Annotated in this window: 33 protein-coding genes, 1 pseudogene and 1 riboswitch; of the genes and pseudogenes, 13 read left to right on the forward strand and 21 right to left on the reverse strand. The window is 33.1% G+C overall.

From position 1 onward, the window contains the following. Positions 1–373: 373 nt before the first annotated feature. From T473_RS0112620 to T473_RS19260, 3 genes are all read right to left on the reverse strand, one after another. Complete coding sequence (locus T473_RS0112620; protein ID WP_029791790.1) at positions 374–1,171, reverse strand: pseudouridine synthase; 798 nt, start codon at positions 1,169–1,171, stop codon at positions 374–376. A gap of 394 nt (positions 1,172–1,565) precedes the next feature. After that, a complete protein-coding gene (locus T473_RS0112625) occupies positions 1,566–1,994 on the reverse strand; it encodes an N-acetyltransferase (protein WP_024622224.1) in 429 nt (142 codons plus the stop codon). A gap of 418 nt (positions 1,995–2,412) precedes the next feature. Continuing rightward, a complete protein-coding gene (locus T473_RS19260) occupies positions 2,413–2,853 on the reverse strand; it encodes a YmaF family protein (protein WP_024622225.1) in 441 nt (146 codons plus the stop codon). Positions 2,854–3,207: 354 nt separating this feature from the next. Between T473_RS19260 and T473_RS18360 the strand changes: the two genes are divergently transcribed. Further along, complete coding sequence (locus T473_RS18360; RefSeq protein WP_278246370.1) at positions 3,208–3,366, forward strand: DinB/UmuC family translesion DNA polymerase; 159 nt, start codon at positions 3,208–3,210, stop codon at positions 3,364–3,366. A gap of 10 nt (positions 3,367–3,376) precedes the next feature. On the opposite strand, the gene T473_RS19860 is transcribed toward T473_RS18360, so the two are convergent. Continuing rightward, on the reverse strand, positions 3,377–3,505 hold the full coding sequence (locus T473_RS19860) for a Y-family DNA polymerase (protein ID WP_330369506.1): 129 nt from the start codon (positions 3,503–3,505) through the stop codon (positions 3,377–3,379). A 241-nt stretch (positions 3,506–3,746) separates the two neighbouring features. On the opposite strand from T473_RS19860, the gene T473_RS0112635 reads away from it, so the two are divergent. After that, on the forward strand, positions 3,747–3,935 hold the full coding sequence (locus tag T473_RS0112635; RefSeq protein ID WP_024622226.1) for a ferredoxin: 189 nt from the start codon (positions 3,747–3,749) through the stop codon (positions 3,933–3,935). A 287-nt stretch (positions 3,936–4,222) separates the two neighbouring features. Next, positions 4,223–4,372 carry a tyrosine-type recombinase/integrase gene (locus T473_RS20185; RefSeq protein ID WP_416361139.1) on the forward strand — a complete coding sequence of 50 codons (150 nt, stop codon included), beginning with the start codon at positions 4,223–4,225 and terminating at the stop codon, positions 4,370–4,372. A 135-nt stretch (positions 4,373–4,507) separates the two neighbouring features. Here the strand turns inward: T473_RS20185 and rlmD are convergent, their stop codons facing one another. The 5 genes and pseudogenes from rlmD to T473_RS0112660 form a co-directional block, all read right to left on the reverse strand. Then, on the reverse strand, positions 4,508–5,866 hold the full coding sequence (rlmD, locus tag T473_RS0112640; RefSeq protein WP_024622227.1) for a 23S rRNA (uracil(1939)-C(5))-methyltransferase RlmD: 1,359 nt from the start codon (positions 5,864–5,866) through the stop codon (positions 4,508–4,510). Between the two features lie 187 nt (positions 5,867–6,053). Continuing rightward, positions 6,054–7,813 (reverse strand): annotated as a pseudogene (gene pyk, locus T473_RS20015) (pyruvate kinase). A gap of 68 nt (positions 7,814–7,881) precedes the next feature. Then, positions 7,882–8,841, reverse strand: a complete 960-nt coding sequence (gene pfkA, locus T473_RS0112650) for a 6-phosphofructokinase (protein ID WP_024622228.1) — start codon at positions 8,839–8,841, stop codon at positions 7,882–7,884. A 146-nt stretch (positions 8,842–8,987) separates the two neighbouring features. Beyond that, positions 8,988–12,554, reverse strand: coding sequence for a DNA polymerase III subunit alpha (locus T473_RS0112655; RefSeq protein ID WP_024622229.1), 3,567 nt, complete (start codon positions 12,552–12,554; stop codon positions 8,988–8,990). A gap of 79 nt (positions 12,555–12,633) precedes the next feature. Continuing rightward, on the reverse strand, positions 12,634–13,185 hold the full coding sequence (locus T473_RS0112660; protein ID WP_024622230.1) for a CD3072 family TudS-related putative desulfidase: 552 nt from the start codon (positions 13,183–13,185) through the stop codon (positions 12,634–12,636). 153 nt (positions 13,186–13,338) lie between these two features. Here T473_RS0112660 and T473_RS0112665 point away from each other — a divergent pair, with 153 nt between their 5' ends. Then, on the forward strand, positions 13,339–13,896 hold the full coding sequence (locus tag T473_RS0112665) for a CD3073 family putative ECF transporter S component (RefSeq protein WP_024622231.1): 558 nt from the start codon (positions 13,339–13,341) through the stop codon (positions 13,894–13,896). A 370-nt stretch (positions 13,897–14,266) separates the two neighbouring features. On the opposite strand, the gene whiA is transcribed toward T473_RS0112665, so the two are convergent. From whiA to murB, 6 genes are all read right to left on the reverse strand, one after another. After that, positions 14,267–15,220 (reverse strand): DNA-binding protein WhiA, encoded by a 954-nt coding sequence (gene whiA / locus T473_RS0112670; RefSeq protein ID WP_024622232.1) that lies wholly within the window; start codon positions 15,218–15,220, stop codon positions 14,267–14,269. A 16-nt stretch (positions 15,221–15,236) separates the two neighbouring features. Then, on the reverse strand, positions 15,237–15,662 hold the full coding sequence (locus T473_RS0112675) for an NUDIX hydrolase (RefSeq protein WP_024622233.1): 426 nt from the start codon (positions 15,660–15,662) through the stop codon (positions 15,237–15,239). A 72-nt stretch (positions 15,663–15,734) separates the two neighbouring features. Then, the gene (locus T473_RS0112680) at positions 15,735–16,835 is read right to left on the reverse strand and encodes a gluconeogenesis factor YvcK family protein (protein WP_024622234.1); all 1,101 of its coding nucleotides are present in this window, start codon (positions 16,833–16,835) and stop codon (positions 15,735–15,737) included. A 15-nt stretch (positions 16,836–16,850) separates the two neighbouring features. Beyond that, positions 16,851–17,708 carry an RNase adapter RapZ gene (gene rapZ / locus T473_RS0112685; RefSeq protein ID WP_024622235.1) on the reverse strand — a complete coding sequence of 286 codons (858 nt, stop codon included), beginning with the start codon at positions 17,706–17,708 and terminating at the stop codon, positions 16,851–16,853. Between the two features lie 15 nt (positions 17,709–17,723). Continuing rightward, a complete protein-coding gene (locus T473_RS0112690) occupies positions 17,724–18,437 on the reverse strand; it encodes a PHP domain-containing protein (RefSeq protein ID WP_024622236.1) in 714 nt (237 codons plus the stop codon). Between the two features lie 3 nt (positions 18,438–18,440). Beyond that, on the reverse strand, positions 18,441–19,355 hold the full coding sequence (gene murB / locus T473_RS0112695; RefSeq protein ID WP_024622237.1) for a UDP-N-acetylmuramate dehydrogenase: 915 nt from the start codon (positions 19,353–19,355) through the stop codon (positions 18,441–18,443). Positions 19,356–19,701: 346 nt separating this feature from the next. Between murB and T473_RS19880 the strand changes: the two genes are divergently transcribed. Then, a complete protein-coding gene (locus T473_RS19880; protein ID WP_330369502.1) occupies positions 19,702–19,947 on the forward strand; it encodes a PLDc N-terminal domain-containing protein in 246 nt (81 codons plus the stop codon). Beyond that, positions 19,911–21,182: a cardiolipin synthase gene (gene cls / locus T473_RS16855; RefSeq protein WP_330369503.1), complete on the forward strand. Its 1,272-nt coding sequence runs from the start codon at positions 19,911–19,913 to the stop codon at positions 21,180–21,182. The genes T473_RS19880 and cls overlap by 37 nt, the downstream gene beginning before the upstream one ends. 144 nt (positions 21,183–21,326) lie before the next feature. Here cls and T473_RS0112705 read toward each other — a convergent pair whose 3' ends face one another. The 4 genes from T473_RS0112705 to uvrC form a co-directional block, all read right to left on the reverse strand. Then, positions 21,327–23,072: an NADH-dependent [FeFe] hydrogenase, group A6 gene (locus T473_RS0112705; RefSeq protein ID WP_024622238.1), complete on the reverse strand. Its 1,746-nt coding sequence runs from the start codon at positions 23,070–23,072 to the stop codon at positions 21,327–21,329. Next, positions 23,066–24,910: an NAD(P)-binding protein gene (locus T473_RS0112710; protein WP_024622239.1), complete on the reverse strand. Its 1,845-nt coding sequence runs from the start codon at positions 24,908–24,910 to the stop codon at positions 23,066–23,068. Before T473_RS0112710 ends, T473_RS0112705 begins: the two co-directional genes overlap by 7 nt. A 524-nt stretch (positions 24,911–25,434) precedes the next feature. Continuing rightward, positions 25,435–26,379, reverse strand: a complete 945-nt coding sequence (gene hprK, locus T473_RS0112715; protein ID WP_024622240.1) for an HPr(Ser) kinase/phosphatase — start codon at positions 26,377–26,379, stop codon at positions 25,435–25,437. A 31-nt stretch (positions 26,380–26,410) separates the two neighbouring features. Continuing rightward, positions 26,411–28,237: an excinuclease ABC subunit UvrC gene (uvrC, locus tag T473_RS0112720; protein WP_024622241.1), complete on the reverse strand. Its 1,827-nt coding sequence runs from the start codon at positions 28,235–28,237 to the stop codon at positions 26,411–26,413. Between the two features lie 209 nt (positions 28,238–28,446). Next, positions 28,447–28,641: riboswitch (cobalamin riboswitch) on the forward strand. 435 nt (positions 28,642–29,076) lie between these two features. Between uvrC and T473_RS17875 the strand changes: the two genes are divergently transcribed. From T473_RS17875 to T473_RS0112740, 3 genes are read left to right on the forward strand one after another with little or no spacing between them, the layout of a single operon-like run. Next, a complete protein-coding gene (locus T473_RS17875) occupies positions 29,077–29,838 on the forward strand; it encodes an ABC transporter substrate-binding protein (RefSeq protein ID WP_242825936.1) in 762 nt (253 codons plus the stop codon). Positions 29,839–29,860: 22 nt separating this feature from the next. Beyond that, positions 29,861–30,952: a FecCD family ABC transporter permease gene (locus T473_RS0112735; RefSeq protein WP_024622243.1), complete on the forward strand. Its 1,092-nt coding sequence runs from the start codon at positions 29,861–29,863 to the stop codon at positions 30,950–30,952. After that, a complete protein-coding gene (locus tag T473_RS0112740) occupies positions 30,952–31,707 on the forward strand; it encodes an ABC transporter ATP-binding protein (protein ID WP_024622244.1) in 756 nt (251 codons plus the stop codon). The genes T473_RS0112735 and T473_RS0112740 overlap by 1 nt, the downstream gene beginning before the upstream one ends. 240 nt (positions 31,708–31,947) lie before the next feature. Here T473_RS0112740 and uvrA read toward each other — a convergent pair whose 3' ends face one another. Both uvrA and uvrB read right to left on the reverse strand, forming a co-directional pair. Further along, a complete protein-coding gene (gene uvrA, locus T473_RS0112745) occupies positions 31,948–34,773 on the reverse strand; it encodes an excinuclease ABC subunit UvrA (RefSeq protein WP_024622245.1) in 2,826 nt (941 codons plus the stop codon). After that, positions 34,774–36,744 carry an excinuclease ABC subunit UvrB gene (uvrB, locus tag T473_RS0112750; protein WP_024622246.1) on the reverse strand — a complete coding sequence of 657 codons (1,971 nt, stop codon included), beginning with the start codon at positions 36,742–36,744 and terminating at the stop codon, positions 34,774–34,776. It lies immediately after the preceding gene. Positions 36,745–37,361: 617 nt separating this feature from the next. Here uvrB and T473_RS0112755 point away from each other — a divergent pair. From T473_RS0112755 to T473_RS0112770, 4 genes are all read left to right on the forward strand, one after another. Further along, on the forward strand, positions 37,362–39,437 hold the full coding sequence (locus tag T473_RS0112755; RefSeq protein WP_024622247.1) for a sigma-54 interaction domain-containing protein: 2,076 nt from the start codon (positions 37,362–37,364) through the stop codon (positions 39,435–39,437). A 235-nt stretch (positions 39,438–39,672) separates the two neighbouring features. Then, positions 39,673–40,845, forward strand: a complete 1,173-nt coding sequence (locus T473_RS0112760) for a MalY/PatB family protein (protein WP_024622248.1) — start codon at positions 39,673–39,675, stop codon at positions 40,843–40,845. 78 nt (positions 40,846–40,923) lie between these two features. Further along, positions 40,924–42,372: a Na+/H+ antiporter NhaC gene (nhaC, locus tag T473_RS0112765; RefSeq protein WP_024622249.1), complete on the forward strand. Its 1,449-nt coding sequence runs from the start codon at positions 40,924–40,926 to the stop codon at positions 42,370–42,372. A gap of 75 nt (positions 42,373–42,447) precedes the next feature. Then, a complete protein-coding gene (locus T473_RS0112770; RefSeq protein WP_024622250.1) occupies positions 42,448–42,711 on the forward strand; it encodes a hypothetical protein in 264 nt (87 codons plus the stop codon). The last annotated feature ends 422 nt before the right edge of the window (positions 42,712–43,133 follow it).

Genomic DNA, 43,133 nt, shown 5'->3' on the forward strand with positions numbered 1-43,133 from the left:
TATAAAAATATGTATAATATTAATATATATAGCTCAATGGAAAAAATATAACTTGATAGTTTATATTTATTCAGATTAAGAGAATATAGTTTTAATCTAATAATTTTTAGGAAAATAAATATGTAATTATGATAAATAACTATTTGTAATCCTTTATTCGATTAAGTTTACTTTTAAATTTAAAATAAGGCAGGTAACATTAAGTTACTTGCCTTATTTGTATAATCTGTATTATAAATACTAGATATAAATCCAATCTTACCAAGGTTTTAATGAAATTATCTCAATATCAGTAAAGTTGTCTAAATTAATTTTTATTCTTTCAACGTATCGCTATGTTCACTAATTGCAATTAGCGTATTGTCTCTATCTATTATTTTACTTTACTTTTTTGAATAGATTTATTTAATATTTGTAATTCCTCTTTCGTTACATAACGCCAAGTTCCTACTTCCATTTCTTTCAACTCAATATTCATGACCCTGATTCTTTTTAATTTAACTACTCTAAAACCAAGTACAGTACACATTCTACGTATTTGTCGATTTAAGCCTTCTGTTAATATAAGGCCAAAAGTTCGTGAGTTTATCTTTTTTACTTTACAAGGTTTTGTCATTTGATATTTCTTTTTGACTGCATTATAAATTTTTACACCACTTTGCATTCGTTCTATAAATGCAGGTGTAATATTAGCATTTACGCTTACAATATATTCTTTTTCGTGTTTGTATGTAGAACGTAGTATTTTATTTACGATATCCCCATCATTGGTCATTAATATTAGACCTGATGTGTCTTTATCTAAACGTCCAATAGGAAAAAGCGGTTCTTTATAATTCAAATAATCTACGATGTTGTCTTGGTCAGCTCGATCAGTAGTACATGTAATGCCAGTTGGCTTATTAAGTACAATATATACAAATTCTTGTTTTGGTATAATTTTATTCCCATTTACAAACACTTCTTGAGAATCAAAAACTTTTGATCCTACTTCTGCTATTACTCCATCAATCATGACTTTACCATCTTCTATGAAACGATCAGCCTCTCTTCGTGAACAGTGACCTGAACTACTTATATACTTATTAAGTCGTATTGACTCTTTTTTTTCGTGTTCAATAATAGAAGTTGTTGTTGATTTCTTTTCTCCAACTTGATGAGCATGTCTCATATCTTATACCTCACTTTATATTATCATTACATTGTTTGAGTATCTTATTATAATACTTAATCTTAGATAATTATAGCATAGATAATGTCCTTAATATCATCCATTTCAGCATCATAAAGAGTCTCTTTTATTTCGTTATGTTCTCCAACTTCGTATATAATTTTACTCTATCTATAACAGTTAATAAAGTTTAATTTATTCCTTTATTAATAATTGGGCGTGCTTTTTATACACTCAGCGTCTGCAATTCAATTTTTTAGATTCTAGTTTCACAACACACTTCTTTATTTTTATTTTAAAACATCATTCCTTGAATTACAGAACAAAATACCGTATAATCATTTATGAATAATACGGTATTTTATAAATTACATATTTTAAATTTTATATTAAACTATTTCTCACCAAAAGACATGGTATATTCCATTTCTTTTGTATCTTCATTAATATTTTCCCTTACTACTTTAAAACCGTTTTTAAGGTAGAAGCTTACTGCCTTCTTGTTTTTTGTAAAGACATCTAATACGAGATATGGATACATTGATTTACAATACTCTATCAGTTTATGACCAATCCCTTCACTTTGATGTTCCTGTTTTACAAAAATTCCTGCTATATAATTTTGATCTACAATTCCTATAAATCCTTTTATAATATCATCTTCTGTATATACATAAATATCAGAGTATGGTAACATTTTTTTTACCATTTCAAAATTCCCAATCCAATATTCTTTTGGTATGAACCTGTGAGCCTCTATATTAGTCTCTAGCCAAATTTCCATAATGTCGTCTAATTTAGTTAAATCAAATTTATTAATCATGTTATTCTCCTCATTTTTTAGTAGATTAAATTAGAAGTAGAATACACTCATGAAGTTCACCCTTTCTTTTTTCGTACTTTTGTTCAAATTATACCATATATGTCATTCATTTTAAATACAACTTTACAACTATTTTAATTTCATAAAACACCCTGCTTATTACTTTATATAATTGAGGCACACTATAGTATTTTTTTGTTTTGTATTAGATCATAATGCTTTCTATTAATGGTTCACAAACTGGCACGTATTTAGGTTTTGTGCTCCAATAAACGAAATAAAAATAATTGATGTGTTTTCTTATAAATATGTACATATTTCGATACTATATGTATTTCTTCTCATAAAATAAACCCACTTGTAATACTTACAAGTGGGTTTTATATGGCCTACAGCATTAAAAAATAAATACTTGTAACTAATCTCCTATTGGATCATCTATTAAAGTGGCAAATTGGAATTCATGTTGATGTCCATCAACAATTGTAGTGTCTCCATCTACAAAGTGAACATGTCTACCATTTCCAACTGGAATAGGAGGACCTGTTACATCACAGATTTTGTGGAAGTGATCTTCATAAAAGTCTGTTCTGTTACTAAGCTTATGAAAATGACTTCCATCTGATGTAAAAATAGCTTCTCCTGTTACACATGCAAAACGGTGATTATGTGGATCCTCTTGTGGTTCTGCAATTTTTACACTACCTTCATACTCATGCGTATGAGTTTGCTCTTCAGCAGGTTTCCAATTTGATCCGCAATGCTCATGCTCTCTTTCTTTGTGGCAATGGCAACCTTCAAAACAATTTCTACAATTACTACATTTGCATCTATCATTTCTTCTATGACAATTACACATAAAATTTTTAACTCCCTTTTAGAATTATTGTGAGATAATATGCTTCTCACAATATTATTTTATGAATTTTATACATAATTGTTACAAATTATGACATAATCTGCTCCATTTATACTCTTGCAATGATAGGTGCTATTATCCAAGGTGCTTATCATTCTCTTTTTCATTTCTTACTCTTTTGTTTTTCAACATAAAAACGACCTCCTATAGTTATTACCGTAGGGAGTCATTATTTAATTTACAGACTCTTTCTCATTGTTTCAATTTAAAAACAGATATGGTTAATATACTTGAAAGCATTATAAAATAAAATGTGTGCCATTTGAGCCTTCAATATAGAGTATAGATAATTATATAACTCTAAAAAGGAATCTAACAAAGGATGAAGAAGTGAAAATTATACTATATAAACTTACAGAGAGTGTAACGGAGAGATTTAGAAAGCATGGTTTTGTATGTAGTACAGTACAAACAGCAATAAGAGACGAGACATTATCGTCATATGAGAGATAAGGACAGCTTATTATCCCTTGCACACAACAAACGAGCTATTAAACAAGTCATATGAATCTCCTTGGCTTCCAACTGCTAGAGGTTTATCTCGTAACGTTGGATTATACAAGCATTCAACAATAGCGTAAAAGTTGTTCATATATGAATGCAATATAACTCTTTCTATAAAATCACCTCAATAACAGAACTTATATTCTATTGTATGCTGTAAGATGGATTATATACAGGGGCATCTTAATTATTAGATCAACTATGTACGTACTTTGGCATTTTATTAATATTAATTATACTTTTATACGTCTTATATAATTTAAGAATTAAAATTATACTTTAGTCTATAATAATAAATAACAAATAAAATAAGAGGAGGAGTACGTTTTATGAAAGCTTATGTAGATAGAGACACTTGCATTGGATGTGGAGCCTGTGAAGGAACATGTCCAGAAGTTTTTAAGTTAGATGATGAAAATAAATCAGTTCCAATTAAAGATGAGATACCTGAAAATCTACTAGATCTTGCAAAAGAGGCTGAAGAAGGATGTCCAGTAGATGCTATTACTGTAAAGTAAAATTTTTTAAAACTACTTAATATCATTAATTTCATATTTAGGTAAAGTGGTAGCAGTATGAGCTGCCACTTTATTAATTTCTGCATAAATTCTATTTACTGACTACTTTACTTTTCTTTTTTGTTTAATTCCCTTTTCATTAAATATATCCATACTATCACCTCTTAAGTTTAGTATGGTCAATGATGGTGATTTTAAGCTAGGTAATTGTGAATATGAACGCTTAATTTATAATAAGCATAGAGCATGTTATATATCATTTACCATATACTTATGCTTCCAGAGTTATTCATTACAGCTTAGGAATAGTATTTAGTTTTCATTCTTTAAGACATACGCATGCTACAATGCTAATAGAAAATGGTGCTAATATAAAAGATGTGCAAGTTAGGCTTGGTCATACTAATATAGAAACTAATCTAGGAACACGCCACTAAAAAATGTCAGAACAAACAGTCGATATTTTCGAAAGTGCTACCAAAGAAAAATTTATTATAAAATAAATTGCCAACGATAAAAATCTTACGTTGGCAATTTATATATTATCACATAATTAAAACTCTGAAATCAAGCTATACGCTCACAAGTTTGGCAACACTTTCCACATGAGTACTATGAGGGAACATATCAACCGGTTGAATCTCCCTACACTCATATCCATACTCGTTTAAATACGCCAAATCCCTAGCCAAAGTAGAAGGATTGCAAGAAACGTAAACTACTTTTTCAGGATTCATCTTTACTATAGTATCTAGAACTATTTGATCGCATCCTTTTCTAGGTGGATCGACAACTACTACATTTGCAGTTTTACCCTCTTTATACAGCCTAGGAACCACTTCCTCTGCTTTACCTGTATAAAATTCTGTATTGTATACATTATTGTTCTCTGCATTTATTTTTGCATCTCGTATAGCTTCTTCTACTATTTCTATACCGTACACTTTTTTTGCATGTTTTGCTAAAAATAACGATATAGTTCCTATTCCGCAGTAAATATCGTATACTATATCATCTTTATCTAAATCCGCATACTCCAAGGCTTTATTGTATAAAACTTCTGTCTGAACTGGATTTACTTGATAAAATGATAGCGGTGATATGTTGAATTCCAATTCACCTATAGTATCACTTATTTTTCCGTCTCCATAAACGACTATATTCTCTTTTCCAAGTACTACATTTGTATCCTTTTTATTAACATTCAGCACTAGTGTTTTAAATCCTGGAATATTTTCCTGTAAAACTGAACAAAGCTCACCTAAGTAAGGTAGATCACGACCGTTTATAACAAGTATTATCATCACTTCATTTGTTGAAAATCCGACCTTTGTTACCAAATGCCTTATTATCCCTTTATGAGTTTTTTCATTGTACAGACTTATTTTATAAGCCCTTATATACGTCTTAATTATTTTGACAATTTTGTCATTTACTTCGTGTTGAATTACACATTTATCAGTAGCGATTATATTGTGACTTTTCTTTTTATAAAATCCTACCGCTGGCAATCCATCTATGTTTTGTATAGGAAATTGAGCCTTGTTTCTGTATCTAAAAGGATTGTCCATACCAAGAGTATCTTTGATATTTACATTCTCTAGTTTGCCAATTCTTTGTACTGCCTGTTTAACTTCATTTTTCTTTAGATCAAGTTGTTTGTTGTAATCAAGTTCTTGAATCTGGCAACCACCACAATCTTTAAGATCTTCACTACAGACTCTAGCTACTCTAAATGGTGATTCTTCTAATATTTCAACAATATCCCCAACTGCGTAGTTTTTTTTCGATTTATTTATTTTTACTTTTATTTTATCTTGAATTAGCCCACCCTCGACGAAAACAGTAAAGCCATTGTATTTGCCTACTCCTACTCCGCCTTGGCCTATGTCGACTATATCAACGAGATACTCCTCATTTTCCAATAGCATATTTTTTCCTCCGAACATTTTCACCTAAAGCAATTAATACTTTAGGTGAGTTAATTATTTTATATTTAACCACAATACTTTATTTTAACAAAGATTGTCGTACTATAAAAGACTTAATGTCGATAATTATTAAAAAATATAAAGAATATTTTCGGCTTTAGTTCCAAATAGTAAATTTTCGTTGAAATTACAATACTCTAGATGAACCTCTATATACAACACCTCTTGCTGCATCAACTGTCACTGTTTCTCCTGTTTCAACTTTTTCTATTATTCCTGTAGCTGATAATATTACTGGGATATTCATAGTAAGACCGAAAATTGCAGCATGTGAAGTCATTCCACCTTCTTCTGTTACTATTGCACTAGCTCTCTCTAAATAAGAATTCATGCCTGAATTTATCACTGGAGATACTAATATATCTCCATCTTTAAAGTCATCCGCTTCTCCTTTAGAGTTAATCAAACACACTCTACCTTCTACTGTTTGACTGCCAACACCCATTCCTTTTACTATTTCTTCGCTAATTACATGTACTTTTATTAGATTTGTAGTTCCGCTAACTCCTACGGGCACTCCTGCAGTTACTACTACAAGCTCACCATCTGAGATATATCCTGCACTTCTAGCGCTATCTATTGCAAGTTCTATAACCTCATCTGTGTCTTTTCCTTGAGCGCATTTTACTGGGTATACTCCCCAAGTCAATGCTAATTTTCTCATTACTTTTTCATCGCTTGTTGTAGCTATTATTGGAGCTTTTGGTCTAAATTTAGAGACCATTCTAGCGGTATGACCAGAAGCAGTCGCAGATATTATTGATGACGCATTTAAATCTACTGACATTGAACAAGTTGCATGACTTATTGCATCAGTAACACTTATCTCTGCAAATTCACTACCTTTAAGTGACTTAACGTATTCTAAAGTTTCCTCTGTTCTTTTGGCTATTGTAGCATCATTTTAACCGCTTCAACTGGGTATTTACCAGCAGCTGTTTCACCAGATAACATTATAGCATCTGTACCGTCGTAAATTGCATTTGCAACATCAGTGACCTCAGCTCTTGTAGGTCTAGGATTTCTAATCATTGAATCTAACATTTGTGTTGCAGTTATTACAGGCTTAGCCAGTTCATTACATTTTTTTATCATCATTTTTTGAACTATTGGCATTTCTTCTGTTGGTATTTCAACTCCAAGGTCTCCTCTAGCTACCATGAGTCCATCAGATACTTTTAGTATCTCATCAAGATTCTCAACACCCTCTTGATTTTCTATCTTTGAAATTATTTGAATATCTGTCGCATCATTATTTTCTAGTAATTCTCTTATCTCAAGTACATCAGATGATTTTCTTACAAATGAAGCCGCTATATAATCGATTCCTTCTCTTATTCCAAATTTAATATCCTCTACATCTTTCTCTGTAAGAGCTGGTAGGTTTATCTTAACACCTGGAACATTAACTCCTTTATGATCTTTAACTACACCCGAATTTTCTACTACACAGTTTATCTTATCTCCACTGATATCCTTTACTCTAAGACCTACTAAACCATCATCTATAAGAATAATATCACCTGGTTTTACATCGTTTACTAAGTTTTTATAGCTCACTGTACATATGTTTTTATCTCCAAGTACTTCTTCCATAGTGATTGTAAAATCTTGCCCATCCTCTAAAAACACTTCTGGGTCTTTAAAGTTTCCTGTTCTTATTTCTGGTCCCTTTGTATCTAAAAGCATTGCTACTGGTTTATTTAATTTTGCGCTAACTTTTTTAGCTATATCAATTCTCTCTTTTTGCTCCTCGTGATTTCCATGCGAAAAGTTAAATCTACATACATTTAGACCTTCTTCCATAAGCTTAGTAAGTGTTTCTTCGCTCTGTGACTCTGGACCTAATGTACACACAATTTTTGTTTTATTCTTTTTATCTAACATCAAGCTCCTCCTTGTCATAACCTATATTGGATTTTGTTGATTTATAAATTTTTATGTCTATCGTTAAATTATATAGAAAGTATCTTTGCCATCTCATAAATATCTCTATCAAAGCTTTTCTTTTGAGAAAGAGCCTTTACTATTTCTTGATCCACTATTTTATTATCTTTTATACCTACTACTCTTGCACTGACTCCATCCAGCAGTAACTCTACTGCTCTTACTCCTAGTTTGCTCGCTAATATCCTATCAAATACAGTTGGGCTTCCACCTCTTTGTACATGACCTAAAATAGTAACCCTTAAATCTAGTCCAGATGCTTCTTCTAGTTTTCCTTTAAGATTTCCTGCACTATCCGCCCCTTCAGCTAGCAAGATAATACTGTGTCTTTTACCTCTTTTTTGTGTGGTCTTAAGTCTAAACGCTATATCATCTATATTAATAGGCTCTTCTGGAACTACTATAGTTTCAGCTCCTCCTGCAAGTCCTGCATAAAGCGCTATATCTCCGCAGTGTCTACCCATAACTTCTACAATGTTTACTCTCTCATGCGAAGATGAAGTATCTCTTATCTTACTTATAGCGTCTACAACAGTATTCATCGCAGTATCGAATCCTATTGTGTAATCAGTATATGCTAGGTCGTTATCAATAGTCGCTGGTATTCCAATTGTGGCTATACCCAATTCACTTAGTTTACTCGCGCCTATAAACGATCCATCGCCACCTATTACAATAAGACAGTCTATATTGTGTTTTTGTAGGATTTTAGCTGCTTTAATTCTTCCTTGGAGAGTTTTAAATTCATCGCTTCTTGAAGACTTTAAAATTGTCCCACCTCTGTGAATTATATCTCCAACAGATGATAAGTTCATCTCTTCAAAATCCTCTTCAAGTAAACCATTGTAACCTCTATTGATTCCATAAACTTTACACCCATAATATATTCCTGATCTTACTACAGCCCTTATTGCTGCATTCATTCCAGGAGCATCTCCACCACTAGTCAACACGCCTATACTTTTCATATGCTTAGTCTCCTTATGTTTGTCATTCTAACAAGTTTTGCATTAATATTTATTAAAAAGTATCATTGATTCCTATAATTAACTTCGACTTTATAAATTAATAGGAAACACATTGATACTTTTCATTACTCAATAAATTGCCATTGCTACTTAACTTTTATATTGTCACCAGGCATTATTTGCTCTAAATTGTAGATAAGTTTATCGTCAGCACTAGTACTAACGCCAGTCATTTTATATGCTTTTTTATTACCTAAATTGTTTTCATCTTCAGGGAATAAATATATTTCATCATTTCCCGGATGTCTATATGCTATATCTGTGATAGTATCTGTCAATTCTGTATTTTTCAAACTATCAATTTTAATATATAATTTTTTAGACTGAGCTACTTTGTTGTACTGCACAAAATTTCCATTTGGTCTTCTATAGTTATTTTCGTTGAACTCAGAATGGTCTGATATATCCTTAATCTCTCTTGCTATAAGTTTTGCTTCTTCCTCTTCTTTTATACTCAAAGTACCTTTTATAACTACTATTCCATCTTCGTTTAATACATCGTTGTACTTTTGAAGCAGTTGAGGGAAAACTATAACTTCTATCGATCCATAAAGGTCCTCTAAATCTACAAATGCCATTAAATCATTTTTTCTAGTAGTTTTTACAGATTTCTTAACTATCATACCACCCATTATCACATCAGTTTCATTTAATTTTAAGAAGCTTTCCTCATCGTCTTTTAATGCGTTCAATTTTCCATTATCTGTAGAAGTTCTCTCTAAAATTTCTTCTTCGTACTCAGAAAGCGGATGTCCGCTTACATACATTCCCAGAACTTCTTTTTCAAGGTTTAGCCTTACTCTCTCATCGTATTCTTTTACAAGCGGAATTGTATATAAATCTTGAATTATATTCTCTTCTTCGGCGGCCCCGAGTCCATCAAATAACGAAATCTGACCTTTTATATTTTTCTTTCTATCCATTGCAATACTATCTAAAAGTGGCTCATATCCCGACATCAAGCTCGCTCTATTTCCACTTATTTCATCAAACGCCCCACATTTTATAAGACTTTCTATAACTCTTTTGTTGGTATCTTTTTGATCTAGTCTCTTAATAAAATCCATAAACTCTGGGAATTCGCCTACAATCTCTCTCTCATCTATAATATTATTTATTATATTTACACCAACATTTTTAACTGCTGCTAATCCAAATCTTATATTATTTCCTTCAACTGAGAATTTTGAAAAACTTTTATTAATATTTGGAGGAAGCACCTCTATATTCATAGCCTTACACTCTCTTATATACTCGACAACCTTGTCGGTATTTCCCATAATACTAGTGATTAAGGCAGCCATAAATTCGACAGGATAATACGTCTTCAGATATGCTGTCTCGTACGCCAAAACTCCATATGCAGCGGCATGCGACTTATTGAATGCATATTTTGCGAAATCAATCATATCGTCAAATATCTCATTTGCTGCTTCTTCAGGCACGCCATTTCTTACGCATCCCATGATCTCTATATTGCCTTCATCATCGTATTTACCGTGTATAAAGTACTGTCTCTCTTCTTCCATTACATCCATTTTTTTCTTACTCATCGCTCTTCTAACAAGGTCACTTCTACCATAGCTGTATCCACCTAAATCACGAACTACCTGCATAACCTGCTCTTGATAGACAAGACATCCATAGGTAACATCCATTATAGGTCTAAGTTTTTCATGAAGATAACTAACTTTTTCTGGATTATTTTTATTTTCGACGTACTTTGGTATTGAGTCCATTGGACCTGGTCTATAAAGTGAAATACCGGCTATTATATCCTCGAATTTGTCTGGTTTAAGTTGCTTCATGAAACTCCTCATTCCAGCACTCTCGAGTTGGAACACCCCGAGTGTATTACCTGATGCCAAAAGTTCGTACACTTTTGGATCGTCATAATCCATCTTTGAAAAATCTATTACATCTGTATAACCTTTAGCTTCTCTATTTTTTTCAATTAATTCAAGTGCATCATTTATAACGGTAAGAGTTCTCAGACCTAAGAAGTCCATTTTAAGCAGTCCAAGCTCTTCTAATGTCGTCATAGTAAACTGAGTAGTAATAGAATCTTGATGTTTATAAAGCGGAACGTACTCATCTACAGAATCCTTAGATATAACTACTCCGGCTGCATGCGTTGAAGCATGTCTAAGCATACCTTCTATTTGTTTTGACAAGTCTATTATCTCTTTAGTCTCACCATCTTCATCGTACATAGATTGTAGATTTGGGTTGGTATCTAAAGCTTTATCTATAGTCATCCCTAAAGCGAATGGGATCTCCTTTGCAATTCTATCCACTTTGCTGTAAGGGGTATCTAATACCCTTCCAACATCTCTTATCGCCGCTTTAGCTCCCATTGTTCCAAATGTTATAATCTGAGCAACATGGTCTTCTCCATATTTTTTTTTAACATAATCGATGACTTCCTCTCTTCTCTCATAACAGAAGTCGATATCGATATCTGGCATTGACACACGTTCAGGATTTAGGAAACGCTCAAACAGCAGTGAATACTTGATTGGGTCTATATCGGTAATTTTAAGTGTATATGCAACTATCGATCCAGCAGCACTACCCCTTCCCGGTCCAACTAATATGTCATTTTGCTTTGAGAAATTTATAAAATCCCAAACTATTAGGAAGTACTCAACATATCCCATCTTCACTATTACATCTAACTCAAAATTAAGTCTGTCTATTGATTCTTGATCAGGCTCTCCGTATCTCTCTTCAAGTCCTTTAAAACAAAGCTCTCTCAAATAACTCTCTGGAGTTTTTCCATCTGGAACATCATATTTAGGAAGGTGGATAGTGTTGAAATCAAACTCTATATCACACATTTCCGCTATCTTAACAGTATTATCCAATGCTTCTTCTATGTACGAAAAAGCCTCTTCCATCTCTTCTCTAGACTTTAAGTAAAATTCTTCACTACCAAATCTCAACCTATTTGGATCGTCTACTGTTTTCCCCATCTGAATACACATAAGTACATCGTGAGTCTTAGAATCCTCTTTTCTTACATAGTGTATATCGTTTGTGGCAACTAATGGTATACCGGTCTCCTTAGATAATTTTATGATTCCAGCATTTACTTCTTTTTGTTCTGGGATATTGTGATCTTGAACTTCAAGGTAGAAATTTCCTTCACCAAATATATCGTTGTATTTTGTAGCGAAGAATTTTGCCTTGTCGTAGTTTCTATTCATAAGTGATTTGGCAACATCTCCAGCCAAACAAGCAGACAATGCAATTATTCCTTCACTATGTTTTTCTAATTCCTCCATATCAACTCTTGGCTTATAATAAAATCCCTCTGTATAGGAAATTGACACAAGCTTTATCAAATTTTTGTACCCCTGCATATTTTTAGCAAGAAGTACTAAATGCCCTTGATGTTTATCGTAATTTGGGTCTTTATCCCTGATAGTTCTAGGTGCTGTGTACACCTCGCACCCTATTATTGGTTTGATACCCTCTTTTTTTGCTGTTTTATAAAAATCTATAACTCCGAACATATTCCCATGATCAGTTATAGCAATTGCACTCATATTCAGTTCTTTGGCCCTTTTTATAAGGTTTGGAACTCTTGAAAATCCATCTAGCAAACTATATTCCGTATGCACATGAAGATGAACAAAATCTTTTTTCATTTAGACATCCCCTCCTGTATAATAATTTTACCATAAAAATTTAGACTAAAACTCTTTATATAAAAATTATAACTAGTTTTTAATATAGTTTTTTATATACATCATTTATAGACTCTTCTAGTCTTGATTCATCGATTCCAAATATAGGTATATCAATTGTATATTCGTCTAGAAGTTTTACTAATTCTTCAATAAAAACACCCTTACCTTCTATCGATTTTATATCTCCTATTTTCTCACTTAAATTTTTACATCCGCTAAGTTCTCCGTACCATCTTTTTGAAGAACATGTTTTGTTGTATCCACAACTAGGACTTCCGTCTATTGCAATTATACCTTTTATCTCATAAGCATTATCTATGTACATCTTCATCTGATGTATATAGTTTAATAATAACTCTCTACACTTTTCTCTATATATAATATTATCAAACTGCTCTTTTGAGTGACCCCATCTATTTATTCCATACATCAATAATTCAGGGCATGGGAGCTGAATAATCCCAAATCCATCTTCAATTAATTTTTTATTAAAGTCTAATGCTCCTTCATACTCTGATGATCCTTCTACTTTGCTATTACAATTTAGTAGACAGTGACATTGTATAACAATTTTCTTATTTCTTCTCATGGTCTCCTCCAATATTTTATATAGAAATGTTTTATAAGTGCAACTTCTGTATTGCTATTACCTATACTTCATATCTTCTTTTGTAAAGTTTTGTATAATTATATTGTAATAATATCACATAATTAGTTTTAATTACACGAAAGGATATCGATTATGAAAACAAAAGCTTTAACTTTTAGTGCAATGTGTATAGTCTTAAATGTAGTTGTCGGATCTATTATGCAAGCTATAAATATACCCCTATTATTCTTAGACACTTTTGGAACTATAATGGGTGCTATAATACTCGGTCCTCTATACGGAGCTATTATAGGTGGTGGTACAAATTTAGTTCTTGGAATAATATTAGGACCTATCAACTTCCCTTTTGCTTTAGTTAATATTGCCCTTGGACTTATAGTAGGATTTGTATCAAAAAAATGGAAATTTAACTACATAACTGCCATATTAACTGGTGTAGTACTAGCTGTTTTATGTCCGCTAATTGGAACTCCAATATCTATAGCTGTCAGTGGCGGCTTAAGTGGCAGCGGGGCTGATTTATTGGTTGGATTCTTAAGACAAAGCGGAGAAAGTATATTCCAATCTGCATTTCTAGGTAGAATTGCTAGTAACATAGTTGATAAGCCAGCATCTTGCATACTTGCTGTATTCTTAGTTTCTAGATTACCTAAACAATATTTAAATGAACTTAAAAAAGCCGAAGCATAAATTTAAACTTTTTATTTAAAAAGACTCCATATAGTGGTCACTTTTTTAGTGTATACTGTATGGAGTCATTTTTAATCTACTATAATCTTTATTATTTCTCTCTCATCTCTTAATCTTTTTGCTGTTTCACATATAGAAATGAGTAGCCTCTCTATAGTATACTTGGAAAGCTAATTTTTTATAAAATGTTTCTATGAATTCCCCAGTTGTTTATTTTCATGTTGAGAATTCATTTATAACAATCTCATTTAATATATTTTAAAGATTAATCAATATCAACTTTATTATTTAAATTATCGATATTTAAATCTACACATAAAAAAGAGGACCGTCAAGTCAATAATACTGATTTGAATAATCCTCTAACAATTTATATATTATTTTCTTCTCTCAATCTTTCAGCTATCTCACCTATTTTTCTAAGTCTGTGATTAACGCCCGACTTACCAATTGGTGGATCAAGCATTTCACCTAGCTCTTTAAGTGTCATATCTTCATATTCTACTCTTATCTGTGCAATTTCCTGTAAGTTCATTGGCAAATTGCTTATTCCTATTGTTCTCTGTATTAGATTTATATCTTCTACCTGCCTAACTGCTGCATTGACAGTCTTTGAAAGATTTGCTGTCTCACAATTTACAATTCTATTAACATTATTTCTCATCTCTTTTAATATTTTAGTGTTTTGTAGACTGAGTAGAGCATTATGCGCCCCTATTACACTGAGCAAATCTGAAATCTGCTCACTCTCTTTTAGATAAACAATGTGATTGCTTTTTCGAGGAACAATCTTGCTGTTTAATCCAATTGAGTTTATCAAATCTTTTAATGAGATAGCAAATTCCTCAGAGTTTGTCACAAATTCCATGTGATAGCTCTTATCTGGATCGCTAATTGAGCCACCGCCCAAAAAAGCACCTCTTAAAAATGCTCTCTTGCATTCATCTTGCTCAATTAGTTTTTCTGGGACCTTATCTACAGTGAAAAATCCATCTCCTGATTCTAACATTCCAAGCTCTCTAAGGAGCTCTGTAGCTCCCATTTCGTCCGTAACTGTAAGTACATAACTATTATTTCTCTTCAACATTTGATTCTTGTTTATAGAAATAGTAGTGTTGATATCGAAATTATTTTTTAGTAATTTAAAAACTTTACGTGCAATTGAATTTAACTCCGTCAATATTTTTAAGTTTATTTTTTTATATCCAGCTATCTGTATACTACCCGCAGATTTTACTATCGCTGCTAATTCCGCAACAGCTACACTACGTTCTTCAGGTAAAATTCTTGCTAATTCATTTTTTGTATCTGTAGAAAAAGACATGTCGATCACCTATACATTAATTTTTCTTGATTCTTTTTTTTATTTCTTCTAATGCTACTTTTATTATTTCTTTTTCGTCGTCATATCTAGCCATATCCACTACTCTATCTAAATGTACAAATTTAGCATCTATAAAACCCTCTTCTTTTTGAGGAACTGTATCCATATTTCTAGACTGCATTAAATACCAAAATACTGTCTTGTGAACTGCTTTATTTTCATCCCAATTTTCTTTAAATGTGTAGTGTATCTCGCCTAAATACTTGAGTATATCTGCCTTGACTCCTGTTTCTTCATTTACCTCTCTAAGAGCTGCCTCTTCGTTACTTTCACCCTCTTCTACTTTACCTTTTGGCAATACCCAATCACCATTAAACTTCCTCAGTAGAAGAACAGCGTTTCCAAATAAGACAACACCTCCAGCACTGACCTCTTCTCTCATAGATGTTCACTCCTTAAAACTAACATAATAATAAGGATTTCTACATTAATTTTTAAAACCCTTTTATCTTAACTACATACAACTGTGATTAAGTGCCAGCTCTATTATTATGTTAGATATGTATTTTGCATCATGTCTAATGTAGTTATTCTTTATCTCAACCATATTTTTTTCAATACATTTAATACCCATATCTTTTAATCCTTCAACTTGCTTCTTATCTAACAAAACTTGTTCTGCTCCATCGTGTTTATATAGATTTAAAACTTGTTTCGGGAGCATCTCGTTGTTTACAATAACATAATCTATTATATTGCTTCCCACATGCTTCTCTATAGCTTCTACATGATCAAATACATTATATCCGTCTGTCTCTCCGGGTTGAGTCATTATATTAGATATGTATACTTTTGGTGCTGAAGAGGCCTTTATAGCCTTCACAACATCATCAATTAATAAATTAGGTATTATACTAGTATACAGGCTTCCTGGACCTATGACAATAATATCTGAATCATAAATTGAATTTATAACATCTTTTAATGGCTTAACATCAGCTGGTTCAAGGCTTATTTTTTCTATAGAAGTTTTTCTTGCTTTTGCTTCCTTTGGTATAATTGACTCTCCCTTTATAACACATCCATCTTTAAATTCTGCAATCAATTTTACATCTTCCAGTGTAACAGGTAGTACTCTACCAGTTATTGCAAAAATTTCACTCATTTTATATACTGCAGTTTCGAAATTTCCATAAAGTCCATTCATAGCAGCCAAGAAGAGGTTTCCAAAACTTTGACCTTTGAGCTGACCATCAGAAAATCTATACTGCATAATTTCATTCATAGTAGGTTCGATATTTGCTAGCGCTAACAGACAGTTTCTTATATCGCCAGGTGGCAACATGCCTAGATCTTCTCTCAAAACACCTGATCCACCTCCGTCATCTGAAACAGTGACTACAGCTGTAATATTTTGGGTAGTGTGCTTTAGACCTCTTAAAAAAACCGACTGTCCAGTACCCCCACCTATTACTACAACCTTTGGATCATAACATTCCACAACTGATCTAGTAAATAGTTTCTTTCTCTCTTTTCTAGCTTTTAGGTACAAAAATAGTGTAATGAATAGACCAATCCAACCTAATATGCCTACCAAAATAAGTATTTCAAACATAAAATAGCCTCCACATTACCTCAACATAGAATCCCTGTGTTTTTTAACAACTCTGTAGCCTTTTTCATTCAAATCATCAGCTAAAAGATTTGTTATAGTAACTGATCTATGTCTCCCTCCAGTACACCCTATTCCTATTACTAGATGTTGCTTTCCTTCATCTATATATTGTGGAATTAAGAAATGTATCATGTCTAATAGTTTTTTATAAAATTCCTTACTTACTGGAGAATTCATGACATAATTTCTAACTTCTTCGTCATCACCTGTCTTAAATTTCAGTTCTTCTAAATAATATGGGTTTGGCAAAAACCTAACATCAAACACTAAGTCTGCATCTCTTAGAATTCCGTGTTTAAACCCAAATGAAACTACTGAAATAGTAATATTTAAATTATTTTCACCTTCATAATAAATTTTCTTTATCTCTTCTTGAAGATCTCTAGGTTTCATATTCGATGTATCAATTATACAACTTGCTGACTCCTTAAAAGGCTTCATTATCGCTCTTTCTTTCTTAATACCTTCAGGTATCTGCATATCTCTAGCAAGCGGATGATTCCTTCTAGTCATTTTGTATCTTTTTAGAAGAACATCATCGTTGCAATCCAAATAAAGCATCTCATAAGCGTAGTTCTCTTTTTTTAGGTAATTTAAGCTCTCATGGAAATCTTTGAAAAACTGAAGTCCTCTGATATCCACACCAAGTGCAACCCTATCAATACTTGAATTAGGTTGGTAGCATATCTCTGCAAATTTAGTTATCAATGCAGGTGGTAAGTTGTCTACGCAGTAGAATCCTAAATCTTCCAAAGCTCTCATTACTTCACTTTTACCAGATCCTGATAAACCTGTAACTATAACAAATTTCATGATACTACCTCCCTTTTATAATATAATATTTTCTATCAATGTAACATCTAGATCTGATTCTTTCACTGTCTTCATAGCTAGATTGAAATTTCCTACTTTTATTGGTGCATGTGCATCAGATCCAATTATAAATTTATTTCTTATGCTCTTTATCTCTTGAATCTGCTCCGCATTTAAAAAGCTATGGCTACTATTGATTTCCAGTCTCGTATCTGTCTCAAATGCAACCTTTGCTACTTCCTCTATATAAACATCGCCTTTATCTCCAGGGTGTGTTATACAAAATATATCATTTTTTTTCATAGCATTGATTACAGCATTTGTATTGTAAATCTTCGCTTTTTCACTCTTCATAGTGTAATTTTCAAAGTGGTTTAAAGCAGCTGCCAATGATGTAGGCTTTGAACCAAAATGGTAACCTGCCATTACATAATCTAAATACTTTCTGTCATCATCGTCTACATCTATATTGCCTTTGTCATCTAGCACATTGCATTCAAGCCCCAAAAGAATTTTTATATCTGGATACTTTTCGTTTAATAGGTCTATTTCTTCCCTCATTATAGGGATATCACTTTTTTTGACACCGTAAGTAATATGTTTATAACTGTGATCTGAAATACCAAGTATACCTATTCCCTTTTCTAAAGCAACTTTTACGTTATCCTCAATAGTTCCTTTACCGTGGCTAAATATTGTATGTGTATGATAATCAGCTAATATTTTCATCTTTTAGTCCTCTCCAAGTATCTTTACTTCTTCCTCTAACATTACTCCAAACTTTCTATATACTGTACTTTTTACTATATATATAAGGTCTAATAAGTCTTTAGCTTCTGCATCTCCTAAATTTACAACAAATCCGCAGTGCTTTTGCGATACTTGTGCTCCTCTAAGTGTAAGGCCCCTAAGTCCACTTTCATCGATTAATTGACCTGCATAATGCCCAACTGGCCTTTTAAATGTACTACCCGCACTCGGATAGTTTAATGGTTGTTTCGTAACTCTTCTGTTTGTAAGGTCGTCTATATGTGCTTTAATTTCATCGTAGTTACCTTTTTCAAGCTCAATCTTACAAGATAGTACAACACACTTTATATTGGCTACAAGACTATTTCTATACTTAAACTCCATCTCTTCATTAGAAAGTTCTCTGATATTTCCATCCATATCTATAATTCTCACAGATTTAACTATATCCTTCATCTCTCCACCATAGGCACCTGCATTCATACAAAGCGCTCCTCCTATAGTTCCCGGAATTCCAGTTGCAAATTCAAATCCTTTAAGTGAATTTCTTAGTATTTCTCTTCCAAGCGTCGATAAAAGCGCCCCTGACTGTACTTCTACTGTATTTCCTTCTATTTTAGAGGTATTGAAATTATCTGCTATTTCAATAACTAATCCTCTAAGTCCACCGTCTTTCACCAACATGTTTGACCCATTACCTATTATCAAATACGGAATGTCATCTTCCTTTATAAATTTAAGTATTTCGCTTATCTCTTCCTCTGTTCTAGGGGTAACCAATATATCTGCTGGCCCTCCTACTTTAAAAGAAATATGTTTCTTCATAGGTTCATCTATTTTAATATCTTCCTTATTAACTATTTTTGATAATTTTTCGTATACATACTCTTTATTCATAACTATAGATTTCCTCCAAAATTTCAAATCTTTATTTTAATTAATGTTATTGTATTCTAGGTTAAAAATAATTACTATTTTAAGTCTATATTTTATATTTATTTTCTCTTTTAATGTTAATGTGTAAATCTTTAATTATTGAGTAATAATAAATTTTAACAGACTCGTACCTATTATAATTCATTATACTCTATTATAACATTCCATTAGAGTTCTGTATTGACTTTTCTTTAAAAATAAGGTGTTAACACTATTAGCATTACAAAAATTCTATCAATTTTAACATTAATTATATATAATAGTATTTATTACAATGCTATTATATAGCTGTTCAGGAGGTAGACATTTGTTGGATTTAGGAGTATTTAAAGCGTCAATTTACGGATTCGCTATAACAATTGTATATTTAGTAAACTTTTTAGTCGTGCTTAATCTAGTATTTAGGGAAAAGAGAAATTCAAACACAACTCTAACTTGGATCACGATCCTTGTTTTGGTTCCAGTACTTGGATTTGTACTTTACTTTACATTCGGAAGGGATTTATCAAAAATAATATGTTCCAACTTAAAGAGAAGGACGATAAAATTCTAAAAAGCAACATATTAAAAACTCAAGTGGCTCTTCACTCAGATTTAAGATTCGATAGATCTGCCAATGAGCATAAAGACATGATTTCAGCGCTGGCTAATTCAAATAACGCTCACTATACTACAAATAACTCTGTAGACATCTATCCGGATTCGAGGAAGTTTTTCAACAGTCTCATTGCTGAGCTAAAAAAAGCAACCAACTATATTAATATTCAGTTTTATATATTTAAAGATGACAATATAGGTAAGGAAATTATAGATATTCTTGTAAAAAAGGCTAAGGATGGCGTTGAAATAAGGTTTTTATACGATGACGTCGGAGGAAGAAATCTAAGCCAAAAATCTATAAATCATCTGAAAGAAAATGGTGTAAAAGTGGCGAGTTTTTTCCCATCTTTCCTTAAAATAGTGAACTTTAATATAAACTATAGAAATCACCGTAAGATAGTTGTGATAGACAACTGTGTAGGATTTGTGGGCGGGTTTAATATTGGTGATGAATATCTTGGTCTAAATCCTAAATTTGGTGAATGGAGAGATACTCATACAAAACTTACAGGCGACTGTGTTATGGACCTTAATATGAGATTTATGCTCGACTGGAAATACACTACAAAAGAAGATCTCGATTTATATAGCCATTTCCAAAATAGCAGAGGAAAGTGTCGATGCAAAGATGGCAATATCGGCGTTCAGATAGTTTCAAGTGGGCCCGATATAATCGACTTAGATGAGATAAAGTACGGATACATTAAGATGATACAAAAGGCCACTAAATATGTATATATTCAGAGTCCATATTTGATTTTGGATAGCACTCTTATCGAAACCCTTAAGATTGCTTGTTTATCTGGGGTCGATGTAAGGATAATGATTCCATCTAAACCAGATCATCCATTTGTATACTGGGCATCCTACTCTTATGCTGGGGAGTTGTTAAAGTTTGGAGCTAAAATATATACATATGGAGAGAATGCCTTTTTACACGCTAAAACTATTGTCTCGGATGATTCAATCTGTTCAATCGGTACAGCAAACATGGATATAAGAAGTTTCGAACTCAATTTCGAGGTCAACGCTTTTATATATTCACAGGAAAAATCTATAGAGCTTAGAGAAATATTTGAAAAAGATATTATTAACTCAAAAGAGATAACTCCTGAAATATATCATTCAAGATCTACATATATTAGATTTAAAGAATCCATATCTAGATTATTATCTTCAGTCTTATAAAATATAATTTAATTTTTAAGATATTTTATAATATTACAATGTATTCGATACAAACTAATGAATATATCGATCAAACTAATTAATTAATTTGTAACTAAAGAAAAACTGTCTCTTCATCTGAGACAGTTTTTTATATTGCACTCGCTATCTAACTGATTTAGGCATTTTCCAATCGTGATGGTCCGTATGAAGCAGTTTATGTGATTTATGTGAGAGAGGTTTTTCTAGATAGTTTGTATATATATCAGCTATCGAAGGATTCTCATGTGAAAATCTTATACTGTTGTTTTTATCTAAATTGTACAGTACTCCGCATCTTTCTTCCCCGAATTCTTCGCCAGCATGTATAGGCTGACCTCCCCCTGCTGCACAACCCCCTGGACATGCCATAACTTCTACAAAATCGTACTTCTTCTCACCACTTCTTATCGATTCGATTAATTGTCTTGCATTTCCAAGACCACTCGCAATTGCAAGATTTAGAGATGTTCCATTTAGATCTATGGTAGACTCTTTTATTCCTTCCATACCTCTAATATTTTTAAATAGATCGGCATCAGGATTTTCACCCATTACCAAATAATAAGTCGTTCTTAGGGCAGCCTCCATAACTCCACCAGTAGCTCCAAATATAACTCCTGCACCTGAACCTGTTCCTAGAGGCATATCGAATTCTTCATCTTCAAGTGAACTTACATCTATATGCTCTGATTTTATTAGTCGAACCACCTCTCTAGTCGTCCAGACAAAGTCTACATCTTTTTCAGCACCGCTGTCGTTTATATTAGGTATATCGCATTCGTGTTTTTTAGCTACACATGGCATTACCGAGATACAACATATTTTAGATGGATCTACTCCCAATATATCAGCGTAATAGCTTTTCGCAACTGCACCGAACATCTGCTGTGGAGACTTAGCCGTTGAAAGTGAATCCACCATATCTGGATATTGAGATTTTAAAAATCTAACCCACCCCGGACAACACGATGTAAACATTGGATACACACTCTTTTTTCCACTTTTAAGTCTCTCTAAAAACTCGCTTCCCTCTTCCATAATAGTTAAATCAGCTGAGAAATCTGTATCAAATATATAGTCAAATCCCATCTTTCTAAGTGCAGAAACAAGTCTTTTTACAGTTGCAAATTCTCTAGGAAGTCCTAAAGCTTCCCCCCACGCTGTTCTAACAGATGGTGCAACTTGTATAATTGTAATTGTATCAGGATCGTTTAAAACACCATTCATTCTAAGTATTTTACCAACATCGTCTCTCTCATGAAGAGCCCCTGTTGGACAGTGAGTTATACACTGACCGCAAAGTGAACAATCTGCATCTTTTATATCTCTATTTAGAGAAACATCTACAGTCGTACGCGATCCAGTCTGCGCGATATCCCAAACATGTTGATCTTGGATCTTGTCACAAACTTGCACACAACGCATACATTTTATACATTTCCCCTCTTCTCTGATTAATGGGAAATCTTTAGGCCAATTCGAGTGTAGAACCTCTAATTTATAGTGGTTTTCGGGGAAATTTAAGTTATTTGCCAATGTTTGCAGTTCACAATTTCCACTTCTAACACATGTGGGGCAATTGCAGTCGTGTTGAGACAGTATTAACTCCACATTTGTACGACGTGCTTCTCTAACTCTAGGTGAATTAGTCGAAATATCCATACCTTCAGCTACTATGTTATTGCATGCAGTAATAAGTTTTTCTTTTCCTTTCATCTCTACAACACATACTCTACATGCACCTATTTCGTTTATTCCCTTTAAATAACAAAGACTTGGTATTGACATCCCTGCTGATTTAGTCGCTTCTAAAATCGTCGTTCCTTCTGCTACTTCTATTTCTGTATTATTTATTTTTAACTTTACCATTGAGATACTCGACCTCCTTTGAAAACTCCATATCCAAAATAATCACATCTTAGACATCTATTTGCTTCCTGTTTTGCTTCTTCACAAGACATAGATAGTTCGACCATATCGAAGTCTTTTATTCTATCATCTGCATCTCTTTCCATCATATTTACTCTTCCACATGCTGGACGATCATCCAACCTTGCAGTTGGTATTTCTATATTCGTCGAAATTATATGGTCAAATCCTAGGTATGTATCTATATTTGCCGCTGCGACCTTTCCCGCAGCTATTGCACGTATCACAGTTGCCGGACCAGTTACACAATCCCCTCCTGCAAATACTCCATCTGTATTTTCAACAGCACTCCATGCAGCCGCATCAATTCCGCCCTTTTTAATAGGTATACCGGCATCTACAAAGTGGGGAGTTTCTATACCCTGGCCAATTGCAACTATAACTGTATCACATGGTATTCTTACTTTATCTAATTTAGAATCCGATGGTCTTGGTCTTCCATCCCTACCTATTAGACCAACCATCTTAGGGGAAACCCAAAGCGCTTTAACATTGTTGTATTCATCTGTTTCAATAAACTCAGGAGAGTGAAGTTCAAGTACATCCGCCCCCTCAGCGATTGCGCCTTCTACTTCATCCATAAGAGCAGTCATGTCTACTTTACGTCTTCTGTATACAACATTCACTTTTTTAGCACCTAGTCTTATAGCTGAACGAGTAACGTCCATTGCGACATTTCCTCCACCTATTACAACGACTGTCTTGTCTTTAAAATCTGGCATTTCACTATCACCTATATTTCTAAGCATCTCAACAGCCGAGATTACTCCGTTTGCATCCTCATTTTCAATACCAATTTTTTTATCTGTATGAGCTCCAATCGAAATATACACTGCATCGTACTCTTCTCTCAATTGGTTCATTGAAATTTCATCGTTACTACTTCCGATTGATGCCTCTATCTTAACTTCCACACCAGTATCTAGTATAGATTTTATATCCTCTTCTAAACGTTTTCTTGGCAATCTATAACTAGGTATACCGTAAGTTAACATACCACCAAGTAGTTTTCTCTTCTCAAATACGGTAGTTTGATGTCCCATTAACTGTAAATAGTAAGCAGCACTAAGTCCACTTGGACCACCACCGATAATTGCGATTTTTTTACCTGTTGACTCTGCGTTTTCAGGATTAGGAACATCCCCTGCATAATCTATAGCCATTCTCTTTAAGCCCCTTATATTTACAGAATCATCTATCATATTTCTTCTACATCTTGCCTCGCAAGGATGTTCACATACCAATGCACAGGCTGTTGGAAATGGATTATCTTTTCTGATAAGTTTAACAGCATCTGCATATCTCTCCGCTCCAACTAACGCTATGTATCCTGGTATATCAACATCTGCTGGACAGAGTGCTACACAAGGTACTGGTTGTTCTAAATGACAGAGACATCTTCCCCTTAAAATGTGCTCTTCATAATCATTTCTAAAACCATCAAGTCCTTTAAGTACCATCTCTGCTGCCTCATAACCTATCGCACAATCAGCAGAATTTGCTATTACACGAGCTGTTCTCTCAATCAAGTCAATAGTCTCTAAAGTAGCATCCCCATTTAAAACATCTTCAAGTAAATTCCCCAATTGACCAAGTCCAATTCTACACGGTACACATTTTCCACAAGTTTGAGCGTGGCACATCTTTAAAAAAGATGATGACATATCCACAGGGCACAATCCAGGCGGACTGGCGACAATTCTTCTTTCTAGGTCTCTATACAGCTCTTCAACAACCATTTGAGCTTTACTTCTAGTAATCATACTCAATCTACTCATAAACCTACTCCTTTCAACTTAATTTGACTTTTAATTGTAAACGCTTTATCATTTTTTTAACATTCATAATTTTATGAAAATTTAACTATAAGATATTATATCAATGCAAAAATACTTTTACAACTTAATTATACTTTTAACAAACCTTAGTAAATATAGTATTTGATGTGTTTTATTAAAACAAAAAAGGTATATCTCAAAAATATAAACATTTGCTAATTGATTAATACCATGTAAAGTTTCATATTAGCGGTTGCAATAGTAGTATATTTTTTTCCTTTACTACTCAAAGCACCCTCGACGCTTTACAATTGTACTATCATCTAACTCAGTCAATCTTTAAAATACACCTTCTAAATTCATTTAATTTTCTTATAAATCACAGCCCTCTATATCCACATTAGATTGCTAACAATTTACTATTTATCTACATATTATCTATTCAAATATCTTTATCTTGCTATCATTTAAATAGAAAAATCCTACTATCTATACATTAGTATTTAATTGCTAACTATTTAAATCTATTCATCATCATTGGATTTTTTGTCTATCATATCTATAAGCTTGTTGTTGAATTCATACGCAGCATCATATCCCATTCCTTTTTGTCTAAAGTTCATAGCTGCAACCTCGATAATCATAGAGGTATTTCTACCTGGTCTAACTGGTATTATAAGCTTTTCTAGGTTTATACCGAGAATTTTTTCGTAGTCCTTATCTAGACCGAGCCTGTCGTAATATTTTGTACTATCCCAAGCTTCAAGATACACTACCATATCTATTGTCTTTGAGTTCTTTATGGCTCCTACACCGTATAAACTTCTTACATCTATTATGCCTATTCCTCTAATCTCCAATAGGTACTTTAAAATTTCAGGCGATGTTCCAACAACCTTATGATCCTCCTGTTTTCTAATTTCAACAGAATCATCTGCGACAAGTCTATTTCCTCTTTGAACTAACTCAAGGGCTGTCTCGGATTTTCCTATATTGCTGTCACCCTTTATCAGCACACCAATTCCATAAACATCGACCAATACACCATGTATTGTCGTAGTTGGAGATAGCCTAGCTTCTAAATAGCTTAGAAGTTTACTTGTTATTTTACTTGTATTCATTTTGGTATTAAGTAAAACTCTATTGTACTTCTTTGCATATTCAAAAAAATCAGGGCTAATAGCTAGTCCAGAGGTAATAATTAAAGCTGGTATATCGTACGAAAAGTATTTATCTAATATCTCTTCCCTTTTTTTAGCATCTACTTTAGCAAAATAGTTGTACTCAGTTTTCCCCACTATTTGAATTCTATCATGTGAGAAGAACTCAAAGTAACCAGCTAACTGTAACCCTGGTCTATTTAATTCAGACGACTCTACATAAATATCAGAATCCTGTGGCATATAGACAATATCTAATCGCAAATCCATTGCTAAATCTTTAATATCTACTTTTTTCTCTGTATCCATAGATTACATCTCCTCAATCATTGCTCTTGTATTATTGATCTTTTATTATATCTTTATGGAAAAATTTATACACATTCTCTGAAGACGACTTATTCATTCCATCAGCTTCGTTTAATTCTTCTATAGATGCAGCCTTTATTGCATCAATATCCTTAAAGTGGTTTAAAAGGGCCTTTTTCCTCTTATCACCTATTCCCGGAATATTATCTAGCACAGATTTAGTAAGAGCCTTATTTCTAAGACTTCTATGGTACGATATAGCGTAATTGTGAACTTCTTCTTGAATACTCGCCACAAATCTATATAGGTTAGAAGTCTTATCCAGCTCTATTTCTCTATCTTTATTAACTAAACCTTTTGTCCTGTGATTATCATCTTTATACATTCCCCAAAGAGGTATTTCTAATCCATATAAATCTAAAATTCTCTTTACAGAGCTAACTTGTCCCTTACCTCCATCTAATAACATCAGATCGGGCAAATTGCCGTACTTTATCCTTCTCTCCACTATTTCAGCCATAGAGTCGTAGTCATTCGGGCCTTCAACAGTCTTAATCTTATATCTTCGGTACTCTTTTTTATCCTTCTTTCCCTTGGTGAAAACCACCATACTTCCAATGGAATCCACCCCTTGTATGTTAGAGATATCAAAAGATTCGATCCTCTTTGGAATTTCATCTAAATCCAGTATTTTTTGTAGTTCTTCAAGAGCACCCATACTCTTTTCGTACTTTCTCTTGTTCATATCAGAGAATTTCTCAAGGTATTCAATGGCATTTTTTCTGACCATCTCCACTAAACTCTTCTTTTCACCTTTTTGTGGAACTCTAATAGTTACTTTTTGTCCTTTTTTAGTTGTAAGCCACTCTTCTAATACAAAACTGTCTTCTATTTCGTCTTCTATAATCAATTCTTTCGGAATATATTCTTGTTCCATGTAGAACTGTTTCACAAATGATCCCAATATAGCAGATCTTGGACTATCTAGCACTCCCTCAAGGATAAAATGCTCTCTTCCTACGATTTTACCGTTTCTTATGAAGAATACTTGTACACAAGCCTCATCATGAGCTCTTGCCATAGCGATTATATCTTGATTTAAATCCAATGCTACATTGTCTATCTTTTGTTTTTGTACGAGTTCCTCAAGACTCATAATCTTATCCCTGTACATAGCAGCATCCTCAAAATTGAATTCCTCAGAACACTTTTGCATTTTCTCTGTCAAAATTTCTATTAATTTTTCCTCTTTCCCGGATAAGCAGTAGATTATTTCATCTATCATCTTACCGTACTCTTCTTTACTAACTGTTCCGGTGCAAGGACCTACGCATTTTTTTATATGCTTATTTAGGCAAGGTCTCATATTGTTTTTAATTGCTTTATCTATATCGATATTACAACTTCTAATTGGGTAAACACTTCTAAGAGCCTCAATCGTATCATTTACAGCTGCAATATTTGTGTAAGGTCCAAAGTACTTAGCTTTATCCTTTAGAACCCTTCTAACTTTTAGAAGTCTTGGAAAATCTTCATTGATTGTTACCTTTATATAAGGATAAGTCTTATCATCCCTAAGAAGAACATTGTACTTCGGTCTATACCTTTTAATCAAGTTACACTCTAAGATAAGTGCCTCAAGTTCAGAATCGGTTATTATATACTCAAATCTATCAATATTAGTAACCATAGACTTAACTTTAGAGGAATGATTTTTAGAAGATTGGAAGTACTGTCTTACCCTGTTTTTAAGTGATATAGCTTTCCCTACATATATGATATTGTCAAATTTATCTTTCATCAAATAAACACCAGGCTCAGCTGGTAGATTTTTTAAATGTTCTTGTATATCAAACAAAATTATTCCTCCATTAAAATATTCTCTATATTTAAATTATACCTCAAATATCTACTTTTAAAAGGTTTTAGAACTTATATTCTAAACTTCTTAATATAGTCTAGTATTTATGATGCCTGTACTCTTCCCTTCTATGTCGTAGTATAGGTAGGCAAATATTACCTTGTTTAAGTGGCAGTTGCATAAAATGAATAATTATGATAAATTTTAGTAGTTAACTTATATTAAGTGATTAAGTAAATTGTAGTTTACTTAATAAGAGGGAATCAGGTGAGAATCCTGAGCGATCCGGTCACTGTATTCAGGGAACCTAGTTTTGTAAGCCATTGCAGTTAAATCTGTGAGAAGGTAAACTTAGGTTTTGATCTGTAAGTCAGGAAACCTGCTTAATATTGAGATGAAGCTTCCGTGCAAAGCAAAACATCTAATACATAGTATGAAATTCGTACATTGTTTTTAGGATGCCTGCTTTTTAGCAGGTTTTTTTAGTACAAACTAGAGGCTTCTTCTGTTAATAGTATATTTATATTAAGAGGAGAAAAAATGAAAAAACAAAAATTCTTAAAGAGTTTTTTATCAGTATTAATCGTTACAATATTGGTATTGGGAACTACTGCTTGTAGTCCAAAAAATCTGAGTCTGATAACAATAAGGGGAACGGTTCACAAGCTCAAGAAACAGATTCAAAACCAGAAAAAACAAAATACCCACTGACTATAACGACTTATGGATCTAATGGGGAGGAATTAAAAACTGTTTATAAAAAAGCTCCAGAGAAAGCTTTAGCAGTTTATCAAGGGTCAATCGAAACACTGTTAGCTCTAGGATTAGAAGATAAAATAGCCGCAGCTGCTGGGCTAGACAATGAAGTCTCTTCAGATTTAAAACCTGCATTTGACAAAGTTAAATACCTAACAGAGTTTACACCATCAAAAGAATCTGTAACTATGCTAAATCCAGACTTAATATTTAGCTGGGGATCTTACTTTAGCGATAAAACACTTGGAGATGCAGCAAGCTTAGTAAATAATGGAACAAACATATATATAAATTCAAATACTCGTAAAAAGGATGGTGAAGCTAGAACTCTTGAAAATGAGTTTACTGATATCTTAAATTTAGGTAAAATTTTCGATGTTCAAGAAAAAGCTCATCAAATTGTAGATGATATGAAATCAGAGATCGACAAGGTAGCTGAGAAAACATCTAAAATAGATAAGAAGCCTACAGCATTAATCCTTGAATTCCAAGGCAACACTATTGTAAACTATGGGGCATCAAGTCTTGGTGGTGATATGGTTACAAAGCTTGGCGGTAAACTTGTCAATGAAGACGGGGCTGATCTTGGTAAAGAAGATATAATCACTTTAAATCCAGATGTAATATTCGTAGTATATATGCCTTATTCAGGTGATGATGCAGAAAAAGTTAAAAAGGAAAATCTAGACAAAATTTTAAAAGAAAAAAGTCTGGCTAGCCTTTCAGCTGTTAAGAATAAAAGAGTTCAACCCATTATGCTAGGTGATATGTATGCCAGTGGTATACGTACAAAAAGTGGAATAGTAAACTTTGCTGAAGGGTTATATCCCAATTTAAAATAGGAGTTTATATAAAATATAATAAATGAAAAATCTTACTAATAAAGATAGACGTTTTAAAACAAAATTAAATAGTATGCCTTTGTACTATTCTATACTTCTGATTCTAATTATTTTCTTAGTATTTTCAATACTTGCATCAATTACATTCGGAAATGCAGATATATCAATAAGAGAAGTTTACAGTGTAATCGCGTATGAGTTACTGCACTTTGATTCACTTTCAAAGCTTGCACAAGGACCTATTCACGATGTGGTATGGCTACTTAGATTTCCTAGAGTTTTGCTAGCAATATGTATAGGCATGGGGCTTTCTGTATGTGGTGTGGTAATGCAGGCTGTAGTTAAAAACTCCCTTGCTGATCCCTATATACTCGGGGTTTCATCCGGAGCAACATTAGGTTCAACCACAGCAATAATGCTTGGATTTGGAGCTTTATTTGGAAGTAATTCAATCGGTATAATGGCTTTTTTAGGTGCACTTGCTGCTACATTTGCAGTTATGACACTCTCTAACATGGGCGGTCGATCCAATTCATCTAAACTGGTTCTCTCAGGTATGGCAATCGGAGCTGTGTGTACGGCTTTTTCCAACTGTGTTCTGTACGTTACCAATAATAAAACCGCAGCAGTAGAAGTAGCATACTGGACTATGGGCAGCTTGGCTGGAGCAGACTGGAGTAAAGTATTGCTATTGCTTCCACTATTCATATTGGCTACATTGTTTTTCTGTACTCAATTTAGAAACTTAAACCTAATGCTAATGGGCGATGAGGTATCTATCACTCTGGGTACCGATCTATATAAATACAGGATAGTATACATGATTATCTCATCTATTATTATTGGATTTGCAGTGTACGCTGCCGGTATGATTGGATTTGTTGGTCTTATAATTCCTCATATTATACGAATGATATTTGGTACGGACCATAAAAAAGTTATACCCCTTAGTGCTGTTACTGGATCGATCTTTATGATATGGGCTGATGTGCTTTGTAGAGTACTAATTCCAAATTCTGAGATACCTATAGGTATACTTGTTGCTATGATAGGCGCACCGTGTTTTATATATCTAATGGTTAAAAAGTCATATGGATTTGGAGGTGTCAGATAATGAATATAGAAGCTAAGAATATTGAGTTATCATACGGAGCTGAAAAAATCCTTAAAGATGTCAGTATCAATTGCAATGCAAAAGAATTTATAGGAATTATAGGCCCCAATGGTAGCGGTAAATCAACTCTACTTAAATGTATTTATCGAATTCTAAAACCTTCAAATGGATGTATCTATTTAGATGGAGACCCTCTTCAATCAGTAAGTGTAAAAGACTCTGCTAAAAAAATTGCAGTAGTCGCACAACACAATGACTACAACTTTGAATTTACTGTCAGAGAAATAGTGCTTATGGGAAGATCTCCACATAAACGCACAATGGAGAGAGATAATAACGATGATTATAAAATAGTTGAAGAATCACTAGATATTGTGAATATGAAAAACTACGCTAATAGGAATTTTTTTACTCTATCTGGTGGTGAGCGACAAAGGGTAATTCTAGCTAGGGCGCTTGCTCAAAACACGCCTTGCTTAATCCTTGATGAGCCGACTAATCACCTAGATATTACTCACCAGATACAGATGCTTAAAACAATTAGAGAACTCGATGTCACTGTTGTTTCAGCTATACACGACTTAAATATTGCGGCTACGTACTGTGACCGTATTTACGCTTTATGTGATGGAAAAATTTTAGGTGAAGGTACACCGGAAGAGATATTGACTACAGATTTTATATCGCTAATTTACGGAGTCGATTCGGAAATCGTAAAAGATTCAAAAGGTCAGATGCATATCTTATATACATAATTTACAAATTAAAAACCGGGAGWTTTAAATGATTTTTTATCATTTAAAACTCCCGGTTTGCTTTATCTTAATTACTTTATACTTTTAATAAGTTTTGTTGAATAAGTCTAGCCCTCTATTTAAAATATTAGCTCTAAACTATAAGTTGAGTATATAGATTCAATTACATATTTGGAAATTCATAGTCGCTATCCTGTAATCCCTCATATGTACCATATCACTTTTTTAAACTTAAATAATCTACTCAAAATATTTTTTTAAAAACTGTCCTGTAAAAGAAGCTTTTACTTTAGAAACTTCTTTTGGAGTACCAGTAGCAACTATAGTTCCTCCCTTATCTCCACCCTCAGGTCCAAGATCGATTATATAGTCACAAGCTTTAATTACATCTAAGTTGTGTTCAATAACCACTACAGAATTTCCAGTATCGGCTAATCTCTGTAAAACTTGAATTAACTTATCTACATCCGCAATATGAAGCCCTGTTGTAGGCTCATCTAAGATGTACAGAGTCTTTCCTGTTGGTCTTTTGCTTAGCTCAGTGGCAAGCTTAATTCTCTGAGCTTCTCCACCCGATAGCTGTGTAGAAGGTTGCCCAAGTTTGATGTATGAAAGTCCAACATCTACAAGAGTTTCAAGTTTTCTTCTGATATTTGGAATATTTTCAAAAAATTCAACTGCTTCCTCAACATTCATATCCAATACATCTGATATTGTTTTATCTTTGTATTTAACTTGTAATGTCTCTCTATTATATCTGTCTCCTTTACAAACTTCACATGGTACATATACATCTGGAAGGAAGTGCATCTCTATTTTTATAATTCCATCGCCTTTACAAGCTTCACATCTTCCGCCTTTGACATTGAAACTAAATCTACCCTTTTTATATCCTCTAGCCTTTGCTTCATTTGTAGCAGCAAATATATCCCTTATCTGATCGAATACTCCAGTATAAGTCGCTGGATTTGAACGAGGTGTTCTTCCTATAGGACTTTGGTCTATATTTATTACTTTATCTATATTTTCTATTCCTTTTATCTCTTTATGTTTACCAGGTCTCTTTCTAACCCTGTTTACAGCACTAGAAACGCCTTTGTAAAGTATATCGTTTATAAGCGTGCTCTTACCTGATCCAGAAACACCTGTTATATTCACAAATTTGCCAAGAGGTATTTTTACATCTATATTTTTCAAGTTATTTTCAGAAGCTTTAATTATTTCTAGGAAGTTTCCATTTCCTTCTCTAGTCTTTTCAGGAATTGGAATTATCTTTTTCCCACTTAGATACTGCCCTGTTATAGAGTTCTCATTTGCTATTATCTCATCTAAAGTACCTTGTCCTACTATTTCTCCACCGTGGATTCCCGCACCAGGCCCTATATCTACAATATGATCAGCTTCTCTCATCGTGTCTTCATCGTGTTCGACAACTATAAGAGTGTTTCCTAAATTTGTAAGGTTTCTTAGTGCAGATATAAGTCTGTCATTGTCCCTTTGATGAAGACCTATACTTGGCTCATCAAGTACATACAGAACTCCAACAAGAGCAGAACCTATTTGAGTAGCAAGTCTTATACGCTGTGCCTCACCTCCAGATAGTGTTCCTGCTTTTCTAGATAAGTTTAGGTAGTCAAGTCCAACATCTCTCAAGAAAGTAGCTCTCTCTTTTATCTCTTTGACTATCTCCTTTGCTATGAACTGTTGTTTCTCGGTAAGAACTAAACCATCCATAAATTCAATCAATTCATTTACAGAAAGATCCGTTACATCCATAATATTTTTTCCATTAATAATTACGGCTAGAACTTCTTTTTTTAATCTTTTTCCCTTACATTTCGGACAAGGTCTCTCAGCCATATACTCCTCAATTTTATCTCTAGCGTACTCTGAATTGGTTTCACTATATCTTCTCTCTAAGTTTACAACTACTCCCTCAAAGTAAGACTTGTACTGTCTAACCCCTCCGAATTTAGATTCGTAAGTGAATTCTATCTTAACATTTTCTCTTCCATAAAGAAGTTCATCTATAAACTCTTCTGGTAAATCTTTAAATGGTGTAGTTAAAGACACTCCAAAATGATCTGCAAGGCTTTTAATCATCTTGCTGTAGTAAGTGTCATCGTTAACTCCCGTAGATCCCCAAGCGGCAATCGCACCTTGTTTTATAGATAAATCCTTATTAGGAACAACTAAATCAGGATCTACCTCTCTGCTCTCACCAATCCCCTTACAAACATTACATGATCCAAACGGAGCATTAAATGAAAACATTCTTGGGGATAGTTCTTCTATTGCAATTCCATGTTCTGGGCACGCAAATTTAGTTGAAAACAGTATCTCATCTCCGTCTACAACCTGCGCTAAAACTAAACCATCCGCAAGTTTTACAGCTGTTTCCACTGAATCGGCAAGTCTTGTTTCTATACCGTCTTTCACAACAATTCTATCTACAACAACTTCAATGCTGTGTTTTTGATTTTTACTTAAATCTATATCATCTGTTACCTCGTAGTTTTCACCATCAACTCTTACTCTTACATAACCATCTTTTTTAATGCTATCCAGTACTTTTTTATGAGTACCTTTCTGCCCTCTGACAACAGGAGAAAGTATCTGTAGTTTAGTTTTATCTGGAAGTTCTAAAATCTTATCTACAATCTCTTGAATAGTCATCTGACTAATCTTCTCTCCACAAGTAGGGCAGTAAACATCGCCGACTCTTGCATATAAAAGTCTAAGATAATCGTATATTTCTGTAACCGTTCCAACTGTAGAACGTGGATTTTTAGATGTAGTTTTCTGATCAATTGATATAGCAGGCGAAAGGCCTCCAATATACTCTACACTCGGTTTTTCCATTTGACCCAAAAACTGTCTTGCATAAGAGGATAGGCTCTCTACATAACGTCTTTGTCCTTCTGCATATATTGTATCGAATGCTAAAGATGACTTTCCAGAGCCTGATAAACCTGTAAATACAATGAATTTATCTCTTGGTAGCTCTAGACTTACATTCTTTAGATTGTGCTCTTTTGCCCCTTTAATAACTATTTTATCGTCCATTTACTTTTGTATCCTCTCTTCCAATTCTTTAATCTTATCTCTCAACTGTGCTGCTCTCTCAAATTGTAAATCTTTTGCAGCTTCTAACATCTCCGTTTTTAATTTTTCTAAGTTTGCTTTCATTTCATCTATATCGTCTGTATCTTTGATCCCGTATACAACTTCATCTTCAGCAACCGCAGTAGCTTCGATACTATCTTTTATATTCTTAACTATAGTCGTCGGAGTAATGTTGTGTTCCTCGTTGTACGCATTTTGTATCTCTCTTCTTCTTTGAGTTTCATCTAAGGCATTTCTCATCGAATTTGTAATCCTATCTGCGTACATTATTACCCTACCGTTTTCATTTCTCGCAGCACGCCCTATTGTTTGTATCAATGATGTCTCAGAACGTAAGAATCCTTCCTTATCTGCATCTAATATTGCAATCAAAGATACTTCTGGAATATCAAGACCCTCTCTAAGTAAGTTTATACCTACTAGGACATCAAATTTACCTAATCTCAGATCTCTTATTATTTCAGTTCTCTCTAAAGTAACTATATCTGAATGAAGGTATTTAACCTTAACTCCTACTTCCTTTAGATAATCTGTCAGGTCTTCACTCATCTTCTTAGTAAGAGTTGTAATCAATACCCTCTCTGATTTTTCAATTGTCTTGTGTATTTCTCCAAGTAAATCGTCTATCTGATTATTTATAGGTCTAACATCCACTATTGGATCTAGTAGCCCTGTAGGTCTTATTATTTGCTCAGCTACAGTTTCTGAATGTTCTATTTCATATGGTCCTGGTGTTGCACTTACAAACAGCATCTGATGTATATTATCTTCGTACTCAGAAAAGTTTAAAGGTCTATTATCAAGAGCCGAAGGGAGTCTAAATCCATTCTCTATAAGAGAAGTTTTTCTAGATCTATCTCCTGCATACATACCCCTTACCTGAGGAATAGTAACATGCGATTCATCTACAATTATAAGGAAATCATCTGGGAAGAAGTCCATAAGTGTGTAAGGTTTCTCACCCTCAGCCCTTCCAGTTATATGTCTAGAGTAGTTTTCTATTCCTTGACAAAATCCTATCTCTCTCAACATCTCTATATCGTAATTTGTTCTCTGCTCAATACGCTGAGCTTCGAGCAACAAATCTTTTTCTTTAAATATCTTTACAGTTTCTTCTAGCTCTTTCTCTATTGCTGTAATCGCTTTTTCTATTCTCTCTGGAGTTGTTACATAGTGAGATGCGGGGAAAATAACTATATGACTTCTTACACCCTCTATCTTTCCAGTAATATAATCGATCTCGGTGATTCTCTCTATCTCATCGCCAAAGAACTCTATTCTTATGGCCTTTTCATCATTACTCGCAGGGAATATCTCAAGTATATCTCCTCTTACTCTAAAAGTACCCCTAGTAAAGTTGATATCATTTCTCTCGTACTGAATTTCTATCAGTTTTTTTATTACTTCATCCCTGTCTCTTTCCATTCCCGGTCTAAGTGATAGCATTAGCTCTTTATAGTCTTTTGGATCCCCCAAACCGTATATACATGAAACAGATGAAATTATTATTGTATCTCTTCTCTCAAGTATAGAAGCAGTTGCAGAGTGTCTAAGTTTATCGATTTCGTCATTTATACTAGCATCTTTTTCTATATAAGTATCACTATGAGCAACATAAGCCTCAGGTTGATAGTAATCGTAGTAACTTACAAAATACTCAACCGCATTATCGGGAAAAAAATCCTTAAACTCACTGTACAACTGTGCAGCAAGGGTCTTATTATGTGCCATAATCAGCGTAGGTCTATTTATTTCCTGAATAATATTCGCCATAGAAAATGTCTTACCAGATCCAGTTACACCTAGTAAAGTAGAGAATTTTTCACCATCATTTAGTGATCCCACGATTGATTTAATAGCTTCTGGTTGATCTCCAGTAGGCTTAAAGTCAGATTTTATTTTGAAATCCATACTAATCACTTCCTTTTTTCGAACATTAGTTCCTAATGTATATCATTATATCACAATTTAAATTATTTTTTAATCATATTTCGTATTTATTATAAAGATTTCTTTTCCATTTTTGGGGTTATACCTTTTTTATGGAAATTTATAATATAAAAAGGCCTCTATGGGGGATAGAGGCCTTTATGGGGGAGATTGAGTAATCTATTTTTGCTATATTACGTTTACATTATATATTATGTCCCAAAAGTTAGGGCCTTAAACATTTTTATAATTTTATTTTTTATAAAATGGTGGATAATTATAAATGTCGCATTTACCATATTTTTTTCCTTGCAAATGACTTTGTGTCGACATTGTTAATAAATCCCTTCTACTTTAATTAAGTTTAAATTTGTAAGATGATTTAACACAGTTAATAGTTAATATAACAAAACTTTTTCTACTTTAGGATTTTGTCTTTTTGTGAAATACTGATATAATTATTTCTATACTATTCTATATAAATATATAATTAATTGATATTTTAAATTATTGTTATTTAGATAATATATCAGTAGTTAAAATACCTATAAATATCATTCGGATACGTAAGTTACTATAAATTTAAGTGAGGTATATATATGAGCTTTAAAGAATTAGCTGTTGTAACGCTAAAAAAAGATGCTGGTGAAATATATAAAAACCAAATACTCTACTTTTTAGGGAATAATTTAAAGATAAATCTTTATTCATTTGAAGAAGGGAATTTCCATTTTGTAGAGGAAAAGTTAATTCTTCTATCTGTATATATGAAGCATGATGAGATTGCAAAAATATCATCTCCTGATGCTCAAATTCTCATTCCCAAACTTACTTTTGAAAAATCTAGTGTAGATACATTGACTCTACTTCCTAAAAATGAAACTGTGTATATGTACAATCTGAGCAGAGATATGGCTCTTGAAACTATATCTTTAGCTTACAGACTGGGCATAGATCACTTAAATATACTTCCATGTTATCCACATATGGACAACCCTCCTGTTGATTCCACTATTTTGACACCAGGAGAAAATGTTTTATTTGAAACATCTACATGCAGTATAATCAATTTAGGATATAGAATTATAGATATAAGCTGTATAGTCGAGATAGCTATAAAAACAAACCTTGAGCATATTATCAAAGATGATTTGATAAAAAAATATATGGATAAAGTAACTCCTACTAGCTACTGTACCGAAACACTTCTATATGATAGAAATAAACTCGAGAATCAATTCGATTTATTACTATCTGCAATAGATGATGGAATCATATGTATAAACCACGGTGGAATTGTGCAATTCTACAGTCATATCGCAAAAAAAATACTCGGTATTGACGATAATTATATGATTGGAAAACACATAGGCGATTGTATACACGGTATAGATTTTAAAGATATTATAGATAATAAAACTCAAATTTTCGGTAAGCTTATTAAGATAAATAAGATCGATGTAAATATAGAAATTAAATACGTACAACTTAATATATTCGATGGATTTATAATAAAAATAACTAAGTTTTATCAAGCTGAGAAAAAGCAAGCAGAACTACGTGCGCAGTTAGCTAACTCCGGCAATATAACTAAATACACATTTGAAGATATAATAGGATGCAGTAAAGAAATTAACCATACGAAAAATTTAGCCTACAAAATGTCTCAATCGAATTCCTCTATTCTAATTATCGGAGAGAGCGGTACTGGAAAAGAACTCTTTGCACAATCTATCCACAACGCGTCTAGCAAAAGCTTTGGACCATTTGTAGCTTTCAATTGTAGTACTTTTCAAGAAAATCTACTCGAAAGTGAACTCTTTGGATACGATGAAGGCGCTTTTACAGGTGCAAAAAAAGGCGGTAAAATAGGACTGTTTGAGCTTGCAAACAACGGGACAATTTTTTTAGATGAGATTGGAGAAATGGATCTAAATTCTCAAGCTAAACTACTTCGCGTAATACAAGAAAAACAGATTAGAAGAATTGGTTCAGACAAAGTCGTAAATATCGATGTAAGAATAATTGCAGCCACTAATAGGGATTTAAATGAACTTGTACATCAAAATAAGTTTAGAAAAGATCTTTATTTTAGGCTAAATGTACTTCCTTTAAAGATAAAACCCCTTAGAGAACGTACAGATGATATTTTTATGATATTTAATTCATTTAAAAAAGATATAAATACCAACTTTGAACTTAGCGATAATGTAAAAAATATATTTCTCCACTATTGCTGGGAAGGAAATATAAGAGAACTTCAAAATCTAGCTGAGTACTTTTCTTATCTGGACAAAGATATAATAGAGATATGCGATTTTCCAGAATATATACTGGACACAATTAAAGGCGGAAACAATAATCTTCCTTTGCCATTAAAAGAACCTATAGATTGCGACAAACAATCTGATTCATTTAAATTTAAAAGACCTTTGAAAGAGTACTTGTTTGTCCTTAATCAACTAAACACCGCCTTCAATTTAAGACAAAGAATTGGCAGGAGGACATTACACAATTTGGCTTCTTCTAATGGTATATTCTTAACTGAGCAGCAGATTAGGACTATTTTATTAGATTTACAAGATCGTGGGTATGTAGACATACTAACTGGTCGAGGTGGATCTGTAATAACAAATGACGGATTGAAATTTTTAAATAAATATAAACAGGTTTAACGGTTCCCATTTTACCCCATTAAACCCGTTTATATTTTATACTTAGACTATTTTATATAAACGAAGTAAGCCTCCTTATTAAAATATAAATATTTTAAATCATGGCCAAGCTTACATCCTTTTAATTGCAATCACTGCGCCTATTTTTATGTTATATTCTTGTAAATTATATTTTTATGGCACATTTATTGCTTATTACTAATTTATATAAAATTTTAATTGGAGGTAATAAAACATGAAATACAATTTTGATGATGTAGTAGATAGAAGCGACAACTTCGCAGCGAAGTGGTCAGAAATGAATAAAAAATACGGAACTAACGAACTTCTTCCAATGTGGGTTGCAGACATGGACTTTAAAGCTGCTCCATGTATAGTGGATGCCATTAGAAATAGATTAGACCAGGAAATATACGGATATACTACTAGACCAGATTCTTACAATGAATCTATTGTAAACTGGGTATCAAAGAGATACGGATGGGATATAAAAGGTGATTGGTTGATATTTAGCCCAGGTGTTATGCCAACTATAAGTTTACTTATTAGTGAATTAACTGATAAAAAAGATAAGATAATGATTCAAGAGCCTGTATATAGCCCATTTAACAGCATTGTTAAAGCAAATGACAGGGAATTGGTGATAAGTCCATTAATAAAGGAAGAAAACGGAAACTATGTAATGAATTACGATGAAATAGAATCAAAAATCAAAGATGTTAAATTATTTATACTTTGTAATCCACACAATCCAGTTGGTAGAGTTTGGACAAAAGAAGAACTCAAAAAACTAGGAGATATATGTATCAAAAACGGAGTAAAAGTTATATCAGATGAAATTCACAGCGATATAATACTTAAAGGTCAAAAGCACATACCTTTTGGATCAATCTCCGAAGAATTTGCTCAAAACAGTATAACATGTATGGCCCCAACAAAGACATTTAACATAGCAGGACTTCAAATGTCACAAGTTATTCTTCCAAACGAAGACGACTATAAAAAACTAGATACTGCCTTCACTAGAATCGATATAAAAAGAAACAATGCCTTTAGCTTAGTTGCTACAGAAGCAGCTTACAACCACGGAGAAGATTGGTTGGAAGAATTCCTAGAGTATCTAGAAGGCAATATAGACTTTGCAATCGATTATATAAATAAAAATATTCCTGCTCTCAAAGTAAATAAACCAGAAGCCACATATTTATTATGGGTAGACTTCAGCGGATTAGGAAAAAGCAATGAAGAAATTGCAAAAGCCTTAGTAGAAAAAGGAAAAGTAGCATTAAATAACGGACCTTCTTTCGGAATCGGTGGGGATCAGTTCCAAAGAATCAACCTAGCTTGTCCTAGAGCAATGGTTGAAGAAGGATTATCTAGAATAAAAACTGCAGTAGATTCTCTATAATAAGATTTTCAGTAATCAACCAGATTCTACAGCTTTTACACTAATAAAAATAAGCAAGTAAATCGAAAGGAAAATATTATGAGCGAAAATACAGAAAAAAGAAAACCTACGTTTAGGTACGCAGTACTAGTTATCCTTGCAGTAATAATATTCACTACTATAGGAATGGTTGGATACGGAGCATCTGTAACTACAATGTTCTTATTATCATGGATTATAGTCGTACCAGCAGCAATGAAGCTTGGATATACAAATAGCGAAATCGAACGTGCTGGCTTCGAGGTTGGGGTCGACGCATTCCAGTCCAACTTTATAATACTATCTGTCGGAGCGCTTATTGCAGCTTGGACAGCTTCAGGAACAATACCGACAATTGTATACAGCGGACTTTTAATAATAACACCTAAGTACTTCTTAGTTGCAACACTAATAATATGTTCACTTACATCAATTGCCACAGGTACATCATGGGGAACGCTAGGTACATCAGGTGTCGCTCTAATAAGTATAGGAAACAGCATGGGTGTACATCCAGGACTTACAGCAGGAGCCATTATATCAGGTGCATTCTTTGGTGATAAAATGTCACCTCTATCTGATACAACAAACTTGGCAGCCGCCATATGTAAAACAAACATAATAACCCATATCAAACACATGATGGGCACAACAGTCCCATCTTACATCATCTGTGTAGTTTTATATACAGTTATAGGGTTTAAATATGCAAACAGCACAATAGACTACCACCAAATAAGTGAAGTAACTACGATTTTAAAAGCTAACTTCCACATAGGAATTATAGCATTAATACCGATAATATTCTTAATGATTCTATTAGTACTACAAAAACCACCAATACTATCAATACTTGCATCTACAGTAATGGCTGGAGTAGTTGCAGTACTTCAAGAAGGTCAGAAAATAAAAGACATATTTGAGTACATGTTAAGCGGATTCCAGATAGAAACAGGTCTTGCGTACACGGACAAGCTATTAAACCGCGGAGGTATAATGAGTATGGCCGAAACAGCACTCTTAGTCTTCGTAGTCTTCGTAATCGCTGGTATACTACAAAGAACAGGATTCCTAGAAGTATTACTTGAGCCAATGATAAAAAGAATCGGTAATTCTAGAACTAAACTAGTAGGATCAACATTTATCGTAAGTTACCTAGCAAACGCATTTAGTTCATCAATGATGTTTACATCAGTATTTGTAGGTACAGTAATGTCACCGATTTTCAGAGAATTTAAATTGAAACCTGAGAACTTATCTCGTATAATAGAAGATACAGCAACACTCGGTGCTCCACTAATACCGTGGAACTCCAATGCAATCTTCTGTAGTCAAACACTAGGCGTAGGAATATTTACATTTATACCATACTGTTTCCTAAACTGGATAAGTCCTATAATTAACTTTATATACGGAGTAACAGGATTTTCAATGCCAACTTACACTGATGAAGAGCTAAAAGAATTAGAAAGACAAGAACTAGAATCACAAAATTTTGCAAATATTTAGTATGATAAATTATAAAGATCGATATAAAAACCTATGTAATCAAAGAAGTAAAATTATGAGCTAAGGAGAATATTTATGGAATTTCATTTTTATTATATAATTCAAGATATAGTAGGCGTTATGCTTGCCTTTCTAGGCATAAGGATGTTTATATTATGTTTAAAGATAATATCTGTAAATAAACTCTCCAAAGGCTCTGTACTTTTGCTTATAAGATATGCTTTAATGATTTTATCTGGAGTAAACTTGCTTCTGAATAGCTTTGGGGCTAAGCCTTGGATCGTAAGTACAGTGCTTATGATAGTAGCTTTGGTGCCATTTAAGAGAGATAGATCTTGAGAACACACGATAAAATAGAGATAGAATTGTAAATGGAGATATCCTATACCTCAGCTTGTTAAAAAGGCTGTAACTGTATAGGATATCTCCATTTTCACTTCTATATATGTCGTCTCTTTCCTTCAACGGTCGATCTTTACACTCTCTTTTGACCGTATGCTTGAATTAAATCCAATAGAAGCTTAATTAGTATATAATAACAATTTTTATATTTATAAATCTCCGCAACACAGCCCTAACGTAGGAAGTTTGTACGGTTTTAGATTTAAATAAAATAGAGGGTTAATGGTTGAATTTCGAATGGATATGAGGATGATGTTGTGAGCTTGTAGATGTCTGGCTTGATTTCTTAGCCAGCCTACAAGCTCACATCAACATCATCATATACGTTCGGAATTTAACCATTAACTCCTCATAATATT

Source organism: Clostridioides mangenotii TR, from assembly GCF_000498755.1.
GTDB classification, from domain to species: domain Bacteria; phylum Bacillota; class Clostridia; order Peptostreptococcales; family Peptostreptococcaceae; genus Metaclostridioides; species Metaclostridioides mangenotii_A.

What these genes read in the sequence shown, in the direction of transcription:
- T473_RS0112675 (WP_024622233.1), bottom strand. Translation starts at nt 15,662, where the DNA reads ATGAGAGAAGAGGTCAGTGCTGGAGGTGTTGTCTTATTTGGAAACGCT.
- T473_RS0112620 (WP_029791790.1), bottom strand. Translation starts at nt 1,171, where the DNA reads ATGAGACATGCTCATCAAGTTGGAGAAAAGAAATCAACAACAACTTCT.
- T473_RS0112655 (WP_024622229.1), bottom strand. Translation starts at nt 12,554, where the DNA reads ATGAAAAAAGATTTTGTTCATCTTCATGTGCATACGGAATATAGTTTG.
- rapZ (WP_024622235.1), bottom strand. Translation starts at nt 17,708, where the DNA reads ATGAAATTTGTTATAGTTACAGGTTTATCAGGATCTGGTAAAAGTGAA.
- T473_RS0112770 (WP_024622250.1), top strand. Translation starts at nt 42,448, where the DNA reads ATGGAATTTCATTTTTATTATATAATTCAAGATATAGTAGGCGTTATG.
- cls (WP_330369503.1), top strand. Translation starts at nt 19,911, where the DNA reads ATGTTCCAACTTAAAGAGAAGGACGATAAAATTCTAAAAAGCAACATA.
- T473_RS0112635 (WP_024622226.1), top strand. Translation starts at nt 3,747, where the DNA reads ATGAAAGCTTATGTAGATAGAGACACTTGCATTGGATGTGGAGCCTGT.
- T473_RS0112740 (WP_024622244.1), top strand. Translation starts at nt 30,952, where the DNA reads ATGAATATAGAAGCTAAGAATATTGAGTTATCATACGGAGCTGAAAAA.
- T473_RS0112690 (WP_024622236.1), bottom strand. Translation starts at nt 18,437, where the DNA reads ATGAAAATATTAGCTGATTATCATACACATACAATATTTAGCCACGGT.
- pfkA (WP_024622228.1), bottom strand. Translation starts at nt 8,841, where the DNA reads ATGAAAAGTATAGGCGTGTTGACTAGTGGTGGAGATGCTCCTGGAATG.
- murB (WP_024622237.1), bottom strand. Translation starts at nt 19,355, where the DNA reads ATGAATAAAGAGTATGTATACGAAAAATTATCAAAAATAGTTAATAAG.
- T473_RS0112760 (WP_024622248.1), top strand. Translation starts at nt 39,673, where the DNA reads ATGAAATACAATTTTGATGATGTAGTAGATAGAAGCGACAACTTCGCA.
- nhaC (WP_024622249.1), top strand. Translation starts at nt 40,924, where the DNA reads ATGAGCGAAAATACAGAAAAAAGAAAACCTACGTTTAGGTACGCAGTA.
- T473_RS0112625 (WP_024622224.1), bottom strand. Translation starts at nt 1,994, where the DNA reads ATGATTAATAAATTTGATTTAACTAAATTAGACGACATTATGGAAATT.
- T473_RS0112665 (WP_024622231.1), top strand. Translation starts at nt 13,339, where the DNA reads ATGAAAACAAAAGCTTTAACTTTTAGTGCAATGTGTATAGTCTTAAAT.
- T473_RS0112735 (WP_024622243.1), top strand. Translation starts at nt 29,861, where the DNA reads ATGAAAAATCTTACTAATAAAGATAGACGTTTTAAAACAAAATTAAAT.
- T473_RS0112710 (WP_024622239.1), bottom strand. Translation starts at nt 24,910, where the DNA reads ATGAGTAGATTGAGTATGATTACTAGAAGTAAAGCTCAAATGGTTGTT.
- T473_RS19260 (WP_024622225.1), bottom strand. Translation starts at nt 2,853, where the DNA reads ATGTGTAATTGTCATAGAAGAAATGATAGATGCAAATGTAGTAATTGT.
- whiA (WP_024622232.1), bottom strand. Translation starts at nt 15,220, where the DNA reads ATGTCTTTTTCTACAGATACAAAAAATGAATTAGCAAGAATTTTACCT.
- uvrB (WP_024622246.1), bottom strand. Translation starts at nt 36,744, where the DNA reads ATGGATTTCAAAATAAAATCTGACTTTAAGCCTACTGGAGATCAACCA.
- T473_RS0112680 (WP_024622234.1), bottom strand. Translation starts at nt 16,835, where the DNA reads ATGTTTGAAATACTTATTTTGGTAGGCATATTAGGTTGGATTGGTCTA.
- T473_RS19860 (WP_330369506.1), bottom strand. Translation starts at nt 3,505, where the DNA reads ATGAACAACTTTTACGCTATTGTTGAATGCTTGTATAATCCAACGTTA.
- T473_RS0112705 (WP_024622238.1), bottom strand. Translation starts at nt 23,072, where the DNA reads ATGGTAAAGTTAAAAATAAATAATACAGAAATAGAAGTAGCAGAAGGA.
- T473_RS0112755 (WP_024622247.1), top strand. Translation starts at nt 37,362, where the DNA reads ATGAGCTTTAAAGAATTAGCTGTTGTAACGCTAAAAAAAGATGCTGGT.
- hprK (WP_024622240.1), bottom strand. Translation starts at nt 26,379, where the DNA reads ATGGATACAGAGAAAAAAGTAGATATTAAAGATTTAGCAATGGATTTG.
- T473_RS0112660 (WP_024622230.1), bottom strand. Translation starts at nt 13,185, where the DNA reads ATGAGAAGAAATAAGAAAATTGTTATACAATGTCACTGTCTACTAAAT.
- rlmD (WP_024622227.1), bottom strand. Translation starts at nt 5,866, where the DNA reads ATGCTATTGGAAAATGAGGAGTATCTCGTTGATATAGTCGACATAGGC.
- uvrA (WP_024622245.1), bottom strand. Translation starts at nt 34,773, where the DNA reads ATGGACGATAAAATAGTTATTAAAGGGGCAAAAGAGCACAATCTAAAG.